Source organism: Embleya sp. NPDC050493, assembly GCF_044458105.1.
Classification (GTDB): domain Bacteria; phylum Actinomycetota; class Actinomycetes; order Streptomycetales; family Streptomycetaceae; genus Embleya.
The window spans coordinates 307,160-364,830 of the sequence record NZ_JBITHP010000004.1; the positions used below are offsets into that span (position 1 = coordinate 307,160).

The window sequence follows — 57,671 nt, forward strand, 5'->3', positions numbered from 1 at the left end:
GCGCCCCCCCCCCCCCCCCCGCCGGGGGGGGCCGCCCCCCCCCCCCCCGCGCGGGCGGGGGGGGGGCCGGGGGGCGCGCGGCGCCGCCCCCCCCCCCCGCCCGGGCGGGGGGGGGCCCCGCGGCCGGTGTCGTGTCAGTTCAGGGAGAGCGGCGTGGCGGCGGCGATGTGGGTGAGCTTGGCGGGGTTGCGGACGAAGTAGAGGTCGGTGACGAGGCCGTTCTCGAGACGGATCGCCATCACGCTGTCGATCTCGCCGTCGACGCGCAGGAGCAGCGCCGGATCGCCGTTGACGGTGGTGGGTTCGCTGGTGAGCTTGCCGTCCTTGTCGCCGAGGGCGGCGAGGAGGAGGCGGACCACCTTCGTGAGGCCCCTGACCGGCCGGAGCGCGGCGCTCCTGACGCCGCCGCCGTCGCTGATCAGGACGACGTCGGGGGCGAGCACGTCCAGCACGCCCTGCAGGTCGCCGGTTTCCACGGCGTGCCGGAAGGACGCGAGGGCGGCCTGCGCCTGGCGGGCGGAGACCACTTCGCGAGGGCGGCGGGCGTCGACGTGCTTGCGGGAGCGGTGGGCGATCTGGCGGACCGTGGCGGGGGTCTTGCCGACCGCCTCGGCGATCTCGTCGTAGCCGACGTCGAAGACCTCGCGCAGGACGAACACCGCTCGCTCGGTGGGCGAGAGGGTCTCCAGGACGAGCATCACGGCCATGGACAGGCTCTCCGCGAGCTCGACGTTCTCGGCGACGTCCGGCGAGGTGAGCAGCGGCTCGGGCAGCCAGGGGCCGACGTAGGTCTCCTTGCGCCGCCGCAGGGCCCGCAGCCGGTCGAGTGCCCGCCGGGTCGCGATGCGGACGAGGTATGCGCGCCGGTCGCGGACCTGCGCCAGGTCGACCTCGGCCCAGCGCAGCCAGGTCTCCTGCAGGACGTCCTCGGCGTCGGCCGCCGAGCCGAGGATCTCGTAGGCCACGGTGAAGAGCAGATTGCGGTGGGCGACGAAGGCGTCGGTCGCCGGATCCCCGGTGTGGTCTCGCATCCTCGAATCCTTCCATTTCGTTCATGTCGGCCCGTCCCAGGGGTCCGGCTGTGGGGGAGCGGGCGGCGCCCGGGCCGCCCGCTCCGGGGAGGACTACGACACGTGCACCGGCCGGCTCGCGCGCGCGTCCCGCACCCGCTGCTGCCGGGAGTCGTCCTTGGCCTTCAGGACGCGTGCGCCGGGCTTGCGCGCCTCGTCGGAGAGCTGCTTGATGGTGTGGGAGACGACGAATTCCTTCAGGCGCGCGCCCGGGCGACCGCCGAGGTGGAACCGGATGGCGGTGTCGTCCTTGCGTGCGAACTGGAAGATGCCGGCGCCGCGGCCGAGGCTGACGCACAGCCCGGCGAAGGCGATGCCGACGGCTTCGGGTTGCCCGCCCTCGATCCGGCGGAGTACGGCGTCGGCGGCGTGCGGGCCGAGTTGGACGGCGGATTGGCATCCCATTCGGTAGGCGAGGCCCGAGGGTGCGGCCGCGTCGCCGGCGGCGACGATGCGGTCGTCGTCGATGCTGGTCAGGGTCTCGTCGGTGAGCAGGCGCCCCGTCTCGTCGGTGCTCAGGCCGCTGCGGGCGGCCAGGTCGGGAACGCCGAAGCCGGCGGCCCAGATGGTCAGCCGGCCGCGCACCTCGCGGCCGTCGGCGAGGTGCACGGCGTCGGCCGTCACGGACGCCGCCTTCGTGCCGGGGCCTTCGAGGACGGTCACGCCGAGGGACGCCAGCCGCTTGGCGACGAAGCGGCGGCCGTTCGGGTGGAGGTAGGGGCCGAGTTGCCCGCCGCAGACGAGGGTGACGGTACGACCCGCCTCGGCGAGCTCGGCCGCGGTCTCGATGCCGGTGGCTCCGCCGCCGACGACCGTCAGCGCCGCGTCGGCGGGCGCGGCGGCCACGGCTTCGCGCAGCCGCTCGGCCTCCTCCAGGGTCGCGATCGGGTAGGCGAACCTGTCCGCGCCGGGCACCTGCGGCGCGCCGCTGCGGCTGCCCACCGCGTAGATCAGGTGGTCGTACCCGAGGGTGCCGCCGCCGGCCAGCGAGACGGTGCGCGCCTGCCGGTCGATCCCGGTCGCGGTGTCGACCACGAGTTCGACGCGTTCGCTCAGGACATCCTTGTAGTCGACGACCGCGTCGTCGGACCCCGCCACCAGCTGGTGCAGGCGCAGGCGCTCGACGAAGGTCGGGCGCGGGTTCACGAGGGTCACGGCCACGTCGTCGCGGCCGGTCAGGCGGTTGGCCGCGAGGACGCCGGCGTATCCGCCGCCGATCACGATGACTTCGGTCCGGCCGCCGTTGTGCTTCGTCATGGTCCTTGTTCCGTTCGCTCGGGGATTCGCACACAAGGCGCCGGGCGAACGGAACTTGTGACACGGTGTGGCCCGGATCACACTCGGTGATGGATCAAGGCGCGTCGGACGGGTGGGAGGCGGTGCCGGTCACCGGCCGCAGACCCACGCCCGGTGACCGGCCGGAGCCGCCGGATCGTGTTGTCGGAAGGCCGGTGTTCAGCTTCCATTCCAGGCGCGGGGCAGGAAGTCCCCGATCAGCGGGGCGATTTCCGGGAGTTTGTCCTCCAGGGCGAAGTGGCCGGTGTCCAGGATGTGCAGCTCGGCATCCGGGAGGTCGGCGAGGTACGCGTGTGCGCCCGGTTCCGGGAAGAAGATGTCGTTGCGGCCCCAGAGGATCAGCGTCGCCGGGCGGTGCTCGGCCAGCCAGGCCTGCCACTTCGGGTACAGCTCGACGTTGGTGTGGTAGTTCAGCGCCAGATCGACCTGGGCCTCCTTGCGCCCGGGCCGGTCCAGGAAGTGCTGGTCCAGGGTCCAGCCGTCGGGGGCCACCAGGGTCGGATCGGCCGTCCCGCCTTCGTACTGGCCCCGGGTGACCGGCAACACCAGGAGTTCGGCGGCCTTCTCCCGCGCGCCCGGCACGTCGGGGGTGAGCGCGACGAAGTCGCGGGCCATCTCGGACAGGCCCTCGGCGTACGCGTTGGCGTTCTGCACGATCAGCCCGGCGACGGCCGCGGGCCTGCGCTCGGCCAGCCGCAGGCCGACCGGGCCGCCGAAGTCGAAGGTGTAGAGCACATACCGGTCCAGACCGAGCGCGTGCACGAACCCCTCGACCACGTCGGCGAGCCGCTCGAACGAGTAGGTGAACCCGGCGGGCACCTCGGTGTGCCCGAATCCGGGGTAATCCGGCGCCACCAACCGAAAGTCGTTGCCCAACGCGTCCATGAGCCGCCGGAACTGATGCGAGGCGGACGGAAACCCGTGCAGCAGAAGCAGCGTCGGCGCATTCGCGGGCCCGGTCTCCCGGTAGAACACCCGAACCCCGTCGACGTCCACGAAACGGTGTGCAACCTGGGGAATGGCGGCGATGCCCATGATCTCTACCTTCGTCGGCGTGCTGATGGCTCAGTTGTACAGTCGAGCGAACTAATGGGTCAAGTGCAATTCGATCATTAGGAAGAAGATGTGACGCCCCACCCGTGGGGGCGCGGAGCGCCCCTTGCATCCGGAGCGGCGGTCCGCCTGCGCGGGGTCGTATCGCAGGGCTGGATCGGTCGGCGTGCCCCCTGTTGCGCGGACGGCCGGGCTTCCCGTCGAGCCATATCGAAAACGATATGCATTACGGTCCAAAGGGCATTGGACGGGCATGTCGTCACCGAGAGAAGCTCCCTGTGTGACGGGGCTTGTGGCGAAGGGATGGGCGATGGCACGGTCGGCGGCCGGGGAGAGTGTGCTGCCCGCGCACTATGTGGCGGGTGAGTTCACCCGGGCGGGTGACGGGGCGTTTCCGCTGGTGAACCCGGTGGACGGGGCCGTCGTGGGGGAGGTGCCCGAGGCCGATCGGGCGATCGTGGATGCGGCGGTCGCGGCGGCGCGTGCTGCGCTCGGCGAGTGGGGCGCGGCGAGCGTCGAGGTGCGGGCCGAGGCGATGCGGCGGATCGCGGACGGGATCCAGGCCCGGTTCGACGAATTCGTGGACGCCGAGGTCGCCGACACCGGCAAGCCGCGCGAGCTCGCGGCGGGCGTCGACATCCCGCGCGCGATCGGCAACTTTCGCGCCTACGCCGACCTGCTCTACGGGCGGCCCGAGCGCGCCCACTCGACCACCGTGCCCGGCTGGAGCGGCGGCGTCGGCCAGGCGCTCAACTACACCGTGCGCCGCCCGCTGGGCGTGGTCGCGATCATCTCGCCGTGGAACCTTCCGCTACTGCTGCTCACCTGGAAGGTGGCCCCCGCGCTCGCGGCCGGCAACACCGTGGTCGCCAAGCCGTCCGAGGAGACGCCGTCCACCGCGACGCTGCTCGCCGAGGTGATCCACGACGCCGGGCTGCCCGTCGGCGCGTTCAATCTGATCCACGGTCACGGTGCGGGAGCCGCCGGAGAGTTCCTCACCGCACATGCCGGTGTCGATGCGATCGCCTTCACCGGCGAGTCGGCCACCGGCAGCGCGATCATGCGCAAGGCCGCCGAGCACATCACCCCGGTATCCTTCGAACTCGGCGGCAAGAACCCGGCGATCGTGTTCGCCGACGCGGACTTCGAAGAGGCCGTGGCGGGCACCGTACGGTCCGCCTTCACCCACTCCGGACAGATCTGCCTGTGCACCGAACGGGTCTACGTCGAGCGCTCGATCTTTGCCGATTTCGTCGCCGAACTCGGCGCACGGGCACGGGCGTTGACCGACTACGGGCCGATGATCTCGGCGGCGCACCGGGACAAGGTGCTGTCCTACTACCGGCTTGCCGTCGAGGAGGGCGCCACGGTCGTCGCGGGTGGCGGGGTGCCGAGCTTCGGCGACGAGCGCGACGGGGGATTCCACGTCGAGCCGACCGTGCTCACCGGCCTGGCGCAGAGCGCGCGCACCGTGCAGGAGGAAGTCTTCGGGCCGATCTGCCACGTGCTGCCGTTCGACACCGAGGACGAGGCGATCGCGCTGGCCAACGACAGCCGGTACGGCCTGGCCGCGACCGTGTGGACCGGCCACCTGTCCCGCGCGCACCGGGTCGCCCCGCGCGTCGAGGCGGGGATCGTGTGGGTCAACTGCTGGAATCTGCGGGACCTGCGGACGCCGTTCGGGGGGATCAAGGCATCCGGGATCGGCCGGGAGGGCGGCGAGTACTCGTTGGACTTCTTCTCCGAGCCGGTGAACATCTGCATCAAGATCTGAAGGATCGGTTCGTGACGGTGACGGTGACGGTGACATGACGGAGACAGGGACAGCGATGAATGCCATCGACGACGCCGCCGCGCGGCTGCTCGACGCGGAGCGGACCGGTGTGCCGTGTGCGCCGATCCGCGACCTGATCACCGGCGTCGAGGACGCGTACGCGGTCCAGGAGCGACTGACTCTGGGCCGGCTCGCCGAGGGCCGCCGGCTGGTGGGGCGCAAGATCGGCCTGACCTCCGCGGCCGTTCAACGCCAACTCGGAGTACAGGAGCCGGACTTCGGCATGCTGTACGCGGACATGGCGGTGCCGGACGGTGCCGAGATCCCGGTCGGCGCCGTGCTCCAGCCCCGGGCCGAGGCCGAGGTCGCGCTCGTGCTGGACGCCGACCTGACGCACGAGCGGCACACGGTCGCCGACCTGATTCGGGCCACCGCCTTCGTGCTGCCCGCGATCGAGGTCTGCGGGAGCCGGGTGCGGGACTGGGACATCACCCTCGCGGACACCATCGCGGACAACGCCTCCTCCGGGATGTACGTGCTCGGCAACCGACCGACGGCGCTCGGCGACCTGGACCTGCGCCTGGCCGGCATGGTTCTGGAGCGGCGCGGCGAGCCGGTCTCCACCGGTACCGGCGCGTCCTGCCTGGGCCACCCGCTGAACGCCGCGCTCTGGCTCGCGGACACCCTCGTCCGGCTCGGCCGACCGCTGCGCGCCGGGGACACCGTGCTCACCGGCGCGCTCGGCCCGATGGTGGCGGTCGCCCCGGGCGACGTACTGGAGGCCCGGATCGACGGGCTCGGCGACGTCCGGGTCGCATTCGCGGCGACGACCCCGCAGGAGGAGACCTCGTGAGCGACAACCGACTCGAAGCCGTGACCGGCGTCGAAGGCCGAGGCCACGCCGACGCCGAACTCGTCGCCCACCTCGCCGACATCCTCGACGAGGCGGCCATGGCGCATCGGACCGTGGCCCGCCCGACCGACACCACCGACCTCGATCTGGCCACCGCGTACCGGGTGCAGCGCGCGGTGATCGACCGCCGGCTGGCCCGGGGCGAGGCGCTGATCGGGGTCAAGATGGGCTTCACCAGCCGCGCCAAGATGGTCCAGATGGGCGTGGACGACGTGATCTGGGGCCTGCTCACCGACGCGATGCTGGTCGAGGAGGGCGGCGTGCTCGACCTGGCCGACCTGATCCATCCCCGGATCGAGCCGGAGATCGCGTTCCTGATCGGCAGCCCGCTGTCCGGCACGGTCACCCCCGCGGAGGCGGTCCGTGCGATCGCCGGGGTGGCGGTCGCCTACGAGGTGCTGGACTCGCGCTACGCCGACTTCCGTTTCACGCTCCCCGACGTGATCGCGGACAACGCCTCGGCGGCCGGCTTCGGGTTCGGCCCCTGGCACGACCCGGCCGGGCTGGACCCGAGCAACCTGGGCCTGCTCGTCGAAGTCGACGGGCGCGTCGTGGCGAGCGGTTCCTCGGCGGCGATCCTGGGCAACCCGCTGCGTTCGCTGATCGCGGCGGCCCGGCTGGCCGCCGAAGCCGGCCTCGAACTCCGGCCCGGATGGGTCGTGCTCGCGGGGGCTGCCACCGCCGCGCTGCCACTGCCCGAGGGCGTGCACGTGCGCGTGTCCGCGGCCGGCCTGGGCCGCGCGGAGGTGACCACCCGATGAGCGCCGACGACGGCATCCTGGTCGCCGGCAAGGCCACCCCGCGCGGCCGATTCCCACACGTCAAGCGGGCCGGTGACTTCGTCTACGTGTCCGGCACCAGCTCCCGGCGGCCGGACGGCACGTTCGTCGGCGCGAGCGCGGACGCGATGGGTACCACCGACCTCGACATCCGAGCGCAGACCCGGGCGGTGATCGAGAACATCGCCGACCTGCTCGCCGCAGCCGGCGGCGGCCTGGCCGATGCGGTCTCGCTCACCACCTACCTGGTCAGCATGAACGATTTCGGCGGCTACAACGAGGTCTACGCCGAGTACTTCGACGAGACCGGTCCCACCCGCACGACCGTCGCGGTGCACCAACTCCCGCATCCGCACCTTTTGATCGAGATCTCCTGCGTCGCGTACCTGCCGCGGCCCACCCGATCCACCCCGTCGAACCCCACCGCCGCCGGCGCCGTCGAGTCCTGAAGCGACAGCGACGACGCGAGAAAGGGACCGCGAGATGAGCCTGCCGAAACTGACCAATGGCATGCCGTTCAACTTCAACCGGTGGATCGACGAGCATCGCGACCTGCTGAAGCCGCCGGTCGGCAACATCCAGATCTGGACCGAGGCAGACCTCGTGGTCACCGTGGTCGGCGGGCCCAACCAGCGCACCGACTTCCACGACGACCCGATCGAGGAGTTCTTCTACCAGCTCCAGGGCAACATGGTGCTCCGGGTGATGGAGGAGGAGGGCAAGCCGCCGGTCGACATTCAGATCAACGAGGGCGACGTCTTTCTCCTGCCGCCGCACGTGCGGCACTCGCCGCAACGGCCGGAGGCGGGCAGCATCGGCCTCGTGGTCGAGTTCAGCCGGGCCGAGGGCCTGATCGACGCGTTCGAGTGGTACTGCGTCGAGTGCCACCGGCTGGTGAACCGCGCGCCGGTACAGCTGCGTTCGATCGTCGACGACCTGCCGCCGCTGTTCGAGGAGTTCTACGACGGGGACCGTGCCTGCCCGCACTGCGGCGCGGTTCACCCGGGCCGGGAATGGCCCGAGGAACTGCGCCCACGGACCGTGCCGGCACCCGACGCCTCCGCGTGACGCCGGTCCGCGTGCGCGCGGTCCGTGGGGCTCGGGCCCGTGTGCCCGAGGCTCATGCGGTCCGCGTTCCCGCGGTCCGTGGGACTGTCGGCACCGGGCCCCGCGACCCGATCTCCCCTCGGCCGAGCCGCACCACTCACCCGATCTCCACCACTGCCCCGACCGCCGGCCGAGCCCGGCGGTGAACCACGGAGGTTCCGTGACTGTCATCGACGTCCACTCGCACGTCTTCCCGAGGATCTCGCAGGCCGAGAGCCGCATCCTGACGGGCGCGGGCGAGCCGTGGCTGCGGGTCCACGGTGACGGCACCGGGATGATGATGAGCGGCGAGGACGAGTACCGTCCGGTGATCGCGCCGCTGTGGGACCCCGAGCGCCGGTTGGCCGACATGGACGCGCTCGGCGTGGACGTACAGGCGATCTCCTCGACGCCGCTGATGTTCGGGTACGCAGCCGAGACCGCACGTGCGGTCGAGTGGTGCGACCTGGTCAACGAGCGCATCCTGGACTACTGCGCGCTCGACCCGGGGCGGTTGTTGCCGCTGAGTCAGGTCCCGCTCCAGGACATCGGCGCGGCCTGCGAGACCGCGTCCCGGGCGGCGGCGGCCGGGCACCGAGGTGTGCACATCGGCAACCACGTGGGCGAGCGGTACCTCGGTGACGACGGGATCGTGGAATTCCTCGCGCACTGCGCCGCCGAGGAGATCCCGGTGCTCGTGCACCCGTGGGACATGCTCGGCGGCGAGCGCATGCGCGGGCACATGTTGCCCTGGCTGGTCGGGATGCCCGCGGAGACCCAGCTGAGCATCCTCGGGATGATCCTCCAGGGCGCGTTCGAGAAGTTGCCCGAGTCGCTGAAGTTGTGCTTCTGCCACGGCGGCGGCAGCTTCGCGTTCCTGCTCGGCCGAGCCGACAACGCCTGGCACAACCGGGACCTGGTCCGGGCCGATTCGCCCAGGCCGCCGTCGGAGTACGTGCGCCGGTTCTACGTCGACTCGGCCGTGTTCGACCCGCGCGCGCTGCGACTGCTGGTCGAGGTGATGGGGCCCGACCGGGTCATGCTCGGAACCGACTTCCCGTTCCCCCTGGGCGAGTCGGACCCCGGCGGCGTGGTCCGGGCCTGCCCGGAACTCACCGCGGAGCAGCGCGAGTCGATCCTCGGTGGCAACGCGGCACGATTCTTCGGACTCGGCGCGCGACGAGCCCGGGCCGCCGGGCCCACCGGCACCGCACCCGAGGCGCCGGGCCTGGTGAAGGCCGCGAACTAGGCCGTGTCCGGTGGATCTTGGTGGATGAGGTCGCGTCGTCCGGTGCCGTGGCTCGGCGTGCCGGAGAAGCAGCCGCATAGTGGTTCTATTCGGCTGTTTCTCCGGTGCGGCGAGGTGCGGTGCCGGGCGGCGCGGCCCCACCAAGATCCGCCGGACACGGCCTAGCCGGCGGACGTGCACGGGAGCCGGTTTCGCCGAGGAGGCGGGGCCGGCTCCGGTGTCTGCTCCGGGTCGGCTCCCGTGCCGGTCCGCGCCGAGCCGGTATCGCCCCAGACATGAGACGAATTCCGCCCGGGGCTTGACTGGTATAGACCATTCGTATTGAGTGAGCCCCGCAACACCCCGTCCAGGGGCCTCGATCGAGGCAAGCGCCGGTCCCCGTACGGCCATCGAAGTACGTGTATCGGTACTTCCGTCGATCACGCGCAGTGTGTCGTCCTGTGCGAGGGAGTGGGCTTTCCATGGCGAGAAAACGGATCGTGGCGTTCCTGTTGGCCATCGCGGTGATCGGGGCGTTGGCGGCGGTGCTGCCGTTCGCCTCGACCGCGTCCGCGGCGAGTTGTGCGACCGGATGGAACTCGTCGGCCGTCTATACGGGCGGCGCGACCGCCTCGTACAACGGACACAACTGGGGCGCCAAGTGGTGGACCCAGGGCGAGGTGCCCGGAACCACGGCGGTCTGGGCGGACCAGGGCTCGTGCGGCGGTGGCGGCGGCACGACCACGGGAGGCGCGACCGGCGGCTCGACCGGGGGTGGCGGCGGCACCTGTACGTTCCCGAACTGGGTGGCCGGCACGTCCTATTCGGTCGGTGACGTGGTGCGCTACAGCAACGGAAACCTCTACCGGGCGAAGAACGCCAACCCGGGCTACGACCCGGTGATCAGCACCTGGTTCTGGGAGCCGTTCACCTGCGGCGGCTCGACCACCGGCGGCTCGACCACCGGGGGAAGCACGGGCGGAAACGGCGGCAACCCCGGCGACTTCGTGGTGAGCGAGGCGCAGTTCAACCAGATGTTCCCGAGCCGGAACCCGTTCTACACGTACGCCGGCCTGACCGCCGCGCTGAGCGCCTACCCGGGCTTCGCCAACACCGGCAGCGACACGGTCAAGAAGCAGGAGGCCGCGGCGTTCCTGGCCAACGTCAGCCACGAGACCGGCGGTCTGGTGTACATCGTCGAGCAGAACACCGCGAACTACCCGCACTACTGCGACGCCAATCAGCCGTACGGCTGCCCGGCCGGGCAGGCCGCCTACTACGGGCGCGGTCCGATCCAGCTGAGCTGGAACTTCAACTACAAGGCGGCGGGGGACGCGCTGGGCATCAACCTGCTCAACAATCCCAACCTCGTCCAGACCGATCCGGCCGTCGCCTGGAAGACCGGCCTCTGGTACTGGAACACCCAGAACGGCCCCGGCACGATGACCCCGCACAACGCGATGGCCAACGGGGCGGGCTTCGGCGAGACGATCCGCAGCATCAACGGCGCATTGGAGTGCAACGGCGGCAATCCGGCGCAGGTGCAGAGCCGGATCAACCGCTACCAGTCGTTCGTGGCGATCCTGGGTACGAGCGCCGGCAACAACCTGAGCTGCTGAGTCCGGGCGCGGGGCGGGCGGGCCCAGGACCGGCCTCGGCGGGCCCGCCCCGCGCTTCGGTGCGTGTGCGTGTGTGTCTGCGTGCGTGCGTGCGTGTGCGTGCGTACGTGTGGCGTCGCGGGTCAGGCCGGCGGTGCCGGCGGCTCGCCCTCGACGGTTATCCGGGCGACGGTGTCGTAGAAGCACAGGTGCCCGGCGATGGCGGGGACGGCGTCGATCGGGTCGGGATACTCCCAGGCCACGTCGGCCCGCGGGCCGGTGTCGCCGTTGCCCAGGTAGGTCCAGTAGGAGGCCTCGCCCTTGAACGGGCACGTGGTGTGGGTGTCGGTGGGCTCGAAGCGGGTCAACTCCACGTCGTCCGGCGGGAGGTAGTACCGGATCGGCAGCCCGGTCTCGAAGAGCACGACCGGCCGCTCGGATCGGGCGACGATCTCGCCGTCGATCTCGACCGTCACGGTCTGCGTGCTGTGCACGGTCGTCACGAGGTGACCCCGCGGGGGTGTCGACATGCGCATCTCCTTGGGTGTCGCCGGCGGTCGTGGCGCCGCCGGACGTCCTTCGGACAACCGGCAAGGTCGGCGAACCATTCCGGGGCGGTGCGGGTCGGTGTCGTCCACCGAACGTGTGAGAAACGTGTGGATCGATTCCATTGGTATAGACCTATTGCTCGGGTCCAGGCCACCGGCTAGCTTTTCAGGGTGCGCGCCGGCACCACAGCACGACCCGAATTACCGTTCCAGCGAACCGAGTTGCCCTCGGGGCGAGAAATGGAGTCGAGCACATGCGCAAGGCTATGGCGGGTGTCGCGTTGACCGCGGCGTTGTTGGGCGTGGGGGCTGCCGCGCAGCCCGCGATGGCGGACCCGGCCCCGGGTGGCAGCTTCATCTTCTACGGCTACTACCCGTCGCAGGCGTCCTGCGACGCGGCCGGCCGCGCCGCCGCACCGGCACACGGCCCGGTGTACCTCTGTCTCAACAACGGCGGCACCCTCTGGTCGCTCTGGGTGCACTAGGACCACGATCCGACGGCCGGGCCCGGGCGTCGGACGAGGGCAGGAACGGGGCGGCGCCACCGGCAGGTGTGCCGCCCCGTTCGGGCATGCCGGGCGGCGGTCAGGCCGGCGCCGCCACGATCGCGGAGGCGGCCCGGGAGGAGTCCTTGGCGCGGAAGGCGACGAGGCGGCGGTCCGGGGAGACCGCGCTGCTGGGCGGGACCAGCGCGAAGGCCATCACGAGTTCGTTCCGGTCCGGCTCCATGGTCGGGTAGATCAGCAGGCAGCCACGACGCGGCGCGACCAGGCCGTCGGCGACCGGGTCGCCGATCGAAGGCCCGCTACCGGCGATGCGCCGGGCCGCGTAACGATGCGGCGGAAAGCTGACCTTGTTGAACAAGGTGCCCGTACGTCGGTTTCGGCTGACCACCGCGAGCGGGCCGAAGCCGTGCAGGGTCACCGACGCGCGATCGGGATCATGGAGTTGCGGGGCGATCACGACCCAGTCCTCGATGTGGCCGGCGATCCGGGGGTTCTCCAGGTACACCAGGTCCGGACCGAACTGGCCCGGATCCGACCAGCGCAGCTCGCGCAACACGGGCAGCAGCCGGGTATTCGTGATCCGACCGAGGTATGCCGGGAACCGGCGCAGTCGATCCTCCACCGGAAAGGCCAACTCGACCTGCCCCGGTTCCAGCGCGGCGATCACCGGGGCGAACCGCTCGACGTTGTGCCGTAGGTCGGCCGGCTTCGTCGGATATCCCGAACGTTCCACCCACAACCCCGGCGACCGGGTCTCCACCAACTCCGCGTTGAACATCTTGTTGCGCGCGGTCGGCCTGAGCCACGGCAACCGCTGGGTGACCAGGGGCGGGATCTGCGCCGGGGTCACCTGGGGAGCCCCGTCGACGAGTTCGGCGTACAGCCGGAGTTGGTCGCGAAATTCCTCCTCGTCGCGACAGATCGCCTCGAACGCCTCGTACAGGTCGCCGTTGCGACCGCCCTCGTCCCGGCCGATGTACAGCCGAACCAGGTCGCGATAGTTCTTCCGGAAACCGAACCAGCGCCCCATCTGCATGAGCGTGTCGCCGGCGAGCGTCTTGCGCCGGTAGTAGGAGACGGTCAGGCCCTCGATGGTGAAGCCGCGCGAGAGCTTGGCGCCGCCGACCAGGATCCGCCAGACCTTCTGCCGGTCGAAGTCCGCGGTGCGCTGCTCGATCTCCTTGTCGCCGTTGATCACCACCACCGGACTGCCGATCGAGTCCTCGATCCGCATCGCGGCGATGCCGATGTACGGCGCGATGTCGGCGTACGACCCGGGGATCGCCGCGCCCGCCGCGTGTGCCTCGCTGACCGGTCGCACGTCCTGCTCGTACAGCCGGCGCAGCCGGGCCTGCGCGCCCGAGCCGAGGTAGCCCGCGCGGCGCCAGATGGCGTTGATCAACTCGGCCTGGTCCCGGTGTACATGCGTCTTCACCGACTCGTGCACGAGCATGGTGTGATGCCGGAAGTGGTCGGCGCCGAGACCGTAGTCCTCGCGGAACAACTTGATCGCGCCGGTCAACACGAACATGTCGATCGCGGTGCACAGGTCGGTGTCGTCGTCGTCGTGCAGCGGCCGGACCGAGCGTACGTGGGCGAGACCGGCCGAGTTGGCCACCGTGCGCTCGTCGGCGGGGATCGTGGAGTCGATGTCGTGGAAGTCCGCGACGCCCATGTAGCCGTCCGGGCGATCCAGCGAGATGACGAAGTCCTTGGGGAAGATGTCCTCGGCGTCGGCCGGATCGATGAACACGTTGGCGAACGGGGTCGCGGTGTAGCCGACGTACTGGGCGCGCGGCAACATCCCGAGCAGTTCCGAGATGATCCCGTTGATCGCGGTGCGCTGAACCTGGTCCTGCGCCCACTTCCTCGGGTCCGAGGTGTTCACCGACGCCTGATCGGACTCGTCGTCGATGATCAGCGTGGGGATCTCGCCGCGCTCGGTCTTGATCCGGCCGAGGTCCTTGACCAGCTTCTTGAGCACCGAGGCGTTCTTCTTGACCACCATCAGCCGGGCCGAACTGCGATGCAGGTTCTCCGGCGCGTACAGCGGGACGAACCGGTCGGCCTTCTCGAACTCCAGCGCGCTGAGCCCCTGACGCAATGCCTGGTAGTCGTCCTGATGCCGGGTCAGCCGCACGATGTCGAAGCCGCCGAGCCGCGACGGCAGCGCACCGTGCCGCAGGAACCTGCCGTCCAGCCGGTCCCGGTCGTCCAGGTAGTCGTAGTCGCGGAACGCGAGGGTGCCCGCATCCGGATCCTGGCCGTAGTAGATGTTCTCGACACCGACCAGTTCCATGTCCAACCGGCGCTGGGTCTGCGCGCGCAGTGCCTCGATGGTGCCGGTGAGCACGATCACCAGGCGGTAGCCCGCGTCGATCGCCTTGGCCACGACACCGGTGAAGTTGGCGGTCTTGCCGCTCTGTACATAGCCGACCACCAGGCCCTTGGACTGGTACGGCTGTTCCCCGGCCGGGTCGGCGAGCCGTTCGACCACGCGGGTCGTGTCGCGATCGAGTGCGGCGACGGCCTCCGGAGCCCACTTCTTGCCCAGCAGGGTGTCTCGATAGGCGTCCCAGTAATGGCTGTGGTGTCGGGCCACCTCCTGGGTGTACCAGGGATCGCAGCCCTCGTCGGTGATCACCACGGCGCCGCTGCCGCGCGCGAACGGGGAGCGTCGATCCAGGAGTTCGCGGGTCGCGGGTTCCAGGCCCAGGGCCTGGTAGGTGGCGGCGCGGCGTTCCCGGGTGTTCGACGCGGGCTCACCGTCGGCGAAGTCCCAGCGGCTGAGCCGGTCGCGCCACAGGATCAGCAACGGATCGTCCGGGTGCGCGTGGTGCAGTCGGCGGCGCAGCGCCGACTCGCCGAGATCGGGGAGCGGCCCACCGTGTTCCTCGGCCTGGTAGGCCAGCGCCTTCGCCAGGTTCCTGGGGCTCGTGGCCATGCCACCGAAGGCCGCCCGGTGCAGTGCGAGCAGCGCGAGGTCGTCGGTCACCGTCGCCCGTCCTTCGGGTCGTGCGGGTCGGACAGGCCCGACGCGACGTCGGGCGGCAACATGCCCAGGTCGACGGTACGGTCGAGTCCGTCCGGGGAAGGGGCGATCGAGGGGATCAGATCGGCCACGTCGATGCGGTAGTCGATGTCGACGATGCGCACCGTGACGGACTCGGGCAGAGCGTCGAGGAGGCCCTGGGTCAGCCGAGGAAAGTCCGCGTCCACCGGGAACGCGAGCGTGGTCCCGGCCGGCGCCCAACGATGCTCGCGGGGAATCGCGTGCCCGCCGGCGGTGACCAGGAGACGCCGGGCGTCGAAGTCGTCCAGGGCACCCGGCGCTTCTGCGCGGATGGCCGAGCGGATGCTCTCGATCAAACCGAGTACGGTGCGACCGGCGTCGCTCTCCTCGACCATGTGCGAGACGAACCACAGTGGTCGATCCGCATGCGGCGTGAGCTGGGTCAGCCCATGGATCGTGTGCACGCGGGCCCGTCCGGCAACGGTCTTGACCTCGATGTCGTACGGGCCGACGGTGAAGTCGTGGTCCGCGCACTTCGGGTTCTGCCACGCGTCGACGGCCGCGTGCCAACCCCGGGCCGTCGCCAGGCCGATCAGCGTGAGCAGTTCGCCGAAGAGGCCGATCTCCTCTTCGAGCGACATCTGCCGACCTCGGGCCAGCAGCTTGCGCCAGGCCATCACCGTCGTCTGCACGGCCGCTACCGGAGCGACCCCATCCTGCTGGACACGGTCCGCGATCTCACAACACACGATGTGGAACTCGCGGAGCAGCTTGGTCTGTTCGATGAACACCTGGAGGAACTGCTCACCCCCGTCCAGCACACACACCGCCCGAATCCCCTGCGTCCCCAGTCGTGGCGCCTTGGTGCCGGGCGGGACCGGGATGCGCAGGGCCGGGCGCAGGCCGCCCGCCTCCAGGTGCCAGTACAGCGGCGGGTCGCCCTCGACCGGGATCAGCATCGGCATCCGGTTGTCGAGGTGGTCGCGCAGCGCGTCGCAGCTCAGGTGCCTGCTGCGACGGTCCGAGCTCACGAGGCCCCCTCGGGGCCGTACTTGGCGGTCTCGCTCTTGACCGCGGCCAGCAGCAGCGACTGCCACAGGTCCAGGTTGTCCTTGACCCGCGGGCCGATCCGCTCGCCCGTGAACGCCTCGTTCATCAGCAGGTACAGCAGCGTCTTGAGCACCGGCACGTCGTTGAGGATGGCGCGTCGGCCGCCCAGCAGCGCGGCGCGGAACTGCTTGTTCAGCAGCAGTCGGCGCTCCTCGCGGTCGATCGCGAAGAACACGTCGCCACCCAGCGGCACCCAGCGCACCTCGATCGGCTCCTCGCCCGGTACGAAGGGGAGTTCCTCCTCGATCGCGGCGCGCAGCTCAGGGGCGAAGCCCTTCCCGGGCGGCAGCACCGCCTTGCGCTCGCGGGTGGTGGTACGGGCCTGCCGGTAGGCCCCCTCGGCGTCCTTCAGGAACTCCAGGAAGGTCCGCCCGTCGGCGTCGGTCGCGCGTTCGACCGCGTCCACGAAGCCCGGGATCGGCTGTAGTTCGGCCTTCTTGACGGTGAGTCCGAACGCCTGCTCCGACTCGGCCGGCAGGTCGAATTCGATCCGGGCCAGCGACAGGTGCTGCTCGCCCTGACGCAGCCCGTGCCAACCGCCGGCCTGCACGAGTCGGTCGTTGCGGTAGGCGTACAGGCCCTGGCGGGCCAGGATGCCGCCGGGGAGGCGGAACTGCTCGGCGTTGGAGCGCGGTGTCCACACGTGGGCGGTCAGCTCCAGAGCGCCCACCCCGTCCAGGGTGGTGGTGAACGTGCGCGGGTACCCCGGCAGTCCGGAGATCGGGTAGCCGAACGGGTCCACGCCCTGGACCTGCCAGGTCATCGGCGGCGTCGCGTCGTCGGTGCCGGAGACCGCGATGGTGATCCGGATCCGTCCGTCGGCGAGGAAGCGGTGCAGGTGCAGGCCGAGGTGGTCGGCCAACGAGCGCATGGTCTTGGTGAGGTAGATGTCGGTCTGTCCGGCGTCACCGCGTGCGGGGAAGTCGCGGACGCCGTCCCAGCGCACCGCGGTGCCGTTCCACATCACGTACTCGTCGTACAGGTCCAGGAAGCGCTTGGCGAACTCCAGCTCGACGATGTCGCACTGGAAGCTCTCCTGCGCCTGTTCGGTACGCCAGCGCCGACCCACCGTGCCGGCCCGCTTGGCCCGGCTGATCACCGTGACGCTCTCCGCGTGGCTGAAGGACGCCGCCTTCAGGCCCATCCCGAACATGCCGAGCGCCTTGTCGCCGTACGCGCGCCGCTTGCCCACCGTCATCGCGGTGTCCAACTCGGCCTCGGTCATCCCGCGTCCGTTGTCCACGATGATCAATGAGGTCAGCAGGTCGCCGCTGCGCCGGAAGTGCACGACGACATCCGAGGCGCCGGCGTCGATCGAGTTGTCCACCAGGTCGGCCACGGCCTCCTCGAAGCGGTAGCCCTGACTGGCCAGTCCCTTGATGTACCCGGGATCCGGGGGCAGGTGCTTGCTGCCGCTCGTAGGTACGTCGAAACGCCAGTCGTCCATGCCCACCCCTGGATCCCACACCCTCGGTGCGCGCAGTCGCGCGCCCGCCCCATTTGCGCTGGACCGACCGTAGCGGTTGGGCCGGCAACCCAAAAGCGGAACGCACGACTCGTGACTCGCGCCGCCCCCGAACGGGGCCTGGGCCGGGCCGAGCGGCGGCTACAAACCCCGGCGCAGTCGCGGCCGGGCGAAGTCGGCCCACTGGCTCGGGAATTCCTCCTCGATGCGCTGCGCGAGCGCGACCTCCTCGCCGTAGAGCAGGCCCCACGTGAAGGAACTCTCGCCCGCGCCGTGGGCCGCGATGGCCAGTCGGCGCAGGGCCTTGCGGGTCTGCACGCTGTCCTGGTGCGTGCCCAGCAGCTCCTGGATCCGCTTGGCTCGCTTGGTGAGCCGCTTGGCGGGTTTGCCCAGCGCCGGGCGGGTGGCCTCGCCCGCGTAGCGGACCCGTTTGGCGGCCTTGCGCACCTCGTGCAGCGCCGTGTCGCGGGCCCGCCCGGCGGGGGCGCGCAGCGCGACCCGGGCCCGCCTGGAGATCCGCCGATCGCTCCGGCGCAGGGCGGCCGCGGCCGGACGGCGGGCCGGTTGACCGGCCCGGGCGGTGAACGGCGGCCGGGCGAGCAGGACGTCCAGTGCGTCCAGGAGGGCGAAGTAGCGCGCGCCGTCGAGTTCGGCGAGGATCCGGACCCGGGCCTCGGCGCGGCGCCGCGCGTCCCAGGCGGTCAGCCGGGCCTCCACCGGTCCGAGTACCGCCTCCGCGGGCAGTGCGGCGATGCGTTCGCGCAGCCGTTCGACCAGCACCTCCTGGTCCCGAGCCCGGCCCAACTCCGATGCCAGCCACTTGAGTTCGGCGCCCAGGATGCCGGTCACCCGCTCGTCGAGCACCCGCGAGAAGACCCGGAACGCGCTGCGCAGCCGCCGGGTGGCGACCCGCATCTTGTGCACCGCGTCGGGTTCGTCCAGGCGCACCCGGGGGTCGTAGGCGAGCAGCGTTTCCACCTGCTCGCGAACGTAATCCAGCGCCACCGCGCCGGCGCTTCCCGCGCGCGGTTTCGCGATCCGGCGCTCCGGCCGCAGGCCCGCCTCGGCCAGTGCGTGCCCGAGCTTGGACGCCGCCTCGGAGCGCCGCCAACCCCCCTTGGTCAGCCGCCGGTCCAGCGCGTCCAGCAGCGCCGGCTCACCGTCCACCAGTTCGACCTCGACCTCGGTCCACGACATCGTGGTCACGCCCGGCCCGACGAACACCTCGGCGGTCACCGTGTCGTGCGCGATCTCGGCCAGGGTCGGCCCGCCGGCCCGGACGATCCGCACCTCGCGCACGGTCCGCAGCCGCACCGTCGGCACCGGCTCGCCGCCACGCGTGTACGCCCGGATCCGCACCGCGAGCCCGTCCGGCACCTCCCGCTCGGACGCACCCAGCGGCTCCCGTACCTCGTCCCGCGCGTCCACCCCGGCAGGCAGCTTCAGATGCCACCCGGCATCCGCGCCCCCGGTTCGTCGGCGCAGCGTGATCCCGCGCGCGGCCAGCGCCAGCCCGGGCGTGTCGAAGTACATCGCGTCCAGCTCGACGGTCTTGCCGACCTCGACCCGCACCCCATCCGACATCCCGGCGAAGTCGGGCACCCCGACCCCATCCGGCGCGACATACTTGCGCTCGACCTCACGCACGACCTGGGCCATGGGCACATCTCTACCCGCCGAGCCCGACCGCACTCACCCTCCTCCCCCGAACGGAGGCCGGTCGCGCATCGGGCTGGTCGTCGCGCTCTGTAGTCACAGATCGACATCGTTGCCGGCTGCGGCGGCGTGGAACCAGATCAGCGCCTCGGTCAGCGTTTCCACGTTCTGCGGATCAGCCAACACCGCGAGGGGAAAGCTCGGACGAAGAGCTAGTTTTCCTTCAGGGAGGTCGACGCCGCCGAGCCTGTTGATCCGTGTACGGAGTTCCGCACGCAGTTCGGGAGCATCGAACGGGGCGCGCCGAGAGAGGTGCTGGAAGACTACCTCGACGAACCCGCTCTGGCCGCCGTACATCGGATAGACGACCAGCGCCCAGATGTCTTCCGCGCCGGGACGAGCGAGCGTGAGGGAGCAACTGGTGACAGTGCGGCCGGCGCCGTAGTCCAGCACGCCGCCGGCGGCGCACCAGTTGTCCAGAAGCCGCATGACCGAGGCTTCCACCGCGGTCTCGTTGTGATCGGTGAGCTGGGTGCGGAAGCGGTTGCGGCGTGCGCCGTCGACTGCTGATTCACGTGATGTTCGGGCGTCGCCCGCAGCCTGGTCTTCCGCAACGGGCAGACCGATCAACTCGGCCAGGTCATGCGTAGTCAGGCGCTGTCCTGGGTCGGCAATGCCGGCCGCGTTGAATCGGATGCCGTCCGCGGCCAGAACGTCATGTACATCGCCGCGATCGACATCGCCCGCCCAACGGAAACCCTCGGCGACTCGACCGGTGGCTCCGAGCGCGCGATAGGCGTTGGTGATGCCTGAAACGTCGGCGAGGTGGCGACCGACGGGAACCGGGTGCGAGCCGATCAGGGCGGCCAGGTCGCCATATGTGGTCCAGGTCCCGTCCGGCAATGCCGCGAGCGCTTGGTGCAGCAGGTCCCAGTCTCGCCCGCGTTCGACCCGCTCGACGCCGGGGAGCGGAGCGGGCCATAGCGTGATGGCTCGCTCGGCCAGCTCGTCCGCGCGAGCCAGGATCTCGGTCGCTCCCCAGCTGTCGGTGCCTGCGATCCGCTTGTTCATCTCCAGGCTGCTGCTGCGCAGCAGATCCTGCTTGCGCTCGAAGGGGTGGTTGGACAGGTGGCTGTTTTGACTGGTCAGGGTCAGATTGCCCAGGGTGTGGACGAGCCGGCGATGCACATCCTCGGCGGATTCCCCGGCCTCCGCGTCTGCGGCGAGCAGCGCGAGCCATTCCTCTCCCGGGCTTTGCGGCAGCACGTGTTCGATCGTGAGCTTCGCCTGCTCGAAGTCGACAGGTTCGTTGGGTGCGAGGCTCTCCTCCAGCCGACGCAGTACGAACCGCTGCTGAGTCTTTTGGCTTTGTAGGTAGATGGGCTTTGTACGGATGGCTTCTCGGAGTTCGGAGTCCGAGGGCCAATAGCGTGAGGTTGCCGACAACACTTGGCGCAGGCCGTCCGAGGCGGGCACCCGTGCAGGCAGCTGTGAAGGCACGGCCTGGAAGATCCGCGGCAGGCTGTTGGTGGGAATCCTGCACAAGGCACGGCGGACCAGGAAGCTCTCGACATAGGAGAGCGCCTGCACCAGCTGGTCGTTCGTCAGTTCCTTGGCCGAGTGTCGCTCCAGGAGCACCATTAGTACGGGGTAGGTCGTCACCCCCTGCCAGTCTCGGATTCGCTGAAGATGACCTCGCACTCGAGCATCCGGCTCCGCGTCCGGATTGAGGATGCGCAGGAACTGACGGGATCGACGGTGCAGTTCCACGACGTATGCCTCTACCGTGGCCTCTGTTGCGTCGCCCACATCGAGTCGGCCCTGCTGCGCGGCGTAGATGTCCTGCAGACGGACCTGGCTGTCGCCTTCGAGGACCAAGTGCAACCACATGAGTTGCTCGAGTTGTGCATTCGTCAGTTTTCGCTGGAGCGGCAGCCAGTACGTGCTGTACACATGCTCGTCCCGGGTGGGCAGTCGCATGAACAGGTAGTTGCGCAGCAGGTCCGCCTGGCTCAATTTGAGCCCTGTGTTGTTCAGCGATTCGAAGATCCTGTGCACATTGTCGGCTTTGTCTGCCGTGATGTCGACCAGGGTCAGCCGAGTGGTGATGGCCAGTTCGATGTGCTCGATGTCGTAGGGATCGCTGGCGTCTGCGGCTTTGACCAACTCCTGCCGGAAGAACCGGTAGGCGCCGGAGATCCGATCGCTGCCGCCTGATTGCGTATTATGGACGTGCTCTCCGTACATACGGCGATCGGCCTGGGTTGGCAGCAGACGCAACCGCTCGTGCCCGTCCCGGTACTTATTGACCAGGTAGAGATCCTCGATGCGCTCACGCTGTTTCGAGTCGCCGAGGTGATCGCGAATCGCCAACAACGCGAGAGACAGAGTGGTGAGCCGCTGCTGACCGTCCACCACGAGCCAGCGTGGAAACGAGGGGCTGGTCTGTGGCGATGGAGCCACGACAACCGAACCGAGGAAGTGCATTGTGCCGCCGCTGCCTTCCGATACCACGCGTGCCTGTTCGAGAATATCGGCCCACAGCGGGCGAAGTTCTTTATCAGTCCAGGAGTAGGTGCGCTGATACAGCGGTACCTGGAACTGCTTCTGGCCTTGTACGAGAGTGGCGAGTGTCGTCTCGCGAGCCTGCATGGCTTCCCCCGGGGCTTCGATCGTTGTGACGGAACTTTGACAGAGCGTGCCGACAGACCCGTGCGTGGGGGCACCCGACCGGTGAAGCCGGTGCGCATCAGTCGCGAACGCGCGAGGATTCAGCTTCCACTTCTCATCCACCAGAGTCGGCGAGCAGTTGCAGAAGTCCCCGGCGCTGGAGCTCACGAATGTGCTCCACAGCCCGCTGCGGGGCAGTGCCACCACGCACGATCAGCCCAGCCTCGATATTGCGGCTTGCACCCGAAGCGGTCAGGTTGGCACTGCCGAGAAAGAGCACCCGGCCGTCGGCCACGGCGACCTTCGCATGTTGGCGGGCGCCGGGAGCGGAGCGTTGCTCCGTGGGCCAATGCCAGATCCGGACCCCGGGAACACCGGCGAAAGCACGGGCCGGTTCGGGGCCGGACAACAAACCGCCCGCCCCGGCGCGGGTTTCCACGACCACATCCACCCGCACCCCCCGCGCCACGGCAGCGCGCATCGCGCTCACGAGTGGTGCGTACACACGCGCCGAGTAGGTCATCGCCACGAACTCTTGGGCAGCCTCACGTACCACCTCGACGAGTACCTGTGCGGTGGCCCGCACCGGAACCTCCGCCGTCGGTGGGCCACTCCATACCGTTTGCACGCTCACCGCGTCTCGACGCCGAGTCCAACCTGCGATATATCCGCGCACATACGCGGCCGCCTCCCGGTCGGGTACGCCGGCTCGGTCCCTGGCGTCGAGGAACGCAGTCAGCGGCTCCAGCGCTGCCGGGACGTGCATGGTCGCCAGTACGTACTCCCGGCTGCGTTCACGGGCGAGCAGCCCCACCAGGTCCTTGGCCCTGGTGAGGCCCAACGCCTCGACGATCGCGGCCGTGGCCGATTCGAATTCGACGCGGCTCACGAGACCAGTTCAGCCGGAGTGAGCAGCAACTTGGGATCGTCGTCGAGCGGTACGAGGAAGCGACGGTCGAGGAAGCGATTGCCGCGCTCGCACGTGGTCTCGGACAGGAACAGGCAGACATGGCACGCCGCCCCGTGCAGGTAGTCGTAGGGTGCCTGCGGCAGCCGTTCGGAGCACAGCGGATCCTGTGAGCAGTGCCGGGCATCCGTCAGTGCCCGTCGTACGATCCGCTCGAAGTGCGGTTCTTCCGCGAGCGAGACGAGTCCGCCGAGAGTGCCCTCGGCATCCGGCACCGCCGTGTACAACAGGATTCCGGTCCGGGGATCGTCGTCGTCGCCCGCGTAGATGCGCTCGGCAAGGCTGGCGGAGTTGTAACCACACTCCAGCGCGATCGTTCGGATCAGGAGGTGGGACAGTGTGTGCAGAGCGATGTAGCGTGCGCCCGGCCAGTGCTTCATCGGATCGAAGTCCCCGGTCAGGCGGTCCGAGTGGCGATTCGTACGGAACTGGGCGTAGGCACCGCGGTGTGCGGACAGTACCTCCGACTGTTCGGCGTGAGCCAGCCAGTCGGCCACCAACTCGTCCTGTACACGCAGGAAGATCCCCTCACCACGGACCTCGCTGGCCGGCACCCAGTTGCGCGGACGCGAGCTCAGCTCGACCTGCTTGACCAGTGCCGGGTCTTCCGGGTCGGGAGCGTCCAGGCGGGTGAAACCCACCAGCGCGCGTGCCTCGCGCAGCCGCTCGACCTGTCGCACGTCCGCGAACAACCCCTTCAGCGGCCCCGGAACGGTGGCCTCCACCAGCGCGAAGTCTTCGGTGGGCTGGGGGAGTTGCGCGCAAGTGAAGAGATCCCACTCGGGTGTGAGCAGGTCCACCCTGCCGTCGGTGGGGGCGGCCGCGGCAGTGTTCACGCCGGCACGTCGGGCATTGACGGCGGCGATGAGTTCGGCGGGGTCGTACTGCTCCAGATAGCGGTACGACGGCGCCTGTGCCATCGCAGTATGGATGTTGAGGTCGGTGATCATGTGAAGTTCGGTCCACCGCTCTTCCACGACCTTGTTGATGTCCTCCGTCTTGGACGGCGGCAGCGCAAGGGCGTTGAGTGTGATGGGGAACCACTGGTTGGACGCGCCCGCCACGAGTACAATCGCCGCGAGTCCGCAGCCGCCGGCCGCGAACGTGCCCAGGTGCGGGTGCCGGCCGCGACATGCGGGCAGATTCCGTTGCCCTGTCTCGCCCATGGCCTCGCGGATGTTGCGATTTGCAGGGCACGCGAGACACTTGATCGTCACGTTCGCGGCTTGATTGCCGCCGTGGTCGATCATCCGCATCCGCGGTCGTGGCGCCTCGGGGCAGGCAGCACCGTAATGAGCGAAGGCCCGATACGGAAACTCGTCGAGATGGCCGTCTGTGCACACGAGCGTGAAGCGTGCCGCGACGGCGAGCGGCTTGCGCTTGGCCTTGGGCTTGCAGTCGTGAATGAACTTGGCCTCGTGCGGCGTACGCGGGTTCTGGTTCACGAACTTGAACGTGCCCGCATCGATACCGGCCAGTTCGTTGCAGGCGGTGCACCGCAACCACTGTGGAAAGGGCACGACGGGCACACCGATTTGCTGAGCCTCGTTGCCCTTCGGATTGCTGTCACCACCATCCGCCCATGGTGCGGAACGCAGCTCGGTGACCTTCTCCCCGGGCGTGTATCGGCGCAACCTCCGGTTGACGGCCTCGCGCAGTCGCGGTTCGTCGACCAGATAGTTCTCGGTGAGCCCGGTGTAGTTCCACGACTCCAGACCTCGTACGAGGACGGAGAAGTTCGGCAGGTCGACCAAGGCGCCGACGCCGCCCGAGAACATGAGGTGACTCGGTCGGGCAGCCCCGACGCGGCGGAAATAGGCGTCGTTCATGCCGGGCTCTCCTCGCTCTCGCGACTCTCCTGGGCAGCGCTGAAGTCCCATTCCGGACTCGGGCCGGCCATCGAGCCGAATCCGTCACTGCCAGGCAGCAGCAGATTGATCTCGTTTTCCGTCTCACGCATGGATTGCGGCACCGTCAGCGCGTCCCAGCGGGATCCGTTGGCCGGACGCAGTAGCCCGACCACGAGCTGGTCCTTCTTCTTGCTCGTACTACCGGAGCGGAACCCAAGCTGGGCGTTTCCGCCACGGCGTTGGTGCCACAGGTCCTTCAGCGCCTGGATGCGCTCGTACAGGTAGTCGCGTGCACGGGTGCCTCCGACGGCCTCGGCACGGTTCAGCAATCGAGCCTCGACCTGTTGTGCCTCCTCGCCATCGAGGTCCAGGTCCTGTGCGTCGGTGTTGCGCGAGTGGGTGTGTCGGGCGTGCCGCAGGGCGGTGACATACGTGGCTGTCGTGCCGCGGTCGAGGGCCCTGCGCGTGAACGGCGTCACGGACAACGCCTCCACCTGGCGATAGAACGTCGCGTGATAGTGCTCGAAGTCTTCGAAGTGTGCGAGGTCGCGGGGGCGGGACCAGTTGTAGAGCGTGACGACGAGGCCGGGCCGGCAGGCGTCGCGTCCGACGCGGGAGGACGCCTGAATGTACTCGGCGGTGTTCTTCGGTTGTCCGACGACCAGCATGAGTCCGAACCGGGAGACGTCCACGCCGACTTGAAGCATCGAGGTGGCGAGCACCGCGTCGACGGGTGGGATGCGCTTGTTGCCGATGCGGGGTACGCGTGGCGGCTTCTTCCCCAGCGCGTGACCGACTTCGACGTTGATTGCCCTGGCTCGCAGGCTGGTGTCACGTTCGGGATCGAATCTGCCTTGTAGCCGGGTCAATGCCGCGCCGATTTGGTTCGAGGAGATGCGCGACGTCAGTTCCTCGATGACCAACATCCCGGTCTTCGAGGGGATGCGGTCCGCGAGTCGGCTGCTGTCCCGATGGGGATTGTGCCGAAGGCGGGTCGTCACGTCGTCGTCGAGATAGCGTCGCATCCCGGCGAGTTCGCGGGTCGCGTTGAAGTAGCCGACCAGGGTCATGTACGGATCCGCCGGGGCTCCATACGTGTCGAACTGCTGCTGTGCGGCGCGCAACAGGATCTCCGCGAGGCGGATCTCGGCCGACTTGAGTCGGGTGCCATGGGCACACACTCCGAGGTAGCGCCGCCCCGGAGTCGCTTCGGTGACCGACACCTGCCGGGAGAAGAACGTATCGGTGTGGTCGACCACCTGCGGTGGGAACACCGCGACGTCCCGCCCGAAGACGCCGCGCACCTGTTCGGCCGCGCGCTTTGTGGTGGCCGTGGACGCGATGATTTTGGGACCGACGAGATGCCGGACGCCATCGGAGGCCACGACCGGCCAACTGCACAACTGATCCACGGCCGACTCGAAGAGGCCGACGATCGTGCCGAGAGCGCCCGAGATCAGGTGCAGCTCGTCCTGGATGATCAGATCCGGCGGACGAACGGCGCCCACGCCCACCGAGGTGACGGCCGGGAGTGAACCCTTGCGCTGATGGCGACTGCCGCACTTTGCCTGTGCGTCGAGGTCCTCGTGCCGGTAGCCGTGCCGCGAACAGAACGTGGTGGTATCGCCGAAGAGCAGGCCCGCAGCCCCATTCGAGGGAAGCTGAGCGAGCTTGTCCACGGTGGCGATGAGCAGGCTTGGGACGAGCCGGTAGATCTCTTCGTCCACGGTGACCACAGGCAGCCCCGGTCGGAAGCCCGGAACGTCGCAGGCTGTGGTCTTCTCCTCGAACCCCTTCTTCGAGAACTGGCAGACGTCTGCTCCCTCGCCGCGCGGACAGTAGATCAGGATCCGCCGGCGGTCCTCGTCCGCGACGACGTCCTTCTGTGGCCTTATGGCTTCCCCGCACCACGGGCAACTCGCCACCTGGATGACGCCGGCATAGCGGCCGTCGCCGCTTTCCTTCGCCATGGCGATCTGTTCCTGCGCCTCCTCGAACCGATTCGGTGAGACGGTGCCACCCACCCACAGACCGATCCGGAACGGCACCCGCCCCCAACGAGTGTCGCCCTGCGCGTATGCCTCGCGGCGCAGCACCTCGGCGGCACATACGAGGGCCGCTGCTCGCTGGAACTGCTGAGCGGTGAGCAGCCGCAGCGTGTATCGCATCAGCACGCCGACCCCGTCGTCGCCGCGGCGCGCATCGAGCCCGGTCCCGATGGTCCCCTGCAAACGACGCAGTGCGAACGTGTAGGCGGCAAGGCCGAGATAGGCCTCGGTCTTGCCACCACCGGTCGGGAAGAACAGCAGGTCGACCAAGGCCTGGCGACCGGTACCCCGATGCGGATGGGTCGGCTCGGTCAAGGACTGGAGATTGAGCAGGACGAAGGCGAGCTGGAAGGGTCGCCACGTCGCCGCGCCTTTGCCGCGTTCGTCGACGATGGCCTTGGCCTGGTCGTAGGACACCGAACCATCCTCGGCAGCAGCACGAAGCTCGGCGATCGCGGTGTTGCGTCGTTGCAGGGCCATGGTTCGGTTGGCGAAGCGGAAGGCTTCGAGTGCGATCGGGTCCTCGGTCAATGTCTCGATGCCGGCACCGATACGTACGCAGATGTCTTCGGCCTGGTCGATCGCGACATCGGCGGACTTGCGCAGGTCATCGGGCAGTGCGGCAGCCCGGCTGCGCTGTTCTACGAGCCAACGACCGTATCCCTCGGCCAACGGGACCAAGGCGGTGGCGAGTTCACCACGCCGAGCCGGCAAAGCCAACTCGGCGAGGTTGTCCATGGACAACTCCAGGCCCTCGAGGAGCGTCTGCTCCTCGACGGTGGGCGCGGTGGTCATCGGGACGTCGTAGGCGGGCAGCCACGTCGTGGTGAGTCGATGCGCGTGCCGCTCGCCGGGGCGAACGTCGGCGTGTACCGCGACATTGCGCCCGATCGCGTGCCTAAGCTCGTCGCGATAAAGCAGGCGCAACCGCCTCTCTTCGGGATCCTCGGGTGCGCCCGTCGCGCCGGACGGGGCCATCGGATCGTCGATCGGCAGGAACACCGCCGCGGAAGCGTCCGGGAAGGCGTTCACCTTTAGGCGGGTCTGGAACAACCAGCTCCGGTCGCGGAGTTCGGCCGAGTCCTCCAGCGCGTTGACGAGGGCGACCTCGACGACCCGGAGTTCCTCGCCGCCGGGACCGGCAGCCCGTTCGCGCACATGCACGTTGAGCTTGACGTGTGGACTGTTCTCGTCCCCTTCGAGGTAGCACGGTTGCTTGTCGCCGGCCGTCGCGACGTTGATGTCACACAGCTTGGAGAACGGCTCGCGAGCCCAGACCCGTTCCGTCTTGCCCGCGTCGGTCAACGCCTCGCTGCGGTCGTAGCGGCCCCAGGACACCTCGACCGTCAGCGTGCCGATCGCGGCCGGGACGACGAAGGACAACCCCATCGAGGATGCCCAGATCCGCCCGGCCGCGTGCGGGGTGACCTGCTCGATCAGCTCCGCCTCCTGCGCGTCGCCGTCACCTTCCGGCTCTGACTCGCCTGCCTGGGCGGCCTCGCGGGCCACTTCACCCGGCATGGCCGGCGCGGGCTTGGGCCCGAGCATCCCGACCAGGTAGCGGTCCCGGGGACCGGCCGACTTTCGCAGTTCCTCCAGCTCGCCGTCCCATGGGCCGAGCAGATCGCGCTCGATGAAGTCCTGGAGCCCGTTGCGCACGGTGTGCGAGGTGCCCGGTGTGAAGGTCTGCGGGACGTCGTCGAACGGGTGCGGCGGGAGATCGGACGATCCGCCGGCGGACACGGCGGGCGGCTGGGGCATGGGCGGGAGGATCCCTTCAGGAAGCGTGCGCGACGCGGCGGGTACAGGCTAACGATCGACGCCTACGTGGCGGAGGAGAAACTCAGGACGTGACGGAGTAGAGCATGTCATGCGTTTACTGAGTTCACAAGGTATCGAAAGCTCTCGTGTGCAGATTGGTCTCGAAATCGGCGAAGCTGCGTGTCTTCGCCGTCGGATCGGTGGTGGGAGACACGCAGCTTCGTGAGGTCGCCTCAGTTCCGGCCGCGGATCTTCCGGCCGGCCTCGGACTGGGGGTTCAACAGGGCTTCGCAGACGCGGCCGCCAGAGTCCTTGACGCCGCCGGCGAAGGACAACACCTTGGCAGCGGTCTCCTTGGCGGCCACGCCGTCCCAGTACTTCGCCTCGCGCTCCCAATGGACTTCAGACAGCAATCCCATGAAATCGAGGTGAGGGGGAAGCAGGTCCTCGGCCCATGGCATCGTTCGGTGCGCTGCCGCCCCCAGGCCCGCAAGTACGGCCGGAGCGGTGATCGCCGAGCGCGTTTCGAAGGCCTCCGTCAGGGTGCGCACGATTGCGGACAGGGCCCCGACGACTTCCTGGGTGACCTCCAACTCGCTGAGACCTTCGGGTAGGTCGTCCAGTTCCACGGTGCCCGAGGTCGCGCCGATTCCCGACTTGCCGAGCATCGTGGTGACGACCATCGAACGGAATGCCGACAACGTGACCCACTCGGTCGAATTGACGCTGAGCTGACGCTTGCTGGAGTTCACGAAGCGGGCCAGCGGGGCATCTCCGTCGTCGGTACTCACGATCGTGGTGTCGACCAGTGTCCGCGTGATGACGGTGGCGAGGTCGCGCTGGTCCATGGACAGCGCGAGGCTCTTGTCGACGGCAACCCCCTTGAGGTTGCGGTCGTGGAAGATTTGCCGCGCGTCCTCGGTGCCGATGCCCCAGTAGATCTCGAAGGCCACCAACACCTCCGCGAAGTCGGTGTCCTCGAGGCCGTAGATCCGACGGTTCTTCCGGATCCGATGCATTGCGGTGAGCTGGGTCTCCGCGTCGACGGCGATGATCTGGTCGCGCAGTGGCAGCATCGTGTCGCCCTGCTCGTTGACGATCAACGTGCGCGGACACCACAGCGTCAACGGCGGGGTCGACCATGCGTCGCCGAACTCACCACGCAATCCTGCGGAGATGTAGTCCGCGTACGGGCCGACGTTCTTCGCCTTCGCGCTGCTCTTGTTGCCGATCAGCCGCTGGACCTCGGCGCGCAGCGCCGCGTACTCGTCGAGGCCGAGATCGACCTTGCTGGACGTGGACTTCTCCACGACTTCTGGGTCGTTCACGATCGCCAGAAGGTTCTCCCAGTCGAGTACGCCGATCGCCACCTTCTCCCGGAGCTTCTTGACGTTGACCGGCAGGCCGGTGCGAACGGGCGTGGAGGTGGACATGGATCTCCCCTGCTCGGGCGAGCTGTCGCGACCCATCCCCGGGATCGCGGTCTGCGCCGAGAGCAATCGTATGCGTTGTCTAAGTTCACAGCAATCGGGATGGATGCCTGACCATCAGAATCGGAAGCCGAACAGACCGCCGGCCTCGTAGGCATCGGTGAGCCGGGGAGACAGGATCATCTGGGAGGCGTCGAAGCCGCGCCGCTCGATCTTCGCGAGGTCGTCCGAATTGAGACTCGCGATGTACTGCAACCCTTCGCGCGCGCTCACATCGCGGGCCAGGGTGAGGGCGGCGAACAGTTGCCGGTCGTCGACCCCATCGAACAGGTGGCTGTCGTGCACGAGGAAGTCCGGGCCGCGACCATGACGATGGGCGAGTACGGCGACAGTGAGGTCGAAGCAGAAGATCACCATGTTGCCGATGCCGCGACTGTCGTCGCTGTCGATCCGAGGAGTGATCTTGAGACTGGACGGCCCGGCTTCGATGGCCAGGTACGCGCTGCGGCCGTGGCCGTAGAGCCGCTGGGCGAACTCGGAGAACAGCAGGGTGGCTTCTTCGGTCTGCATGCGCCGTTCGCCGAGGTCGGCCGCGAGGGATTGCTGGAGCTCGACTTTCTTGGCCTTGATCTCCAAGGCACTGCTCTCCAGCGTCTGCGCAGCGTCGTAGCGGTGCCGCAGGGCCTGAACGGCTGCCTGCTTGTGGGCGAGTGCCTGTTGGAGAGCAGTCAGTGCGTCGAGCGCGCCGCCATCGGCGAGTATGCGCAGCACCTCCTGCAACTCGGTACCGAGTCTGGCTCGTTCGGTCTTTCGCTCTGTCAAGGCGACTTCGGTCGCGTGGATTTCGTCGGCCAGGTATCGCCGTCGATTGTGCACGATCGACTCGTGGAAGCCGCGAACGTCGTCGAAACGACGACGAACCTGTTCGCCGAGGAGGATGTCTAGTTCTCGGTAGACCGGCTCCAGGTAGCGCACCGCAGTGTCGACGGTCTCCTCCACGGCAGCCTTGAGGTCACCGAGGTTGCGCAGGTCGATCGCGTCCTGGCTGTTGAGGGCACGGATCCGGTGGTCGATGTCGTCCGCGCGCCGCTGTAGTTCCTCGTACTGGGGAACGACGCGGAACTCGGCGATCTGCTGACGGATTCGGCGCAACTCGTCCTCGGCCAAGGTGATCTGACCGCGTAGGTCGGCCGTATTGCCGACGATCCTGCCCCAGACCGGATCGCTGACAGCCTGGCGCAGCTGACGACGAGTCGCTTCGCGGGCAGCGATCTCGCGGTACCCGGCCGCCAACTTCCAGTCCAGGCCCAGTAGATACGCGAGATTTGCCGCGGCGTCGGCTTCGGACTGTTGGTTGTGTGTGCGGGTTGCCTGATTGAAGGAGTGACTGGAGACGCGACGGATCAGGAAGCCCAGCATGGCTCGTCCGCTGAGGCCTTGGTGGTCGGCGCGCAACCCGAACAGCTCGCGGTCGATCAATTGCTGCCAGCGGGAGTTCGGTACGTCCACGGGGCCGTCCATGTCGAACAGGACGTCGTGGTCGGGATCGATGTCGTGGTTCAGCCGGACGACTTCGGGGCGCGTGCCGGAACGTGTGACCGCGAGTCGTCGGTCCGGTGTCTCCGACCAGTCGAGTTCGAGAATGAACGCGGTGCGGCGCAGCGCCTTGCGCATGGGCAGGCTTTTGGCGTCAGCCCTTGCGCCGAGCAGGAAATGCAACAGCTCGATCAGGCTGGATTTGCCAGTGCTGTTGCGGCTGTCCTCGTCGGTCGAGGTCTCGGTGGTGTCGGCGACAAGGAGGTTGACCTCGGGCCTGAAGTCGACGGTACGGAAACGTGAATCGTCAGCGCTGAGCCGCCGCAGCATCGCCCCTCCTCGGGATCAGCAGTTGGTCTTGCAGCTCCACGGCGCCAAGAGCGTGCAGTACGTCGAGCGCGAGTACGAACCAGCCGAACGAAACGGGGGAGCGATGGCCGAGTTCGACACGGCGGGCCTTGAGCCGGGCAAACGCTTGACTGACCGTCACTGGTCCGTCGAGCTCCATCAGGATCTGCGCGCCGACGGCCAGGAGGGCTCGGTCGGGGGCGATGCCCTTGGTGGGGGTGAGCATTTCAGGGCCTCCCGGTCGGCATCCCGTTGGGCGACCATCCGGGGGGCGGGGCATCGAAGATGTCGCATCGCTCGAAGAAGTGGGCAAGCACGACCATGCCGGCGCGAAGTTCGCGAGGATGGTGAAGCTTGTTGCCTTGGATGTATTGCTGGAGGTCCCACAGGACGTCATCGGGGTCCGGGGAGTCCTGCCGGGCCAGCGCATACTGCGCCCGGAAACCGGCGGCCACGTCGTCGTGTTCGAACGGATCGAGGACTCCGGCGTAGTACTCGTCCACGAGATGTGTGTGCCGCATGCCCCTCAGCAACTCCTCGCGCACATCGTCGCGCAAGTTGTTGAAATCGAGCTTCAGCTCGCTGACGGCGGCGAGGCTCATCAACGGATCAGCGGTCCCTCGATGCTCTTTGAGACTGGCGAGCAGGGGCGCCAAGTCCTCCATGCCGATGCCGTAGACCTGTTCCTCGATCGGAATCTCGCAGCCCAGTACGTGTTCGACGTCGTCGCGCCGGAGCCGCATGAGCTCACGCCACAGCCCTCGACGTCCCATCACCTCGAACTCCAGGCCCGGGTGCGCCGCGCGGGCGTCCACCAGCATCGAAGCGACCTCGGGATGCATGCCCCGCAGGTCGTTGTGTACGAAGACGAACGTACCGAATTGACCGAGACGCTTTTCCAGCGCCTTCTCCAAATCGGACTTGAACTTCACTCGGACGGCTGACGCGCTGAAGGTGTAGGGCGCGTAGCAGGCGTATAACTTGCCGGAGTGCAACCCGAGGCCGTCGGCACCCTGGTCGCCGATGTTGCCGTGCGTGCGCACGTCGATGAAGTCGGGGTGGCGCAGGCACATCAGGTCGTGGAAGAAGTCCTCGAACGCCTCCGTGTGCAGATCGCCCAGCATCTCCCGGAACTTTAGGCTTGCGTACATCCAGTGCGCGAAACGCATGATCTCCCCACCGCCGACCGAGGCCGACCATCCTCACAGCTCCGAGAGCCGCTTGCCGCCCTCGGTCGCCCAGCACTTCAGCCCGTTCTGCGGGTTGCCCGCGATCTTGGACGCGGCTCCGGAGGGCGACCCGAACTCCCGCCCGTCGTCGAGCCGAAGGTTACCGTTGGCGAGGACGGTGGCATGGTGCGTCTGCTTGAGGTTGCGACGATGCCACACGAGCCGCTGGCCGGCTTCGAGACGGCCGTCGTTGAGGAACGGCGCGAGCCGCTGTTCACGGGGGGCGGTCTGGGTGGGTGTCGTCTCCGGAGCGTCGTCGGAAGCGGTGGGCTCCCGCCCCTCATCCAGTCCGAGGATTCGCCGCAGAGTGCTGTTGGGAGTGTCCACGAATGCCACGGCTTCCGCCTGGATGGCGGCGAATACCTCTTCATCCACTCGGATCGTGCGGCTCATCGGGATTCGACTCCAAACTTTCGACTTGTTGCAGCGAACCCTACAAGGGCTGCGCTGTCATGTGCAGCCCTCGTAGGGTTTCGCGGCTCAGGTCACAGGTCGCAGATCCGCTGGCCCCCTGCGGTCTGCCACGCCTTCAGGCCGTTGTACGGATACCCGGCCACAGCCGCTGCTGCGCCCGACGGGGAGGAGAACTCTCGACCGTCCTCCAAGCGGAGGTGCCCCTCCGCTGTGATGGTGGCGAAGTGGAGGCGCTGCAAGTTGCGCCGACGCCAGTGCAGGACCTGGCCCGCCTCCAGACGACCATCGGTGAGGTAGGGAAGCAGGTCGCGGTCCTTGCTCGGCTTTCGGGTGACCGGCTTGGCGGACGCGCGCAGGCGGCGCCGCAGAACACTGTTGACGTCGTCGACCAGCGGCTCGGCGTCGGCCTGCAACATTGTGAAAACGTCGTCGTCGACCAGGATCATGTGGCCCACCAGAGGCTCCTTATTCTCGATCGAGTGGAACTCTGTGACAGTGAGAATGCCTCAATAGTCGAATCGCGTCAAGAGGCCTGCCGATACGACTCCTTGGCTCGAGACAGCAGGAGCTACAGCGTCGCCTCTGCCCACACGGACTTCGTCCCTGCGTCACGCGCGACGCAGCCCCAGTGCGGGGTGAGGGCCTCGACCAGCGACAGGCCGCGGCCGGACTCGCAGTCCGGGGGGCGGCGCGGCGTCGCGCCGCAGTGGTCGGTCGGGACAGGCGTCGGTGACTCGATGCGCAGGGTCGATGTCGCGGCGTCGGACGGAGCCGGATGCATCGTGACCTGGACGCTGAAGTCCCAGCCGGCATCGGCGCAGTGCCGGACTGCGTTGCCTGCCAACTCGGCGACGATCAGGACCGCGATATTGAAGCAGTCGGTCCTGCGTGGGACACCCCAATCCGTGAGTCGCTCGGCTACGAGTAGCCATGCAAGGCGGGCACTACGCGGGGTCGAACGCAGCATGATGCTGAAGGTGGCCGTGGGCGGTGAAAGTTTCGGTCCGTAGGCGTCCGGAATGAGAGGTTTCGGTTTCATACCGTGACCATCCACTCACGCGGATAGCCTGACCAGGTGCGTCCAAGGTACGGAGCCTGGACGTACGGGTAGTCGGCGGCGTTGTACGAGTGGGCCACGGTAACCGGGGCGAGCAGAAAGCGTTGGTATCAAGACGAGTCGCGAGGAGCGACGCCCATGGCCCGCCCGCCAAGGCAGCGCAAGAACGATGACAACGGGCCGCCCACGTGGCGCGCGTACGGCAAGTTTGTCCAACTGTTCCGGGAGCGCGCCGGGTTGACACAGGCCGAGTTGGCCGATGCGGTGGGTTACTCGGTTGAGCAGGTCGCCTCGATCGAGCAGGGCCGAAGGCCCGCGAAGGAGGCCTTCACGTCAGCAGCTGAGACAACACTGACCGCACTGGGCGCGTTGAAGGCTCTGCAAAAGGACGTAGACCTGGCCAAACTTCCAGCGTTCTTCCAGGACTTCGCGCTCCTGGAAACAGAGGCGCTGAGCCGGTTTGCATACGAGCCGTTGCTTGTCCCTGGCCTATTGCAGACCAGGGGTTACGCCGAGGCGCTGCTGGCGCCATTCGACGAGGAGACCCTTGAGCAGCATCTCGAAGCCCGGGTGCGTAGGCAGACACTGTTGACCCGCGCCCCCGGTGGAGTTGTTGTTCCTGATCGGTGAAGCTTTCCTGCATTGCCCTGTCGGTGGCCGCGCTGTGTTGAAGGCCCAGCTCTGTCGGCTCCTCAAAGACGCGCAACTGGGCAATGTAGAGGTGCAGATCATGCCAACGTCGTTAGGAGCCCACTCAGGCCTGAACGGCCCTATGGTGCTCCTAGAGACGATTGACCATCGTCGCGTCACCTACATCGAGTCCCAGGACGAGAGCATGGTGGTCTCCGATCCGGACAGAGTCAGCCAGCACGAACTCAGGTATGGCAGCTCCGGTCGCAGGCTCTTAACGTGGCAGATACAGCGCGTCTTATCGAGCAGGCAGCGGGAGAACTATGAGCACTGAGAATCACCTGAGCGCCATCCTCGAACCCTGGTGGCACAAGAATAGCTACAGCGGTACAGGTGGAGGGGACTGCGTTGAGGTTGCTGGCAATCGAGATCTGATCCATATTCGCGACTCAAGGGCTATATTGCCAGCCCAAAACCTGGGCTTCGAGATCCGTCATTGGATTACTTTCGTAGCATCCGCAAGTGATCGATGGCCTGACTAGTTTCATCCATACAGACGTGATGCCTGAACCCACGCTTCGGGTATCACGCCCTTTGGATACTTCAGAAGAGAGAGTTATCCGGTCGTGCTAGCTCGCTGCGGGCGGTCAAATTGCTGGTGGGAGGTCGTTTCGCAATGGTTAGGCGAGCTTCCGGCGTTGGCAGCGGAAGATCAGCATATTCTGTCGGCTTCTTGTGCAAACCGAGATGGATTTCATCCGCGTACTGCTGGTGATTTAGCTCTCGGAGACGGTCTAGAATTTCGGCCCGCGCGGGCGTTCCTACTGTATAGCGAATTCCCTGGGTAGTGTCATGAAAATCGTGCTGAAGGTCGCTAGCGTTAGTCAGAAGGTCATCCCAGCCATATGCGGCAGTAACGATAGAATCGATCTGACGATGAATCGACCGCAGCTCGATGATGTCGTTATCTTGACAAGCAGGGTCATGGATCAAATTGTGAACTGCCGTCAGTCCGATGCCGCGTTGTGCCATTAGTGAGCTGCGAAACTTATCAAGCCGAGCCCCGATGGAGCGAAGAGAATCCGATGAGGCGGGACGTACGAGCGTTTCGAATACGTCGGTGGGTGTATATCGGAGATCGCCCTTCATTGTAGAAGCCCGATCGATGGCCCACCAATAATGGTACGCGCTGCTGAGTATCGCTAGTAGGGCGTAGTCGTCTGAAGCGAAGATCACCGTCGCCTCGCTCATGACGCAACCCGCCGGCAGCATGACTGGCGTGACTACTTTGCTGACACGGGTGATGGCGATATAACGGTCCAGCCCTTCTAGGGCTCGAAGCATGGCGGGTCTTTTTTCTGCATACTGCCACCAATAATCACGGTAAAATTTCCGATTATTGGCCATGCGTTCTGGTTTCACTTCGCGAAGTAGCTGCTCATAGGCGAGAGGATATGTACTGGCTCTTTCTTCCGTCCAGTCATGAAAGTTGATAACCCAGCGATTGCTGGTATGAGTGGTGCTATTATTGATGTCTTGGCCATTCAAATAAGGGAATAGCACTTCCGAATAGCGCACGTCTTCGTGAATCCATCGTTGAGCTGTTGCCTCGGGTAGCGTGAAGCCCAGGCCAAGAACGTAGGACCCCACAAAAGAGATCCCATGGTTACTGTTCAGTGGTTCGACCCAGTCGGTCACTCTGGATTTTGGAGTTAGTGACGCCGAGATCCCGGTCGGGGCCAATGCGCCGTCTACGTATCGTTCTGCTCCGGCTTGTACGCTTGGAACGCTCGTCCATACGGCGCAGTATTCCAGGACTGCTGATTTTGACGGCCAAGGTGAACTCTTCACGGCATGGCGAATCTCGATTCCGTCTGCGAGGATCTGATCCAGACCAACCTCGCGAGTGTCACCTTGGGCGAGGGTATTCGTTGCAATCATGCCTGTCTGTCCGCGTCGGTTCAACAGTCGATGCGCCTGCAGCTCAAAATATGCGACGAGATCTGCTTGGCCCCGCCTTTTGCGGCCAAGCTCCTTCACTAGATACTCGCGGTAGGCTTCTCCCAACGATCCGGTAAGCTTTTGACTTCCCAAAAATGGTGGGTTCCCTACGATTGCATCGAAGCCGCCCAGTTCGAATACTTCCGGAAATTCCAAAGGCCAGTGCAGTGGCCTCCTTGAGAATCCGCCACTGGGTAGATCTGTCGCCAACAACGCGTCCGCTTTCTTGCGCGCAGATTGGACTCTTGGGTCAGTTTCTTTTATATTCTCGCCACTGATCATGTCTGAAAGACTGGCCACTTCGGCGTGTGTACGATTCTCGATGGCGTCACTGGTGCCTGCGGAAGCCAAGCTTGCCCCCGCGATAAGGTCGCCAATTAGGCTCAATCGGGCCATGTGTTCATGTGCTTGGCCAAGACGCTGTTGCTTTTCATCCAATCGTGCTAGATCATCACTCTTTATTCCCGAAATAGCCCGCCGCTCCTCGGCTACTTCTGCGACGCGGGCATGAACACCCGCCGTCCATCCATATAGATCCTGGTTTAGCCGACGCCCCGCTTTTGGATCCAGATGAATTGCCTCGAGTTGCTCCAAGGAAACGATTCCGAGTAGTGAGTCGCCTGCTGCTAGCCTGTCATCCAGAAACGTGAATGGTCGTTCCGGGTCCATGGATACCAGCCACAAGGACAACTTGGCCATCTCGACTGCCAGTGGGTTAATATCCACTCCGTATAGGCAGTGTTCGATAACCTGTCGGCGGGCACGGATTAGCACCGGATCGGCTTCGGCGTCGATCGCGGTTGCTTCGTCCACTACGACGCGCGTCGAATGATATGCGGCTGCTTCCCCTGTGCCCTCTCGCGCCCAAGCCTCGATCAGGCGGTCCGCAAGGTAACGGCAGGCAGCAACCAAGAAGGCTGCCGAGCCCATTGCGATGTCTGCGACCTTGAGGTTCAGGATTTGTTCGGCTGGTTTAGGGACCCAATCGTCTCGGTTCGCCGTTTGGAGTGGACCTGGTTCGTAGACCAGCGGCTCCAGCGCGCCTTCGACGACCTGTTCTGCCAAGAAGCGCGGCGTGTAGTGCGTCCCCGTGTTCTTACGAAGGGACGACTCGGCCACGTACAGTGCCCCGCCGGCCATCACCGTTGGATACCCGCGCAGGTCAGCCCGAATGAGACCGTAGAAGGGCTTCAAGCGTTCCGTCAGGTCGCGGTCGTGGCAGCTTGCATAGAGGCGGCGTTCTGCGTCGATTACTTCGTCATCTGGGAGAGGGCTGATGGCCTTCTCGATCGCGCCGGTCGAGCCGATGCCGGGCTTGGGTTCCTTGAAGGTCTCGGTAATCTTCTTGGCCAAGCCCTTCAGGTTCACCGTGGCCCCAGGCGTGGCCAGTGCTCCGACGCCGAAGGGGGCTGCCAAGTGTTCCAACTCGGCCAGTTCTACCTCGTTTTCCTTGCCCAGCGGGCCGATCAGGCCGACCATCGTGTCCTCGGCGCGTTGGGCGTCGTAGGAGAGCAAGCCCTCATAGACGTAGCCAATCTGCTCGACGTCCAAGGCGCGGAAGGTCAGCTTGCGGCGCTCGCCCGTTTTCTTGGACTTCTTCTTCTGCTCGGCTACCAACTGCCGTGCGGACTTGGCCTTTCGGTCGCCGCCGATGGTGACGTACTGGACCGACGAGAGCATGTGCAGCACCGTGCGGTCGTCGATCGCCAGCAGCGGGATGCGGCCTGCCTCCTCCGTGCCAGGCTCGGCTTTGCCCTCCAGCCACCAATAGCGCTGTGGGTCGAAGATCGAGCCGCCATACGCCGGCAGCCGCAGGTCCGGGTGGTTCACGCCGCCGTAGACCGCGTGGAACAGGGCGATCAGGCGGTGCCATGCCGCGGTGGTGTAGTCGAGGGAGCTCTCGCCCTCGGCGTCGGCGTGCGCCTCCAGTTCGGCGCACAGGCGGCCCGCGGAGTAGGACTTCGCGTACACCTCGTTGTCCGCCGGCAGCAGGCCGCGCTCCTCCGCGACCAGCAGGAAGATGATGCGCATCATCACGGCGACCGCGCCGCGGTAGACCTCGGCCGCCGTCACACCCTGCGCGTGCAGGCCGGGCCGGCCCTGTTCCATCCCGCGCCGGTCGGCGCGGTGGATCGCGTCCACCAACAGCTCGACGGCCTGGCGGACCTGGACGCCGAGTGCGTCGGTGACCTCTTCCTGATTGTCCAGGCTCCGCTTGAGCAGCGGGATCAGGGTTTCCTCGTCGGGCACCGAGAAGAAGCGGTCTCGGCACAGCATCGACAGCCACGCGCGGACCACGTTTCGGTCCGCGACTTGGTTCCAGTCGATCGAGTCCAGCACCACGGTCGTGGTTACGCCGCCCACCGGTGACCAGACCAAGCACCACCAACGACCGTCGGTGATGATGCCGAGGTCCACGTGGTGGTGGCGCAGTAGCTTGACGAGTCGGTCGGCCGGCGTAGCCGCCCACGCATCGGTCTTCAGGCGGGCCGTCGGCGGAGTGCCCGGCGGCAGCACCATGCCGAGGACCGGGAGGTGCTTGGCGGCTGCAACAGCGTCCGGTTCTTCCGCCAGCTCGCTGAACTCGATGCCCGGCGCCACCAGCGCGAAGTCGGCTCGCAACTCCGTGTCGTGCTCGGGCACGGGCAAGGTGAACCGATCGAGAAGGGCATTGACCGAAGGTGCGTCGTCGCCGTCCGCCGCTAGCGAATCCCGCAGCGCCAACCGGTCGCCCCACTCCAGCAGGTCACCGAGGATGTACTCGATCCACTCCGCATGCCCGGCCACCTGATCGGCCTGCCACATGGCGTGTTGCCGCCTGAGCCGTGGGCGCTGTTCCTTGCCCAGAGTGTCGAGCTGTGGCCAAGTCTCCAACAACACCGGCAACGTCAGAAACGGCCCGGAGATCTCGGCCAGGTTGAGCCAGTCCAGATGCTGGCCGCGCCCGTCGGAGGCCTTGGCCTGTGCCGCGGCCATGCCGCGATTACGCCGGGGTCCAGTGGCGGCGGGGGACTGGCTCATCGGATGGCCTCCTTACGGGGGATGACGAAGACGACAGCGACGGGGAAGACGTGGTCGCGAGGCTCGCGGTAGCGGTCGGCGATCACCGCGGCTTCGCGAGCGCGTTCCCCCGGGATCGCTTCGAGCCGTTGCTGCCAACGAATCCGGTCGTCATGGTACTGACGCTGTTCGGCGGTCGTGATCTCGCGCGTGTTGAACAGGGCGAACTGTTCTCCCTCATCCTCGCCCTCCTCACGCAGCTTCTTCCGCAGGTTCGTCTCGAACCGGTTGAAGGCGTGTGCCATCCGGGCCTCCTCCCGCTCCTGCCGTTGCGCGAGCGCGGTGACCAGGCTGTCGCGACGTTCCCTCGCGCGGGCTTGCAGCGAGTCGTACAACGGCTGCTGCACTCTCGGCCATGCCTCCACCAACGCGTTGCGCAGATGTTCGGCAGCGGGGCGGCCGGCCGGCGACAGGGCCTTCTCCAGGGTGCGCCCCTGCTCATTCACGCTCGCCCACCGGCGGAAGCGGCTCCCTGCCTTCGGGACCCACCCGCCCGCGTAAAGGATCTCTTCGTGCAGCCTTATCCCGTCCCCGCCGACCAGGACGTAGCGTGCGTACGCGCTGACGAGAGTCGTCTCCAGCGCCGGATCGTCGCTGACCACCGCACACACTCGACTCAGCCCGACCGAGTCGGAACTCCACACCGCCGCCCGAAGCAGGCGAGTGGACATCGCGACCAGGGGATGGTTGAGGTGAGCGAGCACTACATCGTCGCGCCCCTCCGCCACGATCGCCGGCGTGAAGGTGACGGGACGCTGCTCGTCCGGCCGGAGCTTGTGCGCCAACCCGCGCGACGCACGTTCCCAGGAACCGGTGAGCCGCGGGATCTCGAACAGCGACCCGGTCAGGTCGGTGCCGTCGAGGTTGTCGTCCAAGCCGTCGAAGAGCGCGTCCGACAACACAGCCGGTCGCAATGGCTGCTGGTTGTCCAGCGCCAACGCCGTGTCCACGACGCGCTTGATGTTCTCCGGGGTCAACTTGAGTGCTTCCACCGTCCAGTCGTACTGGTCGGCGAGCCGCTTCACCTGCGCGGTGACGTTCTGTTCCGGTGCGACAGTGCCGCCCGTTCTGCGCCCGGGGATCACCTTGGCCTTCGCGTTCTCGATGTCCACGTTGTACAGCGGGTCGGTCATCCGGCGCTGGACGGCATCGGCCAGGACCGCGTTGACCGAGCCGAGGTCGGCCTCCATCTGCGTGACCTTCTTGGCCACCCGGGAGAGAAATTCGAGGTCGGCCTCGTACGAGCCGGCCGCTGCCTGTTTCCACCCGGCCCCCACGAAGTGTCGGATCTCCGGGTTGTTCCGCTGACCCCAGCGGTCGATGCGGCCGATGCGCTGTTCGAGCTTGTTCGGGTTGAACGGGATGTCGTAATTGACCAGCCGCCAACAATGCTTTTGAAGGTCGATGCCCTCACTTGCCGCATCCGTTGCGATCAGGATGCGCACGACGCCTTCCGGCCTACTCGGTTCCGCCTGGAAGCCCAGGCGTACGTGTTCCCGCTCGTCGGCCGTGAGGCTGCCGTGCAGCAGCTCGATCCGGCCGCCGTCGGCGAGACCTTCCTGACGCATCAGGTCGAGCAGCCACTTCTGCGTGTCGCGATACTCGGTGAAGACGACGATGCGCTCGTTGGTCCAATGCTCGCCCGGCCGGCAAATCGCCTTGATGTACGACAGCAGTTCCCGAGCCTTCGAATCCGCCGTGGCCTCGTGGGTGAGCGCCCAGCGCTCCATATCCTGGAGCACGCCCACCTCGTCGTCGCTGGTGGCGGGGGTGAGTCGGGTGCTCAGCCCGAGAGCCGTCTCCTCTTCGCGGGCGAGGTCCTCGTCGTCCAAGTCGGCGACGAAGTCGGAGAAATCCTCCAACCATTCCGGTACGTCGGTTGCCGCGACCCGAGGCTTCCGACCGCTGCCGGCCTCCTCCAGACCGTCCAGATAGACCCGTAGGGTCCGGGCGAACGCGGCCGGGGACGAGAACAGACGTTTCTTGAGCAGCAGCGTCACCAGGTCGGCAGCACGACGCCCACCGCGCGCCTGCGGGGCCATCTTGGTGCGCCGCATCTGTGCGAAGCGGCCGAGGAGGGCGTGGATCTCACGTTCGCGATCGGTGTACTCGACCTCCATCTCGAAGGTCTGACGCTTCGGGAAGCGTTCGCTCTCGTCCCGGTTGCGGATGGCCGACTTCAGGCGTCGGACGACCGTTTCCTTGAGTGCTTCCTTGTCGGGCTCCACACCTCGGGTGAAACGCTGGTCGTCGATGAGTTCGAGCAGCGCGGTGTAGGACTCGGAATAGCCGTTGTGCGGGGTCGCGGAGAGGAAGAGCCGGTGCTCGAAGTGCGGCACCATGCGACGGATCAGTCGGGTCTGCTGGGAGTCGACCGCGTACACCTGCTTGGGCGCGGCAGGGGCGACATGGTGCGCCTCGTCCAGGATGAGCAGGTCGAAGAAGCGCCGACGATCGCCGTCCTCGTGCGCGCCGGTGCCGGCCGGAATGACCTCGTCGAGCAGGCGCTGGGCCTTTGCTCCGCGCAGCCATGGCAGGGACACGATCGTGTGCGGGTACACCCGGAACGGGTTCGCGGCCGTGCCGTGTGTACGGCGCAGCTCGGCGCATCGGGCCGAGTCGACGATCGTGAAGTCGAGGCCGAACTTCTCGGCGAACTCGTCGCGCCACTTGAGGGTCAGGCCGGCCGGGCTGACCACCATGATGCGGCGGGCCCGGCCGCGCAGCAGCAGTTCCTGCGCGACCAGGCCGGCCTCGATGGTCTTGCCGAGACCGACGTCGTCGGCGAGCAGGAGGTTTACCCGGGGTGCGTTGACGGCGCGGTCCACCGGTTCCAGTTGGTAGGGCTCGACGGCGACGCCCGAACGGAACGGGGACTGGAGGGTTCGGACGTCGGCGGAGGTGACGGCCGACCAGCGGATTGCGTCCAGGAACGCGGCGATGCGGTCGGCGGGATCGAAGCGGCCGGTGCTCGCGTCGGGGAGGGAACCCGCCGGCAGTACGCGGCGACCCGGCTCGATTTCCCAAATGACGCTCAAGGTGTCGCCATAACGACCGTCCGCCACGGATTGCAGCTGAACCATGGTGCCGAAGTAGTCGTCGGATTCGGCTGCGTCGGGCTCCGCTGCTTCCGCCTCCGGGGACTCCTGGACGCTGGAGACGACCCAATGCTGTCCACGGATCTCGACCAGCTGGCCTTCCGCCGGCAATGCCTCGGCGCCGGTTCTCGCATCGCGTCGCCGCCCCGTTCGCACCCTTGCCACGTTCTCGCCCTCCGGTGATCCGCTCGGGTCTTGAACCCCAACCAACCGACGGCCGCACGGCCCGTCCTACGGCCATCGGCGGGGTGTAAGGGGGACGACACTATCAGTGCGGATATCTCGTTTACATAGTTCACACGAATTCAGTGGCAGTTTAGTTGGGTGATAGTCGTTCCAGGCGACCCAGCAACCCCACCACGCGTTCGTGCGCGGGGTCGCTCGGCGCCAACAGGGCGCGCTGATCGTCGCGGAGCGTAGCGAGCTGATCCCGCGCGAGCGCCACGGAGCCGGCGCCGGCGTGCAGAACGGCGATTTCGAAGCGGGTACTCAAAGCGTTCCGCGGCCCGTCGTATGCCTGCTGCTGGATCGGCAACAGGTCCTCGTAGGCCGCGAGTGCCTCGGTGGTTCGACCCAAATCGCGAAGACATCCGGCCGCCCCCAAACGGCATGCGAGGAGATGTGGGTCCGTCGCCGGCCGTACGGCGGCCAGGTGAGCGCCGAGCCTTGCATAGCCGTCCAAGGCGAGTCGCAGCTGCCCGCCCGCCCGGTGATATCCGACTAGAGCCAATCGATCCGCGAAGTACTTTGGGTTGGTCGGATCCTCGCCTTCGCCGCTCTCACCCAGCAGTTCCTGCAGCAGCTCGGCAGCCTGGGTGAAACGACCCTTGCTCGCGAGTTCGTCGATGCGAGCTCGGCGAGGGTCGGGATCCGATGCGGGGGTTCCCACTTCCTTGGGAGTTGCATCGGTGGGCGCCGCTATATCCGGCTGCTGCGGTTCCGGAACCACGACGCGATGACGCGCGGCGAATCTCCGTGTGTACGGCATGGTCGGGTTGTACTCGTCAGGCCCCGGTTCGATCGCTCCGCCCACGTTGGTGTCCGGCCAATCGATCCACGCCGCGGTGAGTGCGATGACCTCCTCGGCGCTTCCGGGACGGTCCACAGGCAGTTTCGCCAAGAGCCGCATGATCAGGTCGGCGAATTCCGGCGGAAGCGTCGGACAGCGCGCGGACAACGGCCGCGGTTCTTCGTGAACGTGCAGATACAGCAGTCCCATCGGATTCGGCGACGTCAATGGCGCTACTCCGGCGAGCAGTTCGTACAACACGCAGCCAAGTGCGTACAGGTCGCTGTGCGGGCTCGCCTGCTGCAAAACGACCTGCTCAGGCGCCATGAATCCGGGGGTGCCCGCGACTACGCCCGTGCCCGTGAGCGCAGGTCCCGGTTCGGGTTCGAGTGCGGCTGCGATTCCGAAGTCGAGAACTTTCACGCTACCGGTCGGGGTGAGCATCAGGTTGGCGGGCTTGAGGTCGCGATGGATCACGCCGAGTCCGTGGGCATAGGCCAACACCTCGCCGACCTGGGCTGCGACGGCGGCGGCCCAGGCCACCGGAAAGCGGCCACGCTTCTTGAGGACCTTGGCCAGCGTGCGACCTGGTACGTACTGCATCACCACGAACATCCGGCCCTCGCCGTCGATCCCGACGTCGTACACCGTCGGAACGCCAGGATGCTCGAGACGTGCTGTCGTCCGTGCCTCGCGACGGAACCGCTCCTGGGCGGTTGGCAAGGAACGGGCCATCGCCGGTGAGGACATGAATTTGACGGCGACCTTGCGGTCCAGGTGCTTGTCGAAGGCGAGCCAGACCTCCCCCATGCCACCCTTGCCCAGTTGTTCGGTCAGCTCGTACCGTTCATGCGCTTTTGCCACGCCGTCACTCCGCCCCTACGGTCGTCGTCGCTCCTGATCCTTGCATCGATGCGTGCGCCGATGGTCGAGAGTGCTGTCGGCGGAGAGCGTCGGTCAAGGTAGGGGGGCGAAAGGGAACAGGAAGGGGCGGCAGGGGTCTTCCGGGGACGCGATACCAGAAACGGCGCCCAGGGTTCGGGGCGACGGCACGTACTCGGCCAGCGCGCGGTGCACCGCCGCAGCCGAATGCGGGCGCCGATCGGGCTTCTTGGCCAAGAGCGCGAGGATCAACGCCTGAAGTGGCGGCGGCACCTCGACGCCGCAGTCGGCGAGCGTCGGGGGTTCCCGGAGCAGGTGCTGCCCTGCGAGGAGGGGTTGAGGTTCGGCCGCGAAGGGCGGGTTCCCGCTCAGCAGGTGATGCAGCAGGCACCCGATTGCGTACAGGTCGCTCCGGCCGTCGAGGGCGTTGTCGGCGCAGATGAGCTCCGGTGATGCATAGAGCACGTTGCCGACGTTCTCGCCGGTCACGGTGAGCGGGGTGCCCTGCTTGACGAGGAGCTTGACGAGGCCGAAGTCGAGGATCTTGACCAGGCCGGCGCGGTCGACCATGAGATTTGCGAGCTTGAGATCCCGGTGGACGAGTTGCTGCTTGTGTGCCTCGGCCAGGCCGGCGCATACCTGGCTCGCCACGGCCGCGGCGGCGGGAACGGTGAAGGGACCGCGTTCCGACAAGAGGTGGTCGACTGTTGTCCCGTCGATCAGTTGCATGACCAGCCAGCAGATCCCGTTCTCGGCTGTGCCCGCATCGTGCACGCCTGCGATGTTCGGGTGGTTAAGGAGAGCCGCAGCCGTCGCCTCCCGCTGGAAACGCGCGACCAGCCGCGAATGATCTTCGCCGGAGTCGGACGTGTGCACCACTTTGACCGCGATGGGGCGTCCCAGATGTCTGTCGGTGCCCTTCCACACCACGCCCATGGATCCGCGGGCGAGGGGCGTGTCGAGCCGGTAGCGGTGGTGCAGAAGATCTCCGGCCTTCAGCATCTTTCGACCCACCTCGATCGTTATTCCACGCAGTAGACGCGTCACTGTAAGTGAGTGGTAGATGGGACCGCAATACCCCCAATTCCCCGTGAACTCAGTCAAGTGACATACTGGTGTGGATCTTGTTCGCCTAGTACTGTGGCCGCCGCCGGAGGGTCCGACACCCCTCCTATCGGGCCATTCGAGACCTGACGCCGGGAGTACCTCATGCCCGACCCCGCCGATTCGTCGGTCACCGTGACGCTGGCGGAGATCGCGCGCATCGCGGGCGTCACCCGCGCGGCCGTAAGCAACTGGCGTCGTCGACACCCGAGCTTTCCCGCTCCGACCGGGGGCACGGACATAAGTCCGCTCTTCGCGCTTGACGACGTCCAGGGTTGGTTGAGAGCTCAAGGAAAACTCCGCGAGGAAGCGCGCGACCTGGATTGGCTGTGGCCCCAGTTCGAGGCACTCGGCGACCGGGACGTCATGGGTGCGGCCATTGCCGCTGTCGGGACGTCTTCCCTTTCGAGGGGCGGTTCCGGTCGGGAAGCGTCGGCCGTGCCGCTGTCCGACACCGCGCGGGGGTTGGTCCGGCAAGCCCTGGAACTGGCGGAGAGCGAAGGGCGCGCCGAGACGTTCCGCTTCCTCTTGGATCGGTGGCTGCGGGCCCACGTACGGCAGATCGCGACGACACCCACGCCCCTCGCCGAACTGATGGCCGAGATCGCCGAGGCGGAGACAGGTGCGCGTGCCGAGGACGGGGACTCGGCTGTTCTGGCAGGGGCTACCCGGACCGTGCTGGACCCGGCCTGTGGCACCGGCAGCCTGTTGCTGGCCGCCGCACAGCGGGAACGCCACGGCTCGCGGCTGCGATTGCTCGGTCAGGACAACGATCCGGTGCTTGCTGCGTTGGCCGCCGCACGGGTGGCCATGGTCGCGACGCTCGACGGCGGCGTGCCCCGGGTGGATGTCCGCGTTGGCGACACCCTGCGTGAGGACCGCTGGGCAACCGAAACCGCCGACGTGGTGTTGAGCAATCCACCGTCGAACGAGCGGGACTGGGGCCACGAGGAACTGGCCACCGACCCACGTTGGACCTATGGTCATCCTCCGCGCACGGAACCCGAGTTGGCATGGGTTCAGCACGCCCTGGCACATCTTGTACCTGGCGGGACCGCCGTCCTGCTCCTTCCCCCTGGCGTGGCGTCCCGTCGGGCGGGCCGCCGGATCAGGGCCGCGCTGCTGCGCGCGGGAGCGTTGCGCGCGGTCGTTTCGTTGCCGCCGGGCGCTGCGCCACCGCACGGTGTCGCGCTGCATCTGTGGGTATTGCGCAGGCCGGCGGACGACGGTCGGACGGCACCGGACGTGGGCATGTTGACGCTCATCGATACGAGCCGGGTACGTATCGAGCACTCGGGCGGTGGCAAGGCCGGCATGGATTGGGCGGCCTTGCGCGAGGTCGTATTGGCCGGGATCTCCTCCGCCGGCGGTGCAGCGAAAGAGGGCGATACGCCGATCGGTACCAAGTCCGTCCCGATCATCGACCTGCTCGACGAACAGGTCGATTTCACGCCCGCGCGCCACGTTCCGGCAGCCGCCGCGGTGGCGGGACTGCGGCTGCGTCGCTCGTGGAGCCGATTCGGCTCGCTGCTCCACGATCTCCAAGACCTCACCTCCGTCCTGGCCCGGCTCGAATTGCACTTCGAGCGGGCGGCCGTGCAGACCACCACGATCGACGAGCTCGTGCGGGCCTCGGCCGTGCTGCTTCGCGGCGGACACACACCGGCCGAGGGCCGTATCCGAGGCGGCGGTGTCGTGTCGGGTGGAGTGCCGGTGCTCACCGTCCAGGATGTTCTCCAAGGTGGGAAATCAACCGGATGGATGCCGGTCGGCGAGGTGTTCGCGTCCGAGGATCTGACCGTGACAGTGCCGGACGAAGTCGTCGTCGTAGGCGTCGCCCGTGCTTTCGATGCCTGGGTGGACACTGATGCCCCGACCGTGCTGGGGTCGCAATTGTTCGCCCTCCGCACCGATCCATCCGTACTCGATCCATGGTTCGTGGCGGGGTGTCTGCGGGCGCCCGCGAACGGCAGGCAAGCGGGGTCGCATGCCTCGACGACATCGCGGATCAATGTCCGTCGGCTGCATGTACTTCGGCTCCCGCTCGACGAGCAGCGTCGATACGGCGACGCGTTTCGGCGACTCGCTATGTTCGAGCGCACGCTCGCCGAGGTTCGTGACCTCGGCGGTGAGTTGGTCGGTGGGTTGAGCGACGGGCTGTCGGCCGGCGGGCTGCCGCGTGGGTGAGCATGACACGCGGCAGCCCGCCCGGGTGGGCTACTCGGTGGGGTTCGCGTTCCCGAAGGTCTTGTCGTCATCGTCGAGCGGCAGGAGCGTGAGCAGTTCGTCGACCTTGCTCTCGTAGCCCAGGTCACGGAGTTCGCGGAAGTGGTGTCCGAGTCCGTGGACACGACGCCGCAACTCGACCGACGTCTGCTGCGGCAGCGCCGCCGCCTCGTGCACGATGTGGGTCCACCGCTCGAAGGATTCCGCTACCTCGCCGAACGTCAGCAGGCAATCGGCCACGCCCACCCGGGCCCGCAGTGCGATGTCCCGCCCGAAGGGCGATGAATCTCGCCGGAATTCGGCGATCAGTTCCCCGTACCAGTCCGGGGCCCGGCGATGGTCGCCTTCGATCAGCGAGCCGTCGGCCGCGATGAGCTGTGCTCGGGCCACGACCGGCTCGCGCAGGCCCCAGTCCCGGCGGGCATCGGGGAGAACCTCGGCCGCCAAGTGGGTGTTCGGTCCCGGATTCTCGGCCCTGAGCTCTTCCTCGGCGGCGATCACGATCGCCTCGACCTGCCGTCGGCTGAGCCACGTCGAGCGTCGGTGCGCAGCCGGGGCACGGCCACCGGCAGCGGCCCGGGGACGGGCTGCGGCCTCGAACCGGCGGTTCGGTTCGCGGTGGCGCAAGGTGGGGTCCGGGTCGAGGCCAGGATTGGGCGCCGGAGCGCCCTCCTTGGGCAGGAACCTGCGCAGCACGGCGAGTACGGGATCGGCGGTCTCCGGCCGGTTGCTCGGATCCTTGGCGAGCAAGTGCCTTGTCAACGTAGCGAGCTCCACCGGTACCACTGCCGGCAGTGATCGGGGCTCCGCGGTCAGGTACTCCCGGACGATGTCCAGTCCACCTCGTACGTGGACGAACGGCTTGTCGCCGCTGAGGAGTTCGTAGAGGAGGCAGCCGAATCCATACCAGTCGGTCCGAGGCGTGATCAGGCCGTTGAGGATCTGCTCGGGTGCCATATAGCCGAGGCTGCCCGGGGTCGTTCCATGCGTCGTATAGCGGGTGGCACCGGGGCGCAGCGGGAGCGCGATGCCGAAGTCGACCAGGAAGACCCAGCCGTCCGGGCCGATGATGATGTTCTCCGGCTTCACATCGCGATGAACAACCGGGATGGTGTGAGCACAGTCAAGTGCCTCACCGACACCGACCGCGATCGAGACCGCGGCAGCCAGGGGCAGGGGGCGGCGCCGGTTCAGGAGACTGCGCAGCGAGATTCCCTCGACGAAGCGCATGACCAGGTATGGGCTGCCCTGATGTTCGCCCTGGTCATAGAACTCGGGGATGCCGGGGAAATCGAGCTCGCTGAGCAGCTTGCCTTCGCGGCGGAACCGATTGCGCAGTTGTGTGGCCCCTGTATGGGGATGATCCGGATCGATCCAGTGTCCGATCAGTTCCTTGATGGGCCGCAGCATCTTGACCGCGACTTTGCGATTCTCGCGCAGGTCGTAGGCCGCGTAGAGCGTGGCGACGCCCCCTGTCTCGTGGACGACCTCAAGGCGGTATCGCCCGCCCAGTACCTCACCAGCGTTCATGTCTGCCCTCTTCATGGCCGTTCACAGTCGGTGTCGACGGATCAGACGACCGGCTTTCGACGGAGTCATACTCTAGACCGGTGCGCGCATGATCAATGCAATGCGCCTTGACTGAGTACACACGTGCTAGCTATCGTCGAATACGACATCGTCGGACTCGCACCTCTTGAAGAGCCGAGGAGCCTATGAGTGCTTGGTCGCCGCCGCCCGGAACCGGCGGAGATATCTCGCTTGTGCGAACCGGACTGCCGATGGCTCGCGTTGACCCCAGGGACTGTCCGACCGCTCGAGCGGTGAAAGCCCGGCCCGGTGTGCGCGAGGAAGGGTCGACAAAGCGCGCCAAGCGGGCCTACGAGACGTTCACACTCGGCCCGTTGATGGCAGCGCTGGATCTGATCGAGTTCGACGACTCGATGTCGGTGGGTGCGGTACTGGAGCAATTGCGGGTCACCAAGGGGACGTTCGGTGAGGGACGAGGCCCCGGACACCCCGGGCACATCGAGTGGGTGGCCGAGGCCGTCCTGCGCTATCTCGACATCCGAGCGGCCGACCAGGCCGCCCGGGCAACTGCCGGAGAGCCCGCATTGCACCCGGTGCGGTACGAGTGGGTGGTGCGCAACGAACTCGCCGATGCTGACCGGCGCGGCGCGCGGGTCTACGAACGTACGGCCTGGGGGCGGCGCTACGCCTCCGCCGACGGCGCTCTGCGCGAACTGCGCCTGCTGTCCTTCGGCGACTCGAAGGAGGATCGCCCCGCCTCCGAGAAGGCTGCAGCCGCGTACATCCTGGCCTTCGGCGTGCCCGCGTACAACGAATGGGGAAAGCCGTATCTGCCTGTGCTCAATCTGCCTGCGCAGGCGACCCGCCTGCCGGAGCGGGTTCGGGTACTGGACGTAGGGTGCGGCGACGACGCATCCACGGTGTTGGTCGACTGTACGGCCGAGCAGGCCAGGCGTGCCTTTGTCGAGCACGCTGCGCCCGTGCTCGCCCAGGCAGTGGACGGAACCGGGATGACGCCTGGATCCGGGTGCGTCGATTGCAAGGCGTTGGCCGGCTGCGCCGCGCTGCCTCGAACGCCGGTCCTGCTCGGCATTCCCGCGCTGCCGAGGCGATTGCGCAGGCGTAGCGTGTCTGCCAGCGATCTGCGAACTCACGCCGAGTGTCCCGCGAAGTTCCACATGACGAGGGTCCTGCACGTGCGTTCGCCGCGTCCGGAGAACGACGCGATTCAACGTGGCAGAGCCGTCGACGCCTGGCTCAACGAGCGGCACCTCGTGCGACATCCTCGCGGCTGTCGGGATGTCGAACTTCCCGATGAGACGACGGCGTTGTCCGTCGGTACCTTCCGATTGGTCGGTGAACCGGCGCGTGCGGCCGTCCGTATGATCGCCGAACATCGGGCCCTGTGTCCGCTCGACGGACTCGCCGCCGGGGAAATCGTCCAGGTCCAGAAGCAGGTCACCGTCTACGACCCGGAGCTCGACGTCGTGATTATCGCGACCCCCGACCTGCTGTACACCCGTGACGGCGGTTGGATCTGGCGGGAAACGAAGACAGCTGCGCACTACCTCTACGAGGGTAAGCCGCTACTTCGTACCTTTCCACAACTGGCCCTCGCGGTTCTCCTGATGGCTGCCGGAGCACTTGGCGAAGGCTCGGCGAGGGATCGGATCGAGCTTGAGGTTCTCTACGCGGACGACAGCAGTCTCGAAGAGATCGACCCAGGGTGCGAAGCCGTGGTCGATGAGGCCCGCCAGGTCGTGCGCGAATTGGCTGCGCCCTGGGCCGTGGATGAGACACACGCGCCGCGCGTCGGTCGACAGTGTTCGTCCTGCGAGGTTGTGGAGTGGTGCTCGGCCGGCCGTGAACATATCGCCTCCGCTGATCTGGTCGCGGACCCGAGGGAGAGTCGGTGACTGAAGAACCACTCGTGTCCGGTTCGTGGGTCGCGGACGCCGGTGTGCCGCTGATGCACACGCTGGCGGGCGCGATCATTGCCCTGGCCGAGACCACCGGCCTCGACGCGTTCACGCTGCCGTACCCGCACGAGGCCCAGCGCGCGCTCGATCGGACCGCTCTCGCATGCCTGCGCCGAGGCGCGGCGCCCCCGCACAGCATCCCGGAACTCGTCTCGTGGTGTCGGTCGCGGCCGATTGCCAACTGGCCGCTGGATCTACCGCCGGATGCGGTCGGAGACACGGATCGGCTACTGGATCCGCACTCGGGTCTGCCCACCGAACTGTGTCACGAGTGGTATCTGAAGACGCGGGACAGCGCGACTCGGCGCTATGACCGGGACATCATCCATGAGGCATTCACCTGCTGCCGAGAGAGCGGTGAGCCGGATTCTTATACCAGTTTTCGCCGACTGATGGTCGAACGTCCCGTGCGGACTTCGGCGGAATTCTTCAAGGAACGCACCGACTGGCAACTTGCGCCGGTACGCGATCTCTTGCGTCTCATCTTCCTGCCCGTGCCGGCGAGCCATCGTGGCGATGACGGCGAGGGTTATGCCGTGTGTGGTCGGTGTGCGACGCTGCTGATTCCCCTCGTCGGCGGCGGGTGGTGGTGCGAACGCGATGCGTGTCGGCGCCAGGGGAGCGCGCCCATCGACCGTCGACTCCCGGTTGAGGAAACCGGCGGAATCGTGCAACTGGCGCGACCTTTGCGGCAGTTCGTCACCTGGCCGGGGCGAGCCGAAATCGAGTTGGAGCGGACGCTCGTTGCCGCCGGTCTGTCCGTGCAGATGTGGCCGGGCTATGACGCCTACGACCTGCGGGTTACCTTCCCCGATGGGTGGGTGTGGGCGATCGACGTCAAAGACTGGGCGCATCCGGGGCTGCTCGGTGCCAACGCGACAGCGGTGCGACGCGAACCCGCATATGACGAGGCGTTCTGGGTTGTACCGACGCATCGGATTCGGGATCGCCCGGACTACATCGATGTGTACAACCGCAACCGGCCCGATCATGCCGAGGATCTCATTCTACTGACAGATCGTCAGGTGATTGACCGGGCCCGACGGCGGGTGCGAGCAGGTCTTGGCGGGAAGCGAGAGGACACCCCCGATGCGTGATCGCGAAAGCTGGCACATCCCGGTCAGTGGACCCCTGGGGCGGCTCCTGGACGAGGAGCCCAGGCCGGGAGGAACCACTCAGGCATCGCAACTGTGTCAGGTCGAACTGGGGCTTCGCCTGTTGGAAAGGCTTGCTCCGGAGCACTCGGCGGAGGGCGTGTGGACCCTCCTGGGCGGCTACCCGTTCGCCCGGGCCGCTGAGATTGCGCGAACGCCGGCCGACGAGCGGCTCCTGGCAGTCGCCCGCCACCTGTTGTGGAGCCTGCGGCGTCGCCGCGCGTGGATCCAGGCCCTCGACGCCTACCGCGATATTCCCCAACGGTTGCGGGGATATCGAATCCCGCCGGGTGCCGGCCCCGCTCGTCGACTCGAACCGGCGGTGCTCGTTACGCGATTTGACGCCTACGACGCTGCTCTTGCCGGACTGCCCGCCTTCGTACGCCGGCCGCTGCCGCTTGCCATGCCGGGGCCGAGTACGTTCTTCGAACGTCGCCGACCCACGTCTGTCACGTTTCCGCACGACCTGACCCCCGCGCCGGCTTGCGGGCACGATCTCGTTGCCGGGTCACCGGGAGACGGCAGGCGTCTGACGATCTCCAAGGCGCAACTCATGGAGACTGCGCGCTGGATGGAGAAGACCGAGGCCGAGCGCGGAGTCAGGGGAGGCGACTGGGGCCGTCGTCTTGCGGACCTGCACCTGTCCACGCGCACCTCCGACGGACGAGACTTCGACGATACGCAGGAACTCACTTTGGACCGCCTTGTCCACCTCGTCGGCATGGTGGGTGCGGGCAAAAGCACGCTGATGATCCTGATCTCGGTGTGGGGAGCCCGGCGCGGCCTGCGGACAACCCTGGTGGTCGGGGATGTTGCCGAACAGCTCCGACTCGTGACCCTCTTTCGTGCCCTGGGGCTGCCGGCGACACCCATGGTCGGGCTGACCACGCGGCAGACCCACGTTCAACGGTTGCATCGTCGCCTTGCGGCGCGCGGCGACGACAACCTGCTTCTGCACGACGATCCCGGCTTCGACGACATGAGCACGGTATGCATTGCGGACGCGCTTCGCGGAACGGAAGCCGCCGAGCCGCTTCGCTATGCCGACGCGCCGTGTGACCAGTTGTATCCCGAAGCGAATGTCGAGCCCCACACCGCGCCGGAAGGGAACCTGCTTCCGCCCGCCCCCTACCGACCGTACGGCGGCTCTTCGCGACGTTCTCGGCGCGGCGGTGACGTAGCACGGTTGGGAAAGCGACACGGTTGCCCGCTCTGGAGTGCCTGCCCTCGGCACAAGTCCGCCCGCGAACTTGTCGATTCGCTGATCTGGGTGGCCAATCCGGCGAGCCTCGTGCTGAGCCCAGTGCCGAACCACCTGAACGAGGAGCGCCTTCGGTATCTCGAACTTGCCTGTCTGCGCAGCGATATCGTGATTGTAGACGAGGCCGACCGAGTGCAGATGCAGCTCGACGATCTCTTCGCTCCGGCTGCCACGCTCGTGACACGTGGGCCCGAATCATGGCTGGACCAACTGCACACCCACAAGATCGGAGAACTGTCCGACCAGGGACGACTTCCGCTTACCGAGCGCGAGATCGAGCGCTGGGCGGCATGTTTGGATGTAGTAGGTATCGCGACCAATCGCCTCTACGCGATGCTCATTGCGGACCCGGACCTGCGGACTTGGGTCGACACGGACTACTTCAGCGCCTGGACACTTCAGGAAAAGCTGTTGGAGGAATGGTATCCCAGTCGACGGTCGAACGATGATCTCGGCGAAGGGGCCTTGGATGAGCGAGAACTGTACGAGGATGACGAAGCCGACGGCCAGGAGGAGGGCTTCGACCAGAACTCGTCGAGATGTGCCGGAGGGCAACCCTGGTCGGCTCGACGGGATCAGGTCAGGGATATGTTCGACCTGTTTCGCGACGATCCGCTGGGTGACCACGGGCCATATGATTCCGCCACTGATCTCCTGGTCCGGAGCACGCAGGATCTTCTGCACACTCTCAACGAGCCGGGTTCTCGACAACGGCTGCGAGTGGTTCTCGATCGGCTGTTGACCGGTTCACCCACCTTGGCATCGACGGACTCCGGTTGCTTGAGTGAGATGCACCAAGGTCGAGTCGACGAGGGATCAGCGGATCCGTCGGATGCGCCTGGGAGCCTGCAATGGTATGAGCGAACCACGCGTCGGCTCACGTTCACGTTGCTGCTCGCGGCGCTGCACCAGCGGCTGGATCGCTTGGTCTGGTTGTGGCCGATGGTCGAAGCGGCCCTTCACTTGGAAGCCACCGGCAACGAGCTGTCGAGGCGCCCGCCGTTGGACTACGCGCCGCTGGTTCCGGAAGCGCCCATGGGGAACGTGCTCGGGTTTCAATACTTGCCGGACGAATGGGGCGCGGGCTCGGACGCGGATGGTCTGCGCAGCGGCACGCTGCGGTTCTTTCGTTGCGCCGGCATCGGTCGGGAACTGCTCCTCACACTGCCCGAACTCGGTGCTGACGCCGTAACGGGCAGACGCGGCCCGCACGTTCTGCTGATGTCCGGCACCAGTTGGGCAGGTTCGTCCACCCGAGCCCATGTACTGGCACCTGTCGACGTCGTGCTCAAGCCCGATCCGCGGGCACTGGACGCCATTCGGCGCACGGTCTTTCGTACCGGATTCCTGTACGACGAGCACAACAAGGCACTCGGTGTATCCGGTCAGCCGCCGAAGCTTCGGGGACCGGTGCTTGCTTCGGTGGTCGCGCGTCTTGCGGGACCACGCCCCTCGGGGGCACTCAGCCCGTTGGAAGAGGAACTCGGGCTCATCGAGGACGCCGAACGTAAGCGAGCACTGTTGCTCGTCGGCAGCTACAAGGAGGCCACGGCTGTCGCCGACCAGTTGCAGGCGATGGAACGTTGGAAGGGACGAGTACGTGTTCTCAGCGCCGACGATGCGGATCTGAATCACAACGTCACGGGCGCCGGTGCCGATACGGATGCCCCCGGCCCTGCCGCGGCCGTTCGTCGCGGTGACGTTGCCGGTTTCGCCGAGGATCCCGAGGCCGAGTTGTTGATCGCGCCGCTGCTGGCTGTGGAACGCGGACACAACATCCTCAACCATGAACGCAAGGCCGCTTTCGGCACCGTGCTTTTCCTGGTCCGTCCGCATCCTCGGCCCGACGATCTGTCGTTGGCGATTTTCGCGATCAACGACTGGGCGGCGCGTTTCGTTCGTGACCACCCGGGCCTTCCCCAGGGGACGTTCGGTGACCTTGTCGCGGGGGCTGTGGATCTCGACGCCGCCGGACTCGCCTTTCGTCAGATGTCGCGTCGGGAATGGCGACGCTTGTTGTCCCGGCGTTACATGTATTCCCGGCTCGACAAACGTGAGAAGGAATCCTTTGCGTGGGATCAACTGGTGACGGTTTGGCAGGTCATCGGTCGACTGGTTCGAGGCGGGGTCCCCGCGCGCGTCGTCTTCGTCGACGCGCGTTTCGCGCCGGCCCTGGCGGCACGTCTTGCTCCGAGTGGACCGGACGGCGTGCCGAGGCGAGCAGACGAGGGCTTGCTTGCTCGCATGCAGGCCGTGTTGGCGCCCTACTTCGATCCCCACGCGGACCCCGACGGATTCACCGACCCAGCGGACCCCGTGCTGGTTCGCATGCTCTACGCGCCGCTGTACATCGCTCTCCGTGAGCTTCGCAGCCGACCGCGTTCCTGAAGATCACTTTCTCGTGCAGGAGCCACTATGGGATTTACGTATGACCGCATCCGCCGTGCCGCCTATCTCTCCGATGGGGAGTCGCCGCTGAAGGCTTCCTACAACGTCCTCGGCTTCCCGGAGCAGTGGCGTGCCACCCTGCTCGATCTGTGCAATCTCGGGCGCGGTGCGGCTGCGGAGCCTTTGCGCGCCGTTCCGACCTATCACCTGGATGGTGTGCTCCAGACTCTCGCGCCGGATTTGATCGTTCGACCGCGCGTGGTCGAGCCGCAGCGGGGCGGCGCCGATCCCTGGCTGTACAGCCCGGTTGACCTTCCCCATCCACTCCCCGACGCAGCGCTTGAGGGTCTGTTGAACGTCTGGGTCAAGGGGCTGCGACCCGAGCCGGAGCATGCCTCGCGCGTCGGTGAGATCCTGCGCTCCTTCGCTGCCGAGCCGCCCTCATGGAGCACCATCGAGGTGGACCTCCTGGATTGCCCGACTACTCATGGCGGGACGGCGAATCCGGAACACCGGCAATTCCAGTTGACCCCCGACTACCTGGCTCGCCGGGTGGCCGCGCTGCCACCGTTCGACACGGGTGCCGGCACGTTGACGTTTCGCGCCGTTCCGCGTGGGCCGCACCAGAAGGGGGCGGAATTGATGTCACAGCCGCTGCCGTACGAGGCAAAGCGGCGCACCTGGTGGTTTTCGATCGTTCTGGCATTCACGCTGCATACTGTGCCGTTTTCGGCAACTCCGCGCGTGCACGTGCACTCCTCGATTCGCCGTTGGGCCACGCGGACCGGCACCGATGGTCTCCTGCACCTGCCGCACGGCGTGAAGACATCCGTCTACCTGCGCCCGACCATTCCGTGGTTGCCGGGAGCTCCGACCAGTCACCGGTACGCGATTGCGCGAGTCGCCTGGGATCGGAAGCGCCGTCAGCACTCATGGCGAGGAGG

38 protein-coding genes and 1 pseudogene (1 of these 39 cut by a window edge) are annotated in these 57,671 nt (G+C 67.2%); 15 read left to right on the plus strand and 24 right to left on the minus strand.

The window, feature by feature from the left end; all coding sequences use genetic code 11:
* Positions 1–134: 134 nt before the first annotated feature.
* The 3 genes from ACIBM5_RS11435 to ACIBM5_RS11445 all read right to left on the minus strand — a co-directional run bounded on the left by ACIBM5_RS11435 (position 135) and on the right by ACIBM5_RS11445 (position 3,401).
* Positions 135–1,031, minus strand: coding sequence for an RNA polymerase sigma-70 factor (locus tag ACIBM5_RS11435; RefSeq protein WP_396006616.1), 897 nt, complete (start codon positions 1,029–1,031; stop codon positions 135–137).
* 93 nt (positions 1,032–1,124) lie between these two features.
* Positions 1,125–2,327, minus strand: coding sequence for an NAD(P)/FAD-dependent oxidoreductase (locus tag ACIBM5_RS11440; RefSeq protein WP_396006617.1), 1,203 nt, complete (start codon positions 2,325–2,327; stop codon positions 1,125–1,127).
* 198 nt (positions 2,328–2,525) lie between these two features.
* Complete coding sequence (locus ACIBM5_RS11445) at positions 2,526–3,401, minus strand: alpha/beta fold hydrolase (protein ID WP_396006618.1); 876 nt, start codon at positions 3,399–3,401, stop codon at positions 2,526–2,528.
* A gap of 328 nt (positions 3,402–3,729) precedes the next feature.
* Here ACIBM5_RS11445 and ACIBM5_RS11450 point away from each other — a divergent pair, with 328 nt between their 5' ends.
* From ACIBM5_RS11450 to ACIBM5_RS11480, 7 genes are all read left to right on the plus strand, one after another.
* A complete protein-coding gene (locus ACIBM5_RS11450) occupies positions 3,730–5,193 on the plus strand; it encodes a 2-hydroxymuconic semialdehyde dehydrogenase (RefSeq protein ID WP_396006619.1) in 1,464 nt (487 codons plus the stop codon).
* A 55-nt stretch (positions 5,194–5,248) separates the two neighbouring features.
* On the plus strand, positions 5,249–6,046 hold the full coding sequence (locus ACIBM5_RS11455) for a 2-keto-4-pentenoate hydratase (RefSeq protein ID WP_396006620.1): 798 nt from the start codon (positions 5,249–5,251) through the stop codon (positions 6,044–6,046).
* Positions 6,043–6,867, plus strand: coding sequence for a 2-keto-4-pentenoate hydratase (locus ACIBM5_RS11460; RefSeq protein WP_396006621.1), 825 nt, complete (start codon positions 6,043–6,045; stop codon positions 6,865–6,867). Before ACIBM5_RS11455 ends, ACIBM5_RS11460 begins: the two co-directional genes overlap by 4 nt.
* Positions 6,864–7,334 (plus strand): RidA family protein, encoded by a 471-nt coding sequence (locus tag ACIBM5_RS11465; RefSeq protein ID WP_391585086.1) that lies wholly within the window; start codon positions 6,864–6,866, stop codon positions 7,332–7,334. Before ACIBM5_RS11460 ends, ACIBM5_RS11465 begins: the two co-directional genes overlap by 4 nt.
* Before the next feature lie 34 nt (positions 7,335–7,368).
* Positions 7,369–7,953 carry a 3-hydroxyanthranilate 3,4-dioxygenase gene (locus ACIBM5_RS11470; RefSeq protein WP_396006622.1) on the plus strand — a complete coding sequence of 195 codons (585 nt, stop codon included), beginning with the start codon at positions 7,369–7,371 and terminating at the stop codon, positions 7,951–7,953.
* Positions 7,954–8,152: 199 nt separating this feature from the next.
* Positions 8,153–9,220 carry an amidohydrolase family protein gene (locus ACIBM5_RS11475; RefSeq protein ID WP_396006623.1) on the plus strand — a complete coding sequence of 356 codons (1,068 nt, stop codon included), beginning with the start codon at positions 8,153–8,155 and terminating at the stop codon, positions 9,218–9,220.
* 461 nt (positions 9,221–9,681) lie between these two features.
* A complete protein-coding gene (locus ACIBM5_RS11480; RefSeq protein WP_396006624.1) occupies positions 9,682–10,818 on the plus strand; it encodes a glycoside hydrolase family 19 protein in 1,137 nt (378 codons plus the stop codon).
* A 122-nt stretch (positions 10,819–10,940) separates the two neighbouring features.
* Here ACIBM5_RS11480 and ACIBM5_RS11485 read toward each other — a convergent pair whose 3' ends face one another.
* The gene (locus ACIBM5_RS11485; RefSeq protein WP_396006625.1) at positions 10,941–11,327 is read right to left on the minus strand and encodes a DUF427 domain-containing protein; all 387 of its coding nucleotides are present in this window, start codon (positions 11,325–11,327) and stop codon (positions 10,941–10,943) included.
* Positions 11,328–11,599: 272 nt separating this feature from the next.
* Here ACIBM5_RS11485 and ACIBM5_RS11490 point away from each other — a divergent pair, with 272 nt between their 5' ends.
* On the plus strand, positions 11,600–11,830 hold the full coding sequence (locus tag ACIBM5_RS11490) for a hypothetical protein (protein WP_391585091.1): 231 nt from the start codon (positions 11,600–11,602) through the stop codon (positions 11,828–11,830).
* Between the two features lie 100 nt (positions 11,831–11,930).
* On the opposite strand, the gene ACIBM5_RS11495 is transcribed toward ACIBM5_RS11490, so the two are convergent.
* From ACIBM5_RS11495 to ACIBM5_RS11565, 15 genes are all read right to left on the minus strand, one after another.
* Positions 11,931–14,846, minus strand: coding sequence for a Z1 domain-containing protein (locus tag ACIBM5_RS11495; RefSeq protein ID WP_396006626.1), 2,916 nt, complete (start codon positions 14,844–14,846; stop codon positions 11,931–11,933).
* On the minus strand, positions 14,843–15,895 hold the full coding sequence (locus ACIBM5_RS11500) for a PD-(D/E)XK motif protein (protein WP_396006627.1): 1,053 nt from the start codon (positions 15,893–15,895) through the stop codon (positions 14,843–14,845). Before ACIBM5_RS11500 ends, ACIBM5_RS11495 begins: the two co-directional genes overlap by 4 nt.
* On the minus strand, positions 15,892–17,421 hold the full coding sequence (locus ACIBM5_RS11505; RefSeq protein WP_396006628.1) for an ATP-binding protein: 1,530 nt from the start codon (positions 17,419–17,421) through the stop codon (positions 15,892–15,894). The genes ACIBM5_RS11500 and ACIBM5_RS11505 overlap by 4 nt, the downstream gene beginning before the upstream one ends.
* A gap of 159 nt (positions 17,422–17,580) precedes the next feature.
* Positions 17,581–19,098, minus strand: coding sequence for a CHAD domain-containing protein (locus ACIBM5_RS11510; RefSeq protein WP_396006629.1), 1,518 nt, complete (start codon positions 19,096–19,098; stop codon positions 17,581–17,583).
* A 93-nt stretch (positions 19,099–19,191) separates the two neighbouring features.
* Positions 19,192–21,933 carry a DUF262 domain-containing protein gene (locus ACIBM5_RS11515; protein WP_396006630.1) on the minus strand — a complete coding sequence of 914 codons (2,742 nt, stop codon included), beginning with the start codon at positions 21,931–21,933 and terminating at the stop codon, positions 19,192–19,194.
* Positions 21,881–22,654: a DISARM system phospholipase D-like protein DrmC gene (gene drmC / locus ACIBM5_RS11520; protein ID WP_396006631.1), complete on the minus strand. Its 774-nt coding sequence runs from the start codon at positions 22,652–22,654 to the stop codon at positions 21,881–21,883. The genes ACIBM5_RS11515 and drmC overlap by 53 nt, the downstream gene beginning before the upstream one ends.
* Complete coding sequence (gene drmB / locus ACIBM5_RS11525; RefSeq protein WP_396006632.1) at positions 22,651–24,561, minus strand: DrmB family protein; 1,911 nt, start codon at positions 24,559–24,561, stop codon at positions 22,651–22,653. The genes drmC and drmB overlap by 4 nt, the downstream gene beginning before the upstream one ends.
* Positions 24,558–28,391: a DISARM system helicase DrmA gene (gene drmA / locus ACIBM5_RS11530; RefSeq protein ID WP_396006633.1), complete on the minus strand. Its 3,834-nt coding sequence runs from the start codon at positions 28,389–28,391 to the stop codon at positions 24,558–24,560. The genes drmB and drmA overlap by 4 nt, the downstream gene beginning before the upstream one ends.
* Positions 28,392–28,624: 233 nt before the next feature.
* Positions 28,625–29,824: a DNA sulfur modification protein DndB gene (locus tag ACIBM5_RS11535; protein ID WP_396006634.1), complete on the minus strand. Its 1,200-nt coding sequence runs from the start codon at positions 29,822–29,824 to the stop codon at positions 28,625–28,627.
* 114 nt (positions 29,825–29,938) lie between these two features.
* Positions 29,939–31,687, minus strand: coding sequence for an ABC-three component system protein (locus tag ACIBM5_RS11540; protein ID WP_396006635.1), 1,749 nt, complete (start codon positions 31,685–31,687; stop codon positions 29,939–29,941).
* A complete protein-coding gene (locus ACIBM5_RS11545; RefSeq protein ID WP_396006636.1) occupies positions 31,665–31,931 on the minus strand; it encodes an ABC-three component system middle component 6 in 267 nt (88 codons plus the stop codon). The genes ACIBM5_RS11540 and ACIBM5_RS11545 overlap by 23 nt, the downstream gene beginning before the upstream one ends.
* 1 nt (position 31,932) lies before the next feature.
* Positions 31,933–32,829, minus strand: coding sequence for an ABC-three component system protein (locus ACIBM5_RS11550; protein ID WP_396006638.1), 897 nt, complete (start codon positions 32,827–32,829; stop codon positions 31,933–31,935).
* Between the two features lie 78 nt (positions 32,830–32,907).
* Positions 32,908–33,327 (minus strand): hypothetical protein, encoded by a 420-nt coding sequence (locus tag ACIBM5_RS11555; RefSeq protein WP_396006639.1) that lies wholly within the window; start codon positions 33,325–33,327, stop codon positions 32,908–32,910.
* A gap of 92 nt (positions 33,328–33,419) precedes the next feature.
* Positions 33,420–33,794 (minus strand): DUF4357 domain-containing protein, encoded by a 375-nt coding sequence (locus tag ACIBM5_RS11560; protein ID WP_396006772.1) that lies wholly within the window; start codon positions 33,792–33,794, stop codon positions 33,420–33,422.
* Between the two features lie 122 nt (positions 33,795–33,916).
* Positions 33,917–34,387: an ATP-binding protein gene (locus ACIBM5_RS11565; RefSeq protein ID WP_396006640.1), complete on the minus strand. Its 471-nt coding sequence runs from the start codon at positions 34,385–34,387 to the stop codon at positions 33,917–33,919.
* A gap of 156 nt (positions 34,388–34,543) precedes the next feature.
* On the opposite strand from ACIBM5_RS11565, the pseudogene ACIBM5_RS11570 reads away from it, so the two are divergent.
* Together ACIBM5_RS11570 and ACIBM5_RS11575 are read left to right on the plus strand one after the other, a co-directional pair.
* Positions 34,544–35,369: pseudogene (locus tag ACIBM5_RS11570) on the plus strand (Scr1 family TA system antitoxin-like transcriptional regulator).
* The gene (locus tag ACIBM5_RS11575; RefSeq protein WP_396006641.1) at positions 35,359–35,577 is read left to right on the plus strand and encodes a DUF397 domain-containing protein; all 219 of its coding nucleotides are present in this window, start codon (positions 35,359–35,361) and stop codon (positions 35,575–35,577) included. Before ACIBM5_RS11570 ends, ACIBM5_RS11575 begins: the two are co-directional and overlap by 11 nt.
* A gap of 61 nt (positions 35,578–35,638) precedes the next feature.
* Here ACIBM5_RS11575 and ACIBM5_RS11580 read toward each other — a convergent pair whose 3' ends face one another.
* The 4 genes from ACIBM5_RS11580 to ACIBM5_RS11595 form a co-directional block, all read right to left on the minus strand.
* Entirely contained in the window at positions 35,639–40,057 is a 4,419-nt protein-coding gene (locus ACIBM5_RS11580; protein WP_396006642.1) for an Eco57I restriction-modification methylase domain-containing protein, read from the minus strand.
* On the minus strand, positions 40,054–43,350 hold the full coding sequence (gene drmD / locus ACIBM5_RS11585) for a DISARM system SNF2-like helicase DrmD (protein ID WP_396006643.1): 3,297 nt from the start codon (positions 43,348–43,350) through the stop codon (positions 40,054–40,056). The genes ACIBM5_RS11580 and drmD overlap by 4 nt, the downstream gene beginning before the upstream one ends.
* Before the next feature lie 160 nt (positions 43,351–43,510).
* Complete coding sequence (locus tag ACIBM5_RS11590) at positions 43,511–45,067, minus strand: protein kinase (protein ID WP_396006645.1); 1,557 nt, start codon at positions 45,065–45,067, stop codon at positions 43,511–43,513.
* Between the two features lie 93 nt (positions 45,068–45,160).
* Entirely contained in the window at positions 45,161–46,087 is a 927-nt protein-coding gene (locus ACIBM5_RS11595) for a serine/threonine-protein kinase (protein ID WP_396006646.1), read from the minus strand.
* Positions 46,088–46,294: 207 nt separating this feature from the next.
* Here ACIBM5_RS11595 and ACIBM5_RS11600 point away from each other — a divergent pair, with 207 nt between their 5' ends.
* Positions 46,295–48,376 (plus strand): N-6 DNA methylase, encoded by a 2,082-nt coding sequence (locus ACIBM5_RS11600; protein ID WP_396006647.1) that lies wholly within the window; start codon positions 46,295–46,297, stop codon positions 48,374–48,376.
* Positions 48,377–48,406: 30 nt separating this feature from the next.
* Here ACIBM5_RS11600 and ACIBM5_RS11605 read toward each other — a convergent pair whose 3' ends face one another.
* Positions 48,407–49,945, minus strand: a complete 1,539-nt coding sequence (locus ACIBM5_RS11605; RefSeq protein WP_396006648.1) for a serine/threonine protein kinase — start codon at positions 49,943–49,945, stop codon at positions 48,407–48,409.
* Between the two features lie 377 nt (positions 49,946–50,322).
* On the opposite strand from ACIBM5_RS11605, the gene ACIBM5_RS11610 reads away from it, so the two are divergent.
* The 4 genes in view from ACIBM5_RS11610 to ACIBM5_RS11625 are tightly spaced (at most 27 nt apart) and all read left to right on the plus strand, a layout consistent with a single transcriptional unit that may run on beyond the window.
* Entirely contained in the window at positions 50,323–51,861 is a 1,539-nt protein-coding gene (locus tag ACIBM5_RS11610; protein WP_396006649.1) for a PD-(D/E)XK nuclease family protein, read from the plus strand.
* Positions 51,858–53,021 (plus strand): hypothetical protein, encoded by a 1,164-nt coding sequence (locus tag ACIBM5_RS11615; protein ID WP_396006650.1) that lies wholly within the window; start codon positions 51,858–51,860, stop codon positions 53,019–53,021. The genes ACIBM5_RS11610 and ACIBM5_RS11615 overlap by 4 nt, the downstream gene beginning before the upstream one ends.
* Positions 53,014–56,727, plus strand: a complete 3,714-nt coding sequence (locus tag ACIBM5_RS11620; protein ID WP_396006651.1) for a hypothetical protein — start codon at positions 53,014–53,016, stop codon at positions 56,725–56,727. The genes ACIBM5_RS11615 and ACIBM5_RS11620 overlap by 8 nt, the downstream gene beginning before the upstream one ends.
* A 27-nt stretch (positions 56,728–56,754) precedes the next feature.
* Positions 56,755–57,671 carry the start of a pPIWI_RE module domain-containing protein gene (locus tag ACIBM5_RS11625; RefSeq protein ID WP_396006652.1) on the plus strand. The gene runs 2,014 nt beyond the window's last position, so the window shows 917 of its 2,931 coding nt (coding positions 1–917); it begins with the start codon at positions 56,755–56,757; its stop codon lies off the right edge, out of view.

Coding starts and splice junctions, on each gene's coding strand:
- ACIBM5_RS11435 (WP_396006616.1), bottom strand. CDS start 1,031: ATGCGAGACCACACCGGGGATCCGGCGACCGACGCCTTCGTCGCCCAC.
- ACIBM5_RS11440 (WP_396006617.1), bottom strand. CDS start 2,327: ATGACGAAGCACAACGGCGGCCGGACCGAAGTCATCGTGATCGGCGGC.
- ACIBM5_RS11445 (WP_396006618.1), bottom strand. CDS start 3,401: ATGGGCATCGCCGCCATTCCCCAGGTTGCACACCGTTTCGTGGACGTC.
- ACIBM5_RS11450 (WP_396006619.1), top strand. CDS start 3,730: ATGGCACGGTCGGCGGCCGGGGAGAGTGTGCTGCCCGCGCACTATGTG.
- ACIBM5_RS11455 (WP_396006620.1), top strand. CDS start 5,249: ATGAATGCCATCGACGACGCCGCCGCGCGGCTGCTCGACGCGGAGCGG.
- ACIBM5_RS11465 (WP_391585086.1), top strand. CDS start 6,864: ATGAGCGCCGACGACGGCATCCTGGTCGCCGGCAAGGCCACCCCGCGC.
- ACIBM5_RS11470 (WP_396006622.1), top strand. CDS start 7,369: ATGAGCCTGCCGAAACTGACCAATGGCATGCCGTTCAACTTCAACCGG.
- ACIBM5_RS11480 (WP_396006624.1), top strand. CDS start 9,682: ATGGCGAGAAAACGGATCGTGGCGTTCCTGTTGGCCATCGCGGTGATC.
- ACIBM5_RS11485 (WP_396006625.1), bottom strand. CDS start 11,327: ATGTCGACACCCCCGCGGGGTCACCTCGTGACGACCGTGCACAGCACG.
- ACIBM5_RS11490 (WP_391585091.1), top strand. CDS start 11,600: ATGCGCAAGGCTATGGCGGGTGTCGCGTTGACCGCGGCGTTGTTGGGC.
- ACIBM5_RS11505 (WP_396006628.1), bottom strand. CDS start 17,421: ATGGACGACTGGCGTTTCGACGTACCTACGAGCGGCAGCAAGCACCTG.
- ACIBM5_RS11510 (WP_396006629.1), bottom strand. CDS start 19,098: ATGGCCCAGGTCGTGCGTGAGGTCGAGCGCAAGTATGTCGCGCCGGAT.
- drmB (WP_396006632.1), bottom strand. CDS start 24,561: ATGAACGACGCCTATTTCCGCCGCGTCGGGGCTGCCCGACCGAGTCAC.
- drmA (WP_396006633.1), bottom strand. CDS start 28,391: ATGCCCCAGCCGCCCGCCGTGTCCGCCGGCGGATCGTCCGATCTCCCG.
- ACIBM5_RS11535 (WP_396006634.1), bottom strand. CDS start 29,824: ATGTCCACCTCCACGCCCGTTCGCACCGGCCTGCCGGTCAACGTCAAG.
- ACIBM5_RS11540 (WP_396006635.1), bottom strand. CDS start 31,687: ATGCTGCGGCGGCTCAGCGCTGACGATTCACGTTTCCGTACCGTCGAC.
- ACIBM5_RS11545 (WP_396006636.1), bottom strand. CDS start 31,931: ATGCTCACCCCCACCAAGGGCATCGCCCCCGACCGAGCCCTCCTGGCC.
- ACIBM5_RS11550 (WP_396006638.1), bottom strand. CDS start 32,829: ATGCTGGGCGATCTGCACACGGAGGCGTTCGAGGACTTCTTCCACGAC.
- ACIBM5_RS11555 (WP_396006639.1), bottom strand. CDS start 33,327: ATGAGCCGCACGATCCGAGTGGATGAAGAGGTATTCGCCGCCATCCAG.
- ACIBM5_RS11560 (WP_396006772.1), bottom strand. CDS start 33,794: ATGATCCTGGTCGACGACGACGTTTTCACAATGTTGCAGGCCGACGCC.
- ACIBM5_RS11565 (WP_396006640.1), bottom strand. CDS start 34,387: ATGAAACCGAAACCTCTCATTCCGGACGCCTACGGACCGAAACTTTCA.
- ACIBM5_RS11575 (WP_396006641.1), top strand. CDS start 35,359: ATGAGCACTGAGAATCACCTGAGCGCCATCCTCGAACCCTGGTGGCAC.
- ACIBM5_RS11580 (WP_396006642.1), bottom strand. CDS start 40,057: ATGAGCCAGTCCCCCGCCGCCACTGGACCCCGGCGTAATCGCGGCATG.
- ACIBM5_RS11595 (WP_396006646.1), bottom strand. CDS start 46,087: ATGCTGAAGGCCGGAGATCTTCTGCACCACCGCTACCGGCTCGACACG.
- ACIBM5_RS11600 (WP_396006647.1), top strand. CDS start 46,295: ATGCCCGACCCCGCCGATTCGTCGGTCACCGTGACGCTGGCGGAGATC.
- ACIBM5_RS11605 (WP_396006648.1), bottom strand. CDS start 49,945: ATGAACGCTGGTGAGGTACTGGGCGGGCGATACCGCCTTGAGGTCGTC.
- ACIBM5_RS11610 (WP_396006649.1), top strand. CDS start 50,323: ATGGCAGCGCTGGATCTGATCGAGTTCGACGACTCGATGTCGGTGGGT.
- ACIBM5_RS11620 (WP_396006651.1), top strand. CDS start 53,014: ATGCGTGATCGCGAAAGCTGGCACATCCCGGTCAGTGGACCCCTGGGG.